Genomic DNA, 53306 nt, shown 5'->3' with positions numbered 1-53306 from the left:
TAACTTGCCCAAAAACTTAGCAACACATACTTTCCTTTCAAATTTCCCAACTTAAAGGCAGGTTGCTCTTCCGATGTAGATTCGATTTTAAAATCCGGGGCTACATCACCCTCACTCAAACCTCCGGTAGGTTTGTCTTTCTCAACGAAAGCGGTCAAGGAACAAATTAGTAATACAACAAAAATCCACTTTACATACTTCATGTAACTCGGTTTTAGTTAATACTATCCGGGACTGTCCTTAAACAGTGGTTTCTTCCCGAAACGTTGTCTTTTCAGGCATCAGGCGAAGAGGAATCCGCTGATTATCAGAGCCTTTATTTTTGAAACCGGGTGCAAAGGTAAGTAATTATCAAATTAACTTCCAAAAGAATAAGCAAAAATCTCACTTTTCAGGTATAACTTTTTATGTTATTTAGCATAAAAACGAACTTTTTTCTCTACTTTTGCAGGATAAAAGTCTATTTCTTATGCAACCATCAAGTACTGAATTGATTCTGATTCGAGTTACCGGCGAAGATCGTCCGGGGCTTACCTCATCCGTGACCGAAATATTAGCTAAATATGATGCTACTATCCTCGATATCGGGCAGGCGGATATTCATAATACGCTATCGCTAGGTATTCTTTTCAAGAGTGAAGAAAGACATTCCGGATTTATCATGAAGGAATTATTATTCAAAGCATCCTCTTTGGGAGTAACCATCCGGTTCGAACCAATTACAACCGAGCAATACGACAATTGGGTAGGTATGCAAGGCAAGAACCGCTATATCTTGACGGTACTTGGCCGCAAACTGTCTGCGCGTCAAATATCGGCAGCCACCAGCGTATTGGCAGAGCAAGGAATGAATATCGATGCAATCAAGCGCCTGACGGGTAGAATCCCTTTGGATGAATGCGATACGGATGCACGCACACGCGCTTGCATAGAATTCTCAGTGAGAGGTACTCCCAAAGACCGCATCGCCATGCAAGAAAGCCTGATGAAGTTAGCCAGCGAACTGGAGATGGACTTTTCTTTTCAGTTGGATAATATGTATCGACGTATGCGCCGTCTGATCTGCTTTGATATGGATTCCACACTTATCGAAACCGAAGTTATTGATGAGCTCGCCATCCGCGCCGGCGTAGGCGATGAGGTAAAGGCCATTACGGAAAGCGCCATGCGTGGCGAAATAGACTTTACCGAAAGCTTTACCCGCCGCGTAGCCCTATTGAAAGGACTCGATGAATCCGTCATGCAGGAGATTGCAGAAAACTTGCCTATCACAGAAGGAGTAGACAGACTAATGTATGTATTGAAGAAGTATGGCTACAAAATAGCAATTCTGTCGGGAGGTTTCACCTATTTCGGCCAACACCTGCAAAAGAAGTATGGTATAGACTATGTATATGCGAATGAGCTGGAAATTATTGATGGAAAGCTCACCGGACGTTATTTGGGAGATGTGGTAGACGGAAAGCGCAAAGCCGAACTACTCCGTTTAATTGCCCAAGTAGAAAAAGTGGATATCGCGCAGACCATTGCCGTAGGTGACGGAGCCAATGACCTCCCCATGCTGGGAATTGCCGGATTGGGGATAGCATTCCATGCCAAACCCAAAGTAGTAGCAAATGCCAAACAGTCTATCAATACCATCGGACTTGATGGGGTGCTCTATTTTCTTGGATTCAAAGATTCTTATTTGAATATGTAATTAGACCGAAAAATAAATTATCTTTGCGGACAAATAAAATAACAGAATGAAGTTTTCCGAACTACAATTAAACGCGAATGTACTTGAGGCGCTTGACGCCATGCGATTTGACGAATGCACACCTATTCAGGAACAAGCAATTCCAATTATACTTGAAGGTAAAGATCTGATAGCAGTAGCGCAGACAGGTACGGGTAAAACCGCCGCTTTTCTGCTCCCTGTATTAAATAAACTATCCGAAGGAAACCATCCGGAAGATGCGATCAACTGCATTATCATGTCCCCTACCCGGGAACTGGCTCAGCAGATCGACCAACAGATGGAAGGATTCTCCTATTTTATGCCGGTATCAAGCGTCGCTGTATATGGCGGTAATGACGGCATTCTGTTCGAACAGCAGAAAAAAGGACTTACATTAGGAGCCGATGTCGTTATTGCGACTCCGGGACGTCTGATCGCCCATCTGAGTCTCGGATATGTAGACCTCTCCAAAGTTTCTTATTTCATTTTGGACGAAGCAGACCGAATGCTCGACATGGGATTCTATGACGACATCATGCAAATAGTGAAATACCTGCCTAAAGAACGGCAGACTATCATGTTCTCTGCAACTATGCCTGCCAAAATACAGCAATTGGCAAATACAATCCTGAATAATCCGTCAGAAATAAAACTGGCTGTCTCAAAACCTGCCGAAAAGATTATCCAGGCTGCTTACGTTTGCTACGAAAACCAAAAATTGGGAATTATACGTAGCCTTTTCGCCGACGAGGTTCCCGAACGTGTCATCATCTTCGCATCTTCAAAAATCAAAGTTAAAGAAGTCGCTAAGGCTTTGATGGCGATGAAATTGAATGTAGGAGAGATGCACTCGGATCTTGAGCAGGCCCAACGGGAAACAGTAATGCACGAATTTAAAGCCGGGCGAGTTAATATACTGGTAGCGACAGATATTGTGGCACGCGGCATTGACATTGATGATATTCGTCTGGTTATCAACTTCGACGTCCCTCACGACAGTGAAGATTATGTGCACCGCATCGGGCGTACGGCACGTGCCAATAACGATGGAGTAGCGCTTACATTTGTCAGCGAAAAAGAGCAGAGTAATTTCAAGAGCATTGAGAATTTCCTGGAAAAAGACATTTATAAGATTCCCATCCCGGCAGAATTAGGGGAAGCTCCGGAATACAAGCCACGCTCTTTCAGTAAAAGCAGGTACGGCAGCAACCCTAAAAGAAGAAATTTTCGGGGGAAAAACGGCAATAACAACAAAAGTAAGAACCGCCCCTCTCCCAGACAACAAAATTAGAACAGCATTCTTTATTTAGTGGAAGTGATAGTCAGTTTACCATCGAAACCCACTTCTATCTCCGCAATGCTATATACAGAACTTTCCGGAATGGCTAAAACTGCTTGATAATGAAAACCATTCCGGTCTACTTTTACAAACTTCGTATCGGATAGAATAGCCTGCGGCAGGAAATCAGCGGGAACAACCTGAGCAAACATCTGCTTGGTCACATCACTGGCAAACAAACTTTTCTTGCCTTCGTACACACAAATGTGCATCACATTGTCGTAATACACATTGTCCATACTAATCCCGTCTTCGGAATAAGTCGTCTTGACAACTCTAATTTTGGTAGGATTAATATATACATAAGCGCGATAGCGAGTGCCATTGTATGTCACCACACTATCCCGTTTTGTCACTTCCGTATAAGTCGGTATAACCACTTCACGACGAACAAATGACAACGAATCATTCGGATCCTCAGATTTATGCAGTTTGATTATGTTGTCCGTAATGGAATGAAACCAGAATATATGTTCCGCCTGCTTATCTATCTTGTAGTAAGCCGTATCATTTCCATACGTGTAAAGCGTATCCCGCATAACCTTAAATGTAATCGGAGCACTTTGGCTATCTGCATAATAGATCGTATCCCCCTCTACCCGCATCAACGGACTCTCCGTTTCATCGTCCAGCCAAATTCCCTGCAACAGTTCCTTAGCAGCTATATCCTCTTCCTCCAGTTCAAGAAAATTTGGATTTTTATTGCCGCCACATGACACAGAAAAAATCACCATCAACGATAGCACTACATATTTCATCATTTGTTCCTGTTTTGCATAAAGATACTCTTATTTTTTCATTTACCAATGCAATAGTAAACGAATCCGAGTTCTTCCATCTCTTTCTTATCGTAAATGTTACGTCCGTCCAATACAACCTGCCGTGCCATCGTTTTCTTTATGACAGCCCATGAGGGCAGACGGAATTCCTTCCATTCGGTAACCAACATCAGCGCATCCGCATCAAGCACCGCATCATACATATCGCAAGCATAATAGATTGTATCTCCGATCCTGCGCTTGCACTCCTGCATGGCAGCAGAATCGTACGCACGTACCTGACAACCAGCCTTCAACAGCTTATCAATCAGGATCAAAGCCGGAGCTTCACGCATATCATCAGTCTCCGGTTTGAAAGCCAGTCCCCACAAAGCAACCGTTTTTCCTTTCAGGTCACCATTAAAGTGCTTCACCAGCTTTTCAAACAGAACACTTTTCTGTTGCTCGTTTACCTCTTCCACAGCACTGAGCACCCGCATTTTATATCCATTCTGTTCTGCCGTTTTGATAAGGGCTTTCACATCTTTCGGGAAACAAGAACCGCCATAGCCGATTCCCGGATACAAGAATTTACGTCCGATGCGCGTATCCGAACCGATTCCGCTACGTACCATATTCACGTCGGCACCCACAATCTCGCACAAGTTTGCTATGTCATTCATAAAACTGATGCGGGTTGCCAACATAGAATTTGCCGCATATTTAGTCATCTCCGCTGACGGGATATCCATAAAGATAACGCGGAAGTTATTTAGCAAGAACGGTTTATACAGCTTCGACATCAGTTTCTGCGCACGTTCCGACTCCACTCCCACTACTACACGGTCCGGGCTCATAAAGTCGCTGATCGCATTTCCTTCCTTTAGAAATTCCGGATTTGAAGCCACATCAAAATGGATATTCACCCCTCTCTTATCCAACTCCTCTTGAATAACCGCACGAACCTTGCCGGCAGTACCCACCGGAACCGTACTCTTGGTAACAACCAATTTATATTGTTTCATATTGCGACCGATAGTCCGGGCTACCTCCAGCACATATTTCAGATCGGCGCTGCCGTCCTCATCAGGAGGCGTACCGACAGCACTGAATACTACTTCCACATCATCGAGGCAACTCTCCAGTGAGGTAGTAAACTTCAATCGTTTCGCTTTCATATTGCGAAGCACCATCTCTTCCAATCCATTTTCATAAATAGGAATGACACCCTTTTTCAAAGATTCGATTTTCTCACTGTTAGTATCTACGCAAGTCACATCCACGCCAATTTCAGCAAAGCATGTACCTGTCACCAGACCTACATATCCGGTTCCTACAATTGCTATTTTCATATCTTTATTTATTGTCTATCCAGAAGTTATTCAAAATACACCGCATCTTTGAAAGCCGTTCCCTCCTTGTCTTTAGGAGATAGCAACATCTGCGACTCGGCAAGCGGCCAATCTATACCCAATGTCGCATCATTATATATAATGGAAGCCTCACTTTGCGGAGCATACTTATTATCTACCTTGTATGTGAAAATGGCTTCGTCGCTCAATACGGCAAATCCATGCGCAAAACCACGTGGAATGAAAAACTGTCTCTTATTCTCTTCGCTCAACAAAACACATACATGCTTTCCGAACGTAGGCGATGATTTGCGCAAATCCACAGCAACATCCAACACTTCTCCTTTGATAACACGAACCAGTTTAGCCTGGCTATGTTCACCTTTCTGATAATGCAATCCGCGTAATACCCCAAAGGAAGACTTGGATTCATTATCCTGTACAAAATCAACAGGACCGATATTAGCCTCAAACTCCTCTTTCTTAAAAGCTTCCATAAAGTAGCCACGTTCGTCGGAGAAAACTTTAGGCTCTATCAGCCATACTCCGTCTATTTCTGTCTGTATATAGTTCATTGTCGATGGTTATAAATAAAACGATGCAAAAGTAGTGATTTTTTCGTAGTTTTCTGGGATATATTCAATTTATCTCTTAATTTTGCACACATGATTGAATTAGCACAACATATAGAGGTTTTATTGCTGGAAAACGACTGCGTCATCGTTCCGGGGTTTGGTGGATTCGTTGCACATTACGCACCTGCAACTCATGTAAAAGAAGAAAATCTTTTCTTACCTCCTACCCGTACGATAGGATTCAATCCGCAACTGAAACTGAACGACGGAGTGTTGGTGCAATCATATATGGCCGTTTACGACACTAGTTTCGCTGACGCCAGCCGCATAGTAGAAAAAGAGGTGAACGAATTCATCTCCCTTCTTCATGAAGAAGGCAAAGCCCATCTGGAGAATATCGGTGAAATCCATTATAATATTTATGGCAATTACGAGTTCATTCCGTACGATTATAAGCTAACCACTCCTTCTTTATACGGATTGGATTCTTTTGAGATGCACGAGCTTGCCGCCTTGCCACAAAAGGAAAAAGTGTTAATACCACTCAATCCGGAGAAAGAAAAGAAAACTTATGAAATCAGTATCAACCGTACATTCCTCCGCAATGCAGCAGCCATGATTGCCGCCATTGTGTTGTTCTTCGCTTTTTCCACTCCGGTAGAGAATACCTACGTTCAGAAGAACAATTACGCACAGTTGTTACCTAACGAGCTTTTTGAACAAATAGAAGAACAGTCGGTTGCAATGACTCCTGTTCCGGTAAAGAGCGATGCGAGACCACAGAGAGCCAAGAAAGCTAAAACATCAAAGCCCATTGCTGTGAAAGAAGTTAAAGTGGCGAAACCGCAAACAGTTCCTGTGCCATCGGTAAAGCCACAAGCTAATACGAATCACCCTTACCATATTATAGTAGCGGGAGGTATCAGCCTTAAAGATGCGGAAGCTATGGCAAACCGGTTAAATGCCAAAGGATTTGCGGAAGCAAAAGCGCTGAATACCGATGGTAAAGTACGTGTCAGTATCCGCTCATTCAGCAACCGTGAAGAAGCGACGAAACAGTTGTTGGAGCTTAGAAAAAACGAAACTTACAAAAATGCCTGGTTACTGGCAAAATAAAATCCTTTTTAAAAAGCATGAAACGAGTTCTTTGTCCCAAATGTGAGAATTACCTTTATTTTGATGAAACCAAGTATAGTGAAGGTCAGTCACTTGTATTTGTATGCGAGCATTGCGGCAAGCAATTCAGTATCCGGCTTGGAAAAAGTAAAGTCAAAGCTCTCCGGAAAGAAGAGAATTTGGAAGAAGAGGCAGAATCCCATAAAGAAGAATTCGGATATATCACAGTAATTGAGAATATATTCGGATTCAAACAAGTACTTCCACTACAAGAGGGTGACAATGTGATAGGACGGCGTTGTGTGGGGACAGTCATCAATACTCCCATCGAAAGCGGAGACATGAGCATGGACCGCCGCCACTGCATTATCAATGTCAAGCGCAATAAGCAAGGAAAACTAATCTATACTTTGCGGGACGCTCCCAGCCTGACAGGTACATTTCTCATGAATGAGATCTTGGGTGATAAAGACCGTATCCGCATCGAAGATGGAGCTATTGTGACTATCGGAGCCACCACATTTATACTGCATACGGCGGAATAGTTACTAGAAGTCTTTATTATAAGGCTCTCTAATAAAAAACGATTAATACATTTGCAACTTTGCTCATTAATTTGTTTCTTTGTTATAAAGTTGATAAAAACTTATGGGACAGGTCAATGACAATAAAATAAAATATACAAACTACTGCATTGCAACTTTTGCAAAGCAGTACAAAATGTCTTTGCTAGAAGCTTTCAACTATCTAGATCGATATGGCGGCTTGACTTTTTTAGACGAATGCTACGAAGCCGAACATTTATTATCAATAGAAGATGCTATTCATGATTTGGTTGTTATCTGCAAAAACAATGGAGGAGAGCTGAAATGATTTTATATCATGGGACTAACATAGACTTCAGTCTATAGATTTAGAACAATGTATGCCATATAAAGACTTTGGAAGAGGGTTTTATTTAACCGATTTAGAGCAACAGGCAAAAGATATGGCTCTTCGTAAAGCTAAATTTAGCCCAAATACTTCTCCATACGTTCTTAAATACGAATTTGATGAAAAAGCATTAAATTACTCAGAAAAATATGAATACTAAAGAATATTTAGTGCAAAGTATCGTCAGTCAATGACCATTTATTTGATGAATGATTATAATTGGGATATGCAAACAGCCTTAAGAACCATTTATCATTCAGAATTTTTCCAGAAATTAGATGATCCTGAAATAGAGCTATATACTCAAAGTCCCAAGTATGTTTACTTATTTCTCAAGAAAGAATTAACCACTGGAAAATATATCTGATACACCCGAACAAGGAATTAGTTTGATATCCCTACCGATGTAACGACGCAATTGTACTGATTTGTTTTAATTCACAGTCAATCATGTAATAACTTTGCCGATATATCGCCATGCCTATGACAAGGTATTGCCTATATAGTGGCAAGGCGTTGCCAATAGAGCAACAAAACCTTGCCAAGCTATTGGCAATAAAGACAAAAGTAATATCCAATTATAGCCGTAATTTAGGCTCACTTTATTTTTTATTAATTCTGTATTTTAATTTCCCTTTATATGTAGGAGAAGCTCTTTTACCATCCCATGAAATCATCGCAAGCCCCCTCTGAAAAGTATGATGCATAAACGCCCCAAGAATCGAATCAAATAGGCATAATTCCATATATTCATCTGTTCTTGTTGCACTTATAATTTTTCTTTCTATATCACCGGTTTGTATATTCAATTCAGAATAGTCTTCTGATATTCCATGAATAAAATTTCCCTTATAAATATATTTTTTACCATGAAAAATATATTCTCCATGCATATAACCTTCATCATCCAGATAAGCCTCAGTATATCTTCCATCTTTATATTTCCATGAAAATTTACTTAAAATGTTATTTTCATATTCAGCGTTGATCTCCCCTCCACAATTTTCTTTCCAAAGACCATCTATATTTCCATCTCGATATGGAACTTTTAACCAGTGTCCACTACCACCATGATGAAGCTCTACAACCCAAATACCATCCCTATAGCCATCTTTAAAATGCCCTTTGATTGTGAATAAGGGAATTGTCTTCCCTTCTTTTGTACGAACTGACTCATTAGATTGGACTTCAAATATTCCATGATATATCCGTACATCTCCAACCTCGTAATATTGATAGCGACAGTGACAATTACTCAAATTAATATCATAAGACGCCCGTAAAGTAGGTAAAGTGTATTCTCCCACATATGTTTTGATTTTACTTCTATAAGTACTATCTAATTGAGCGTACGGCATTCCCGCAACTTGTCTAAATAGCTCTTTTGCTTCTTCTGAACCTTGTCGAGAAGCTAGTAATATATATTTCATCTTCAAGCTCGCATCTCCATCCCTCTCTTGATAGTGCTTCATCCAATATATTTGGGCAGCGAGAGAACCATTATTTGCAGCTCTAGACATCCATGTACCGCTTTTAATATTATTTTTCTCTACCCCTATTCCATTTCCATAACAATAACTTACAGCATATTCAGCGGCAGCATATCCTTGTTCTGCAGCTTTAGAATACCATTCAAATGCTTTAGATGCATTCTTTTCTACACCTGTTCCAGAATAATAACAATTACCTACTTTGTATTCAGCATTAGCAGATCCTTGTGCAGCTGCTTTGGAATACCATTCAAAAGCTTTAGCTGTATTCTTTTCTATACCCATTTCATTTTCATAACAATAGCCTATAGCATATTCAGCTGGAGCAAATCCTTGCGCAGCAGCTTTAGAATACCATTCAAAAGCTTCAACTGTATTCTTTTCTACACCTGTTCCATTCTCATAACAAACACCAACATTGTATTCAGCTAGAGCAAATCTTTGCACAGCAGCTTTGGAATACCATTCAAAAGCTTTAGCTGTATTCTTTTCTACACCCATTCCATTCTCATAACAAACACCAACATTGTATTCAGCCTGAGCAAATCCTTGTGCAGCTGCTTTAGACCACCATTCAAATGCTTTAGTTATATTCTTTTCTACACCTGTTCCAGAATAATAACAAGTACCAACATTGTATTCAGCCTTAGCAAATCCTTGTGCGGCTGCTTTAGAATACCATTCAAAAGCTTGCGTGTATTCTTTTTTATCATCTAAACACTTTCCCATTTTATATTGTGCTTCAGAATTTCCCAAGTTCGCTTCTTTGAGCAAATCTTGTTCGTTGCTATTTTGAGCAAATCCACATATAGACATAATGCATGAGAGCATTATGATCACAATAAATTTTATTTCTTGCATGACTAGTAATTATAGATTTTCTATTATAAATGTATTTCTTGCAACATTTCCAACTGTATTAGTAGCAACAACATCAAAAGTCGCGCCTACAATACCACCTACAAAAGGAATTGTTTTACCAAGATTAACAAAACCTTTTTGTCCAAACTTAGTAAGCAATCTAAATCCAACGGCTTGATTAATCTTTTTCAAAGTCTCCCCTGATATTTTTTTGATTCCTTGCATAGCTAACTTATTACCAAGCTTAATTCCAAAATTTTTTGCGACTTCAGCAGCTGAACTTGCCGCTATACATGAATATACAATTGACCGTACACGATCGTCTTTTACATCATACCCTCCCATAATTGCTATGGCAGCAACCATACGAATCTGAACATAAAGAACACTAGTTATATTAGCAGGAAGAGTTAATGGTAAAGTTAAAAGCCCTCCTAATCCTGTTATGAATCCGCTTGTGCCGGCTTTAGTATTTTGCCATCTGATAAGAGAATTCACTTTATCTATCAGTGCCCCCTCTCCTTTCAGATAGTCATCCGCCATGTCTTGAGCCGAGTCTAAGCCACGAACCCCATTAACGGCTTTGTCATAAGCCCAATCAAGTGCATTCAAAATGACTTCCTGACTTAAGGAAGTTAATTCATTTTTCATAAACTATATCATTGCCGTCCTCTAAAATGCGGACGATTAAAAATTAAAAAAAACTTGATTCACTAAAACCGCATCATTCTTTGTCATTATTGAAACTAGTTTTATTAAAGAGTTCTCTAAATATGGTTTTATCTGTTAGCAATATACTCAAGATTGGAAAATTCTCATAAGTGTCTATTTTGAGAAAATTCTTAAAACTGTTGTAACTACGGCCAAAAATATAACTGTGAGAAAACATATTTGTCTTGATGCATCTGCTATCATATTTAATATGATGCAAAGCTACAAATTCAACTCTATTTTCTCGGGAAGTCTCTGTAATTAACTATACTTCAAAGAGCTATTGCAATTTTTTAGTGAATACTAATGAAGCTATGTATGCCTTTATTAAAGAATTTCATTTATAAGGATACAATTGGCAGACTTTCAGCATTTTCTTTGACTCCTTACATCCCTGATTAGCAGCCTTTTCGTACCAATAAATTGCCTTATTTACATCCTTTTTAACTCCATGACCATAAAAATAAAACCACCCTAAATAATACTGTGCTGGCCGATAATTATTCTCTGCTGATTTTTCTAACCATTCAATCGCTTTTAATTCATCACGTACAAAACCTTTTGCGCCATTACCATAATACCATCCGATTCGATACTGCGCTTTAGCATTTCCCTCTCTTGCTTTTGCTAAAATCTTTTCAGTACTTTTGTTCTGAGAGTAGCCACATAATAAGAAAAATGAAAATAAAAAAAATAAGACTGACCTTTTCATAATTTTGTCCTCCTATACGCTTATAAGTCTCCAAATTCAGCCGTTTATTTTTTTATTAAACGATACTATGCAAGAAAGGCGTGAGACTTGTCTGCCAGTTCATCGAAACTGAGGCATCGCCAAACGCCTATTCTAGTATGAACGAGAAGAAACAATACTCTCACGCCATTTTGATATATGGATACAGCAATGGCTATAAGAACATATACAAAACAGAATGAGCGTCATATTGCCTCTGCCCACTAGAATAAAATTTGGCGAATTTCAGTTTCGGGACAAAGCAAAAACGCTTTCTTATGTCTGCTAAAACACAAATTATGTCTTAACAATTGCAAAGATACGTTTTTTCTTCAATATGACGCTCTAATGAGAGTATTATTTCTTCTTAAAAGGTTCTTTAAGATAAGCGAAAAGTATATATTAATAAGAATGGATTTATCATAATAAGCAAAATTAATTTTACAGCTATAACTCCAACAGCAGCAACATAAACTATAAAAAGAAAGTGTGGAGTTATTAGTCTATCTATACAGGAGGCTCTGGTAAGCCTTGATTTAAATAAACAATACCCCACACTCATAAAGTATATGTAATGAAAATTACACATAACGATACAAGTGATGAGTGTTATTGCCATCCTTAAATCAATTCGAAATTTACCAGATTTCCTGTATAAGGATAAAAGCTAAACACTTTCATCAATAAAAACGACGTTGAGCGACTTGCGTTGCTACAACGTCACAAAGATAAAAATTATTTCTCACAAATGATAATTTGCGCATTATTCTTACTAAAATTCCACGACCAATAGGAAATTTCACCGTTGGGCAACGGTGATTTTGTCGTTGGGCAACCATAAATTCAGCATTGGGCAACGGTGAATTTGCACTATTCAGCCTAAAATGCAGAAAAAAATGGGGGAAACTCTTACGAACTTCCCCCATTAATAAGTGATTTAGCAAAGATTAATCAGCCGGATCCGGAGCTTCTCCCGAATTTCCACCCTCGTCCGGATTTTCGCTATCACTACCACTAGTAGTCGACGTGCCATCTCCAAACAGTTCCACACTTGCCGAACCCAGCATAGCTTTGAATCTACTACCCGGAGTAAATACAATCTTTTTCCGGATAATGGTGTGGGCACTCACGTCTTCTTCCTTGTCTTTCCCTTCGGCATTGATTGCCGGACGGAACGCGCCAAACTCGTCCAGCTTCACCGAAAAACCTTCCTCCAAATAGGCTATCATCACATCCTGAACTCCCTTCAGCACCACATCCACCATAGAACGATGAACACCTGTTCGCTGATTTACTTCATCACACAACTTCTTGTAGTTGATGCTTCCTACTAGTACGTTAGCTGCAACGTACTTTTCCACCTTGTTTTGTTTATCGAAGTACAAGGTAATCTTCTTTTTTTTATATTTAAATGCCATGATTTTAACATTTTAAATATTCAACAATTATATAAGTCACTCTATTGACTTCGATGCAAAGATATGAGTCTATATTGAGATTTCCAAATAGAAAAATGGTAGTATTTTAATAGCAAAATCTTGATATTTTACAAGAGAAATGAGCTTACAACAAAGCTGCAAGAAAATAATAAAACACAACATTATAACAATCAATAATCACGTAATTACAATAATTCACACCAATACAATAAATAAAAATATCAAACAGGCGACAAAATAATGACAGCTATTAAGGATTTGAAGATTTTAAGAACGTCTTTCTTTGGAAAAAAATGAGATACAACCCGTATATTTAGACACTAGAAAGTAATAATAGCCAACAATAAGCAAAACAACATTAATATACATTAACTTTAAGAGGGTATCCCAATAGCCATAAGACTATCAAGACACCCTCTTGAATGAAAAACCAAACTCAGTTAAATTCAACTATTCGGCCTATCTCCGATATCTAAATCAAAGAATACCCTTCACAGTTTCAAGCATTCCCTTTTCTTGAATAGAATCCAAATCAGCTTTTACAGCTTCCGTCAATCCCGGAATTTTATTCAAATCTTCACCCCAGATAAATTCTGCGCCCAGAACACCTTCGGTTACTTTCTTTGTGCAACTGGTAGCCCATAGTTCTTTCAGCAGATTCATGATTTCAGGAGCGTCGTTCGGCACAATCTCAGCGCCATCCGCACGTACACCACCCTTATAATAAGTAATGATAGCTGCCAAACCAAGTACAAGTCCTTTCGGAAGCTCACCTTTACGTTCCAGATAAGTTTTCAATCCCGGCAGATCACGAGTCTCATATTTCGGGAAAGAATTCAGCATAATGCTTGTTACCGCATGGTCTACAAACGGATTATTGAAACGCTCCAATACATCATTCGCAAATTTCTCCAATTCATCTTTCGGCAGGTTCAGAGTTTCCATCAACTCGTCAAACATCACCTTATGGATATATTTTCCTATTACTTCATGCTGGCAAGCGTCACGAACAATATTCACACCGGACAAATAAGCAACCGGAGAAAGAACGGTATGCGGCCCATTCAGCAAAGTAACCTTACGTTCATGGTATGGAGCTTCCGACGGTACAAACAATACGTTCAAGCCTGCCTTGTCAGCCGGGAATTCTTTGGCAATCTCCTGCGGAGCCTCAATAACCCACAAATGGAAGATTTCAGCCTGGACCACCAAGTTATCGTCATATTGCAGTTTTTCTTTGATAGCTGCAATATCCTTGCGGGGGAATCCCGGAACTATACGGTCTACCAACGTAGCATATACACCACAGGCTTCTTCAAACCAAGTCTTAAATTCTTCGCCCAAATTCCACAACTCAATGTATTGATAGATCGTTTCTTTCAGTTTGTGACCATTCAAGAAAATAAGTTCGCAAGGGAAGATGATCAGGCCTTTTGTCTTGTCGCCATTGAATGTCTTAAAACGATGATATAACAACTGAGTCAGTTTACCCGGATAAGAAGAAGCGGGAGCATCCTCTAGTTTGCAAGTCGGATCAAAGGCAATACCGGCTTCTGTAGTATTTGAAATAACGAAACGCATTTCCGGTTGTTCCGCCAGTTTCATAAATTCGTCATTTTGTGTATAAGGATTCAATGCACGGCTGATTACATCAATCATTGTCAAGCTGTTAACCACTTCTCCTTTATCCAATCCTTGAAGATTGACATGATAAAGATCGTCCTGTGTATTCAGCATATCGACCATACCTTTGTCAATGGGCTGAACTACTACAACACTACTGTTGAAATCTGTTTTCTGGTTCATGTTATAGATAATCCAATCTACAAAAGCACGTAAAAAGTTACCTTCACCAAATTGAATAATACGCTCCGGACGTTGTGCCTTAGGAGCAGTTTCTTTGTTTAATACTTTCATGTTAGTTGTAATTTATAAAGTTGATATTATACTAATTCAAAATAAAAATCGATGTTTTCTTTAATCAGGATATCAATAGGCATATATTTCACAGGATCGATATTTTTCTTGAACACGACATGATCACACAAAGCTTTCACACCGCAATAACCTTGCAATCCCGGCCGCTGTCCGATCAAATAATGTACATCCCCCGATTTCAGCAACTCTACATTTGCTTTCAGGAGGTCATATCCTATCAATCCTTTCATGCTACGCCCTGCATGACGGAGATATTCTCCCAACTGATATACTCTGGAATTGAACACAACTCCGAGTACAGCTTTCGGGTGCGTCTCAAAGAACCGGTCCAGTGTCCGACAGTTATTTTCCTGATTGGACTTATTCAATACTACTTCATGAATCACCAGATTATCGTATTCCTCAGTGATATACTGCATAAAACCTTCCAGACGGCGCTGCATCTGTATTTCAGCAGGGTTATTCTTGTTATTACTTAAAAACAGTACCAGTTCCTGCCCTTCTCCCACCGAATAATTACGCATCAATATCTTAGCCGCAATGTATCCGCTCTTATACGAATCTTGTCCGATATAGGTTAATGCATTCATTTCTTCCATATTGAAATCGACGAAAGCATACGCTATCCCATTCTCTCGCAGATAGGCCGTCAATGATAAGGTTTCTTCCCGGAAATTGGGAGCAATCAACACCGCATCCACATTGCTTTCCTTGATAGAACGACAGGCTTCCTGATAGCTGGCTTCATCTCCGTGATGGTAACACAGATAATCCACGCTCACATTGAAAGGACGCAACTCTTGCCGGGCACGCTCAATGCCGCCCACTACGGAATGCCAATAATCGTGCTCTATATAATAAGGAATTAGGCAAACGAAAGAATATTTCTTTTTAGCAGCCAGTCCGATAGCAAAAACATTGGGCTGGTAATGAATTTCATCCAGCACCTTCTGAACCTTAGCTTTGCTCTTAGGAGATACGTCACCGCGATTGTGCAATACCCTGTCCACCGTTCCGGCAGAAACGCCTGCCATACGGGCTATGTCTTTAATCGTATAGTTCTGGTCCTCCATAGTGCTAAAACTTAAATATTATAAATAATCGCTGCAAATATACGAATTATTTTGTTACTCCAAGTAAAATTTCTATTTTTGTGTTCGATAACGGTTAATAAAACTAAAACGAGATTTACACCTAGTAGCTTTAAAATCAATACTATATAGGTATAAATACAGAAAGTAATAATTTTATATACTTAAAACACAGTAATAATGAAGAATTTCATGGACGAGAACTTCTTACTGCAAACAGAAACTGCACAGAAGTTGTATCACGAGCATGCGGCTAAAATGCCGATTATCGACTATCACTGTCATTTAATTCCACAAATGGTAGCCGATGACTACAAGTTTAAATCACTGACTGAAATCTGGTTGGGAGGCGATCACTACAAATGGCGCGCTATGCGTACAAACGGTGTAGACGAACGTTTCTGCACAGGGAAGGACACCACAGACTGGGAAAAATTTGAGAAATGGGCAGAAACCGTACCCTATACTTTCCGCAATCCGTTATACCATTGGACTCATCTGGAACTGAAAACAGCTTTCGGCATCGATAAGATATTGAATCCGAAAACCGCACGTGAGATCTACGATGAATGTAACGAGAAATTAGCTCAACCTGGATATTCCGCTCGCGGAATGATGCGTCGCTACCACGTAGAAACCGTATGTACTACCGATGATCCGATAGACTCGTTGGAATATCACATCAAGACACGAGAAAGCGGATTTGAAATCAAGATGTTGCCGACTTGGCGTCCGGACAAAGCTATGGCAGTAGAAGTTCCGGCAGATTTCCGCGCTTATGTAGAAAAATTGGCAGAGGTAAGCGACACCAACATTTCCAGCTTTGACGATATGATTGCCGCTTTGCGCAAACGTCACGATTTCTTCGCAGCACAAGGATGTCGCCTGTCCGATCACGGTATCGAAGAATTCTACGCAGAAGATTATACCGATGCGGAAATCAAAGCTATATTTAATAAGGTATACGGCGGTACTGAACTGACGAAGGAAGAAATTCTGAAGTTCAAATCGGCAATGCTCGTAATCTTCGGAGAAATGGATTGGGAGAAGGGATGGACTCAACAGTTCCATTACGGCGCAATCCGCAACAACAATACCAAGATGTTTAAATTGTTAGGTCCCGATACAGGTTTCGACTCTATCGGTGAATTTACAACAGCGAAAGCAATGGCTAAATTCCTCGACCGCTTGAACACAAACGGTAAATTGACGAAGACAATCCTCTACAACCTGAATCCATGCGCAAACGAGGTGATTGCAACTATGCTGGGCAACTTCCAGGATGGATCTGTTGCAGGAAAAATCCAGTTTGGTTCCGGATGGTGGTTCTTGGATCAGAAAGATGGTATGGAAAAACAAATGAACGCCTTGTCGGTACTCGGTCTTTTGAGCCGCTTTGTAGGTATGTTGACTGACTCCCGTTCATTCCTATCCTACCCGCGTCACGAATATTTCCGCCGTACATTGTGTAATTTGGTAGGACGTGACGTAGAGAACGGAGAAATCCCAGCATCCGAAATGGAACGTGTAAATCAAATGATTGAAGACATCAGCTATAACAATGCTAAGAACTTCTTCAAGTTCTAAGTAGTACACCAAAGCTATAAATGCCGTTGCCTGAATCCAACAATCAGACAACGGCATTTTTTATATCCACCCCACCTTTTACCAAATTTAGAAATAAAAAAAGAAGCAACACGAAGTCACTTCTTCCTTTTGTACACCCTCAGGGGGTAAAATTGATGTTGATAGCCAGACAATTACACATTTGGTATCATTTTAGTATCACATCCCAATATTTCAATTCATCTACATTACCAACCATAGGTTAATAAATGTAGGATAGACTCACTTGTTTATAATACAAAGATAATTCATTATGAGAATAAATCTATATCTTTATTGGATTTTATTTCTTTTTATTCATAGCTCTCCTTTCAGCTCGATTTTTATATGGACTATGAATTTCAGAATATGTATTGCGCGAAATCTCTAGCATATTACGGCACCATTTTTTCAGTTTTTGAAATATCCTCATTAGAGTTAGATATTTGAGTTATTTGAACGATTTGCTGTAATTGATCGTTAGTCAATTTATCAATTTGAATGTTCTTAACTTGTTGTATTAAATGTTTTCGCATAACTTCCTGCCTATGTTTATACAATAACTCTGGAGTAAGCACTTCAATATAGCAATAGTGGTATCTTTCAGAAGGTGTTTTTCTACCATCATTTTTACGGAACTTAATATTATTACATATAATTAAAGTTGGAGTTACTCGCTCCACAACATAAATTGTGGAGAAATAATTACTCCTAAAATACACCTTATCTCCAGGTTGTATGTCATAAAGAGATTGTTTTATATCATTGCCCTTTTCCATTGTTGATTTTTATAAATGATTTATAATACTTACAGTAACGAGGTGTTTTTCTTGCTGTTATTCGCCTTTTTAGAGCTTTGCAATACATCTGATAGTTAGTACATACCTCATAGTGAACACACTCGCTACAATGCCTATCATCATCTTTTTTCATGTCTCTTATTTCAGATATTCTTTATTAAAATGATTATTCTTAATCAGCCATCCTATCATAGATACGCAACACTCTATTGGACTATCTTCAATATGTGTTCCAACCAAACAATCTGCTGTATATCTCCGAATTGACAGATTATAACCCGAAGCATGTTTTATCAGTTCTGGATGATGTGCCTCAAATCCAGGTTTAGGATCTGGAACTTCATTAGGCAGCATTTCCAACAATCTCGATAAGCTCCATGCTGGAATATCTCTACCCCATATTTCATCAAACACTTCTTCTCCAGTCATAGGTGTTCCATCCGGATGCTTATGAAAAGGCAATGCTAACTTTGCAATTCTATTAGGTGTCCAAAATTTGCCTCTCAATGTTGGTGGAGCTGGTTTTAATTCCCATTTCAATGCAGGCACTTTACTTTTGGTATAATGATATACCATATCAGCAGTTTCGGGTTTTACCCCTAAAGCTATCAATCGTTCAGATTGCTTTTTATCTGTAGAAATTGATGATATAAATTTTTTCATTACTAATCTTTTAACCGTTTTAATTTCTGAACGAGATGTAACGCTAATGTCATATAATCTTTAACCTGTTCTTCATTGGGTAGTTCATCCGAATACCCACTAATAGCCATTAGCGTGTCACATCCTGAGCATGAACCATAAAATGTATCAGTAATAAGATAATCTTCCATTGAAGGTTGACAAATATTTTTATGGATCAAGAAAAGTTGAGTTCCTTGATAATTTCCATCATCAATAATGTGAATTTCAGATGTATTATACCCCTCTATGACATAAGTAAATAATGCTTCCACTATGTCAATGTAATTTGCATATTCCGACTGTTTGGTATTTTTAAACCAATTCTCTAATTTGAACTTATTAGCTTCCCATTGCTTTATTATTTCCTTTTCCATCTGGTTTATATTTTGACATTAAATAATCAGCAACTTATTGTTGAAGATATATTCATCTTGTTTAAAGACGTACTGCGAATTACCATAATAACTGTTTGTTCTATGTACTATGGTTTTTACGATATATATTTCTGTTTTATGAATATACATAAAAGGATAAGATTACTGAACGATTTCCCAGTCTTCAGCAAACATATCGCTGATTGACGGAACCCAACTGTCAGCATGTCCGGTATTCTCGTTGTAAATAAGGCACTGGCTTGTATAGTCAATGAACCCCTTGCCTTTTAGAATAAGGTCTTTTGCCGATTGAGGAAGTGACTGCATCTTTGGAACAATATCGCTTTCAATGTGTGCCGGGACTTGCTTGATAACCCACAATCCCTTTCCATTCCAACCTTTTCTACGAATAGCAAGACCAAATTTCAACGCTTCGATTGCAACTCCGAAAGACATCTGATTAAACGGAGCATTAGGAGCACCGTCAAGACATCCAATACGACATTCAAGTGTTTTCACGTAATTACCCATCACTACTTGCTGTAAGCGTAACAAGAATTTTTGGTAGTTGTCTGTTACCACTTCATCCATCTTTCCAGAATCAATAAAAGCAACAAGTTTATCCAACTTATCATACAAGTCTTTCATCTCAATGTGCAAACGGTCAAGAAAGGTATCTGTACACTTGTAATATTTCTCAAACGGTTCGGCAGGCAACCAACTTTCGTAACCATCTTCACATTTAACATAATAACCTTGCTCTGTTTCTTCATGGTTCTCAATGTCCTTACCATAGGGGTTTCTGCCTGTTTTTTGAACGAAGCCACCCAATGTCATAGGTTCGGCTTCAAGCTGTCTTGTTCCAATATACTTTTTCATAATTATTTTTTATTTCTATTAATAATATTTGCGGAAAAACACTATTTGTGATGTTATGAACGAAAATATAAATGTTAAGGCTATGCAGTAATTAGGAAGACCAAGCCAACTAACAAATTCTGTAAGTGTACAAGCTATTGCCCATATACATAGGGCAATAACAGTTCCTTTTAATTCAATATAAAGTTTATCCATAATATCTTATTTTTAATAACAATTCAACTATTCGTTAATTGGGTGGTCGTTAATGTCTCCAATAATCCATTCAATAGCAGCTTTTATTCCTTGTTCATAACTCATTCCTGGATATTTTGAACTTCCAGTTTCTTCGGCATTAGCACATTGGTTGAGCAAATCCCAAATTTCTTGCTCGTTTCTTACTATCTCCATATTTATATTTTTACTTAAATACATTTAGAAATGCCTTAATCGTTTGGCGCATATCATACACGCACTGTGGAACAACGTCCTTTTCTGGAAGGTTATCAGCAAGTATCATATCACGCACCATAGTTGCTGACACACCATCTTCACAAGTGTTTCTGGCAAGTAAAGATAGAGACACGTTATTCCTTAAAAGAAATCCTGGGAACCAAGATGTGATGGTTTCAAATCCATCAGAATAATAGATGGTGAAATCTGATTGGTTGATTTTGCTGACAATAAATGAGTATAGGTAAAAACCCCAGTCATGGCTATTATCTGACTCATCAGAAAGGTCAGCAAGCTCAACAATCTTCGTTTTTTCGTGAAGAGAATGGTCTTTAATCGCCTTTTCAACAAGTTGTTTTCGGATAGTCCAAGGTATCGGGTTCCGTTTTGAGAGTTTGTCTATTGAGCCAATAATAACTAAAACTTGCTCATTCTCGTCACAAGCCTTCTTTATCAGCTGTAGGTGTCCATTATGTATAGGCTGGAACCGAGCCAATATTACTCCAATTTTCATAATTACTATTTTTATGTAAATAATCAGTTGCTACTTCCATTTCCGGACACTTTAAGTTGATTGTTTACAACTTTATTAGGAGAATTTGTTGAGGAAGCAGGGAGGACCGAAGCTCTAGCCACTTTATGCAATACATTAATAGTGTGTTACTTTCATTCACCCATACTTCCTTTACAAATGACAACTTTTTGAGCAAAATGCTTACCTTTGCAAGCAATATGACTAAACTTACGGGTAAGTCGAATCATTTTAGCCAAGAGCGAAGAGACAATATAGCTGCAATCTGTGTTGTCCTTCAGACAGTTATAGCTGTCATATCTCTTTTGATTCAACTTTGCGAATAGCCGCTGTCATTTTGATTTCACAACCATATTAGCCCTATGGTTGTCATCTTTGGGGAGTAATTGCAACTCCCCATTTTTTATGAGGTCCATGCAGGAATCGAACCTGCGATCATGGTTTTGCAGACCATTGCCTTACCACTTGGCTAATGAACCAGATAGCTGGAAGTTTCACAACTTCACAGCTTCGCGGAAAGAAAAATAAGCTAATCCAATAACAATCTTTTTACCTTTAAATATGCGTTCTTAGGTGGATTTGAACCACCGACCTGATGATTAACAGTCATCTGCTCTACCATTGAGCTATAAGAACAAATGATGTCTTTATCTCCCTAACCGACCCATCCCCTTTCGGCGATGGTGGAGAAATCGAACACTCCCATAAAGACATCTATAACACACCGATTCTACCAACAGCTCGGTATCACACTCCTGGACCAACGATTCCAGACAGGACTTAGTTTACTTGCATATTGACTTGTCTCAGCATAACCTGCATGTTCGCTCCCTTGTACTTCGGGCCTGTTGTACTCGGTAATGGAGTCGAACCATTCTTTTCTGCTCGAAAGGCAGATGTCCTTTCCGATAGACGAACCGAGCAAGTTTGCCGGATTTTCACCGGCTTTTGGCTAAAAAGTCTTAACTTTGCAGCCGCAATGGAAATTAATTTGCTGTTGCTTATCCTCCTTGTACGAAGCTTAACGGCTCTCATAAAGGAAATCAAAAGACGATAAGCCGCCCCATAGGACGTAAAAACAACAATTGAGCTTATTAGCCATTTGGGATGTGAAATACGATCGGTTCACAGGCTTCTAAGCATTTTACAAAGTTTCTGTTGAGAGGATTAAAGGGACGCAAGACATTTTCCTATAACGTCTCCAAACAACCCATTCAGCCATCCCAGCAACACCAAAGTTGGAAACTGTATGGATCGCGCCCCTCCTCTTTTTTGAATGTCAAAGACCTTTTGAAGATTCATGTGTTCTGGGAACTACCTACATCGACAGTATCTGTGTCGTATTCTAATCTTCTAAATTACTATAAAAGTACTCCAACGCATTTCACAACGAATTGGAGCAAAATAACATCTATTTAAAAGAAACACTATAAAAATGTGGACCGGAAGAGAATTGAACTCTTGACCTTCAAATTATGAGTTTGCTGCTCTAACCAACTGAGCTACCGGTCCTTTGGGGGTTACTTCCTTAAACTTTATTATTTAAGGAAGTAACTATTATCTAATGTTTCCCTAATTGGTGATTTTGAGAAACTCTGGAGTAACCCCGTACAACGGCGTTTTCCCATCCCATTTATCAATAAACTGCTTGTACAATATTTCTTTTGTTAAGCCTTTTGATGTGATAAGAGCCTGTTTCGTTTTTAATTCCTCCAGTTCGTTCTGTTTCTTTTGCTCTTCGATTTTCTGGTCAATAACAGATATGTTGGTGTTAACCTCGTTTCTGTTATCAATCTTTTCTCGGACTCGATCACTAAATTCTAATTGGGCCGAAAATGACTTCAAGTCCAACCCTCTATCCTTAAATTCCGTCCTAACAATATCCTCCAGTTTCTTCTCAAAAGCTAAAGAGCCACCGTCAGCCATAAGCGTATCTGTTTTATATTTCCGGCTTTCTTCTTTAATAAGGTCGTAAATACGTGGTTCCAAAATATTGTCTTCCAAAGACCTCATAAACCAATCTCCGTTTCCGATATGCTTATTATCAAAAACAACGTCAATTGCCTTGTCTTTGATAACCCTGTATGAGTACAGCGGAGTAGCATTAAACTCTGTATTGTCAGCAGCTTTTAAGGTAACTGATTTCTGAAATCCCCCACGCTGTTCAAACAGCGGCACCTGGAATAATTCTGTTCCCCATCCCCATGTGGAAACTTTTCCGGACACAATCTTAAAATCTTCTTTACCTTCCTTACCATAGTTCTCCATAAGGACACCGGCATAATTAGGAGCGACACGCTCACAAGATGAAAGAATCACTGTTGCCATAAGAGCAACCAACATAAACTTAATCTTCGTTTTCATGTTTTTTGATAATTAATTTAATGATGTTAATAACTGGATAGCAAGCCCCAAAACATATAGCAATTCCCAACCAAGCGTCAACATGATTGAATACTCTATTGCCAATAAATAAGACTGCCATCATAAAAAAGAATTGTTCTATATACTTTTTCATCTCATATTAAGTTTGGTATATTTCAAAGAACTCTTATTGACTTATGTCATTGTGCCGCAAACAGGAGTCGAACCTGCATTTGTCCATTCGGACAAATGGATTTTAAGTCCATCGTGTCTACCAATTCCACCATTGCGGCATCGTCTAATCAAGACTTAAAAAATAAAGAAAAAATCCTGATAAAGAATGAGTTTCTGGTTTTCATCTTCTCCAACTCTTTATTGTCTTTTTTCAATTTCTTAATGTCTGCCTTATTGGAAGATACGTGTGTTTTAGCCTTCGTATTCAATTCCACTAAGGACTGAACCAATTGTCTCAAATTAGCAAGAATACTTGCCCTTTCAGATATGATTTGCTCTTTCATACTATAATTTATTTAATTAGTTAGTGGCGGAGAGCCGGACTCGAACCGGCGACCTCTTGGTTATGAGCCAAGCGAGCTACCAACTGCTCCATCCCGCTATGTAACGGCTATTTATGACTAAACATCTCAATAGCCGTTAGTTGACAGAATCTTGAAAAACTGTCCTACTTTGAAAGATTCTTCTTACCTTTGCGAATAATATGCCAATCGCATTGATGCTGATTGCCCTTACAATGAGAAAATGCCTACGAATAAGAGTGGATTTCGATGTAGCCGCATCGTTAAAATCTATCGCTGACATTATCTGGGCTTTCAGAGGAAGAAAGAATTCCAACAAATGATGATTTGTATATCTCAATCCTCCAGTTCTCTTGCTGGAGGATTTTTATTTGTTTCCAAAATCAGCAGGGGTCTCACCCCATTCTTTGTTGTTCCAGTGTCGGACTTCAATTGTATCAACATCCCATGCAAGAGTTTTAAGAAAGATCTCGGCTTTCTGAAGTTCTTTGCATTTCTTCTTGGATGCTGTTTTTTTATTTTGAAACCAAGCTATAGCTGTTATACTATCTGTATAGATAATTCTGGGAGAATAATCATTTTCTATGATATATTTTGCCGCTTCAACAACTCCTAAGAACTCACCAATATTTACCGTTTTATTACCCAGGTTTTGATAAAAGATCCGCTTACCGGTCCGTAAATCTATCCCCTGAAACTCTGTTATTTTGTTTTTCGTGGAATGAGCTGCATCTGTCGCTATCCCTTCTACTGGAATTTTCATAATATTCTACCAATATTGAGCTGGTGTGGGAATAAGAGCCACAGTACCATTTATCATTACCGGTTTCATCTCTATTGTCGAATTAACCCAAAATTTACAAGGCCACTCTCCATCTACTTTAGCAAGATTAACAGTACTATAATACGAAGCGCGTCCTTGTGCTTTTATGCAAGCCTTTTTTCTTTTTCTCGGCAGCTTAGGTTTTCTACTTTTTGAGAACTTTTTTTGCTGCGACATAATGACCATCGTTCTGGAATGCGGTTAATACAATGTTTGCTGACTTACAGAAATCATCAATTACCAACAATAGATTTTTGATGTCTTTACGTTTTGACAGTTCATCTACAACCCCATCAATAGTACGGACAGAATCTTTGACACCATCCAGCGGGTCGTATTTGATTGTCTTATTTCCGAATTTTACCTCCACTAAATACACAGCGTTCTTAACAACTGTAGAAGTAATTCTTGCATCAAAAGCATGTGGTTCCGCTGCTACAACGATGTATCCAGCCTTTTCGTTTTTCATAGGAACCATTTGTACATCATAAAGCACATTCGGCTCAATAATTGGCTCTAGCTCATGTGTTACAATACATACTTTTTTAGGACCCTTTGCGTCTTCTCTAACGCCCTTAATGTAACCGGTTTTAGTGTTGATAGAAACAAATCCTACCCATGACTCTGTACGGTCTGATTTAATAAATTTCAATTTTGTTTTTATCTTGTCCATATTACTATGATTTTTGTTTACATATAAAACCTCACCAACTATTTTGTTAAGATGGTGAGGCAAAGGTACGACTTTGTTTTAAATTACAATGTCAATTTATGAAGTATTTTTTATTTAATAGGCTGATATACAACCATTTGACTATATACATAACTAAATAAAGAACTTAATGTAATTGACTATATTACAGATATTTACAAAAATCACTATTAGTATATCGAAAATGTCAATAATCAGCTTCAATATCGTCCAAAATTTGTTTCACTTTTGGTATTGAAAACATTCCATTTTCATCTCGATATTCTATAGTCTTAACCGAGATACCAATCTGTACAAGGGATAACAAGGTGTTTCCAAGTTCATAATCTGGAAAACCACAGAATTTCACGCCTTCTTTTAAATGTACTGGGAGGTTCAGCGCAGTTCCCAGTTGAATAGCATCATCTTCATAAGCCTCAAAGTGAGATTGGATATGAAATAATACTAAACCATGTGCGTATTCACTCTTATAGAACTTATACGCTTCAATGTACAGATTGTCCATAATTTATAATTTTATTTGTTTAGAAATACACTTATCGCATATACCATCGTTCCGGATGTATTTGACTTTCGATAACTGGAGTCCACATTGCCTACAATAATATACACGCTTGGGTTTAACTTTTATCGCATATAAAATTTTACGTTTATTGACATCATATATACCAGAAAGTTTTTCAAGTATCTGATTATGTGTGAATTTGTTTGTTTTCATCAATTTCCAATAATCATGTCTGATCAACTTATCTCTTGCTTCTTTCTGATTCAACAAGCCATTGTCTCTCAATGCAATAATATAAGGATATGGAATATTGGTAATATCCGAAATTTTTTGAGCATACAAATCATAAATCTGTGCATCACTCATTTCTTTATCACTATTTTAGTTTGAAGGATTATGGATTTGGAGTCTTCAATATCGCGTATAAGATTAAATGAATCTTCCAATAGGGCCAACATAACACGATTACTTTCTTCGTGTGTCATACTTTCCCAGTCAATTTCTAATTGTTTAGCTATTTCTTTCGCTAACTCATAAAACTTATTTGTTTTCGGAATGTCTGTGACATCATATATTTCGTTTTGTTTTTGACCGAACAATAAACGGCTTAACTCATAATAACGAAAAAACGCCTCCAAAGTCTTCTTCTTATCTGGAGGCGCAATAGATAATTTGTTTTTTGTCATATTTATAAATGATTATATACGATTATCAACGATTTATATAATTTTGCAACCAACATGGTAAGATTAGTCATGTTGGTTGCCCTTTTAGTAGCAAACCTTGTCGATGCACCTGGAATATCATGGATCAATTACGTTATTCTGGTTTATGATATTATTTCAGCTGTCATCGCAAGGCTTGCAGGACTAACCAAAAGGAGTCAAAAAGACTCTGCAAATTGATGAATTTTATCTGTATGACCGGGGAACATATCTCCGGTCTTTTTTAAGTAATAGTTGGAACTGGATGAGATTAGTTTATAAAACCAGGTATGTTTTTGAAAAAATAATTAGCTATAGTTGTACCCTACGACTAATATTTACTATACAAATAACAATTTAATATATAATGAGAAAAGAATTGGAAAGTATAAAAATAAAAAGAGACCGAACCTTTAGGTACAGTCTCTTAACAAATACCAACAGAAAAAAATATGTTACTGTATTTATTCTAATAGAAATAGTTACAAAAACTCATTATATGTATCAATAACAATTTTCAGTAATTCCATTGATTTCCCTAACGATCCATACGCATCATTAATTACGTTATAACTTGCCTTTAACGTGTTTAGTTCGCTTTCAGAATAAGGATATGTTATAACTTTAATGGTGAACAACGTTTTCTTGGCTTCAATGAGTTCAGAAATTGATTGTTTCTTACGTTGACATGTTTCATAATATTGTTGATACGCATCACCTAATTGGGAATTGAAATTTCTATTATAGAGGTCTAATTGAATTGCGATAGATTTGGTGTACACTTCGTTTGCAAACATTGTTATGTCGGAATTAAGTGTATTTAATTCATAAGTCAATCTAAGGTACGACAATTCATGTTCAAGAGAATCAACTCTCTGAACAAGTGTTCGTATTTCCTCCTGTGAATCATTAGATTGTGCATGGACTGAAAAAAAAGAAAGCACAAATACAAGAGAGCATAAAAATTTATTCATATAAATATTGTGTTAAAAGTGTTTATGAGCAAAACCGTATGGTATTATATCGTGGTCAATAACTCGAAATCTTCAATAGATATTTTGTCTATTGAGACAAGCCATTCAAGATAAGAAATATCATCTTTAATGTCACGAAACTTTTGTCCCTTATATTTCCCAAAATCAATAACTTTGTCTGCAATAGATATATCTTCCTGCTTTTCGACATCTGGATATAATTGTTTAAGTTCCTCAAAATCAACTTTGAAAAGCCGGTCTGTTTTTTCTAGCCAATGAAGATATTGATAATCTACCTTATAAATGTCACCATAAGTTTTACCCTTATATTTACCGAACATAAGTATCTCATCCGCTTTATGAATTGGGAATATTTCATCAAGCGATACGCCGGGAACATCAATCAAGACCCATTCTCCACACCCAGCGCAAGGAATCTCTTCATCTTTGATATTTGGATAGCATTCTTGTCTATATGTATCGTCAGGCTTACCATTTACAAAACACTTGCCATAAGCCTTACCATATTTTCCACGCGGCTTTACTGTTTCAACTAAGAAAGTTCTATCTTGATTTGGGTCAATACGTCTTTCCTCACTGGATGAACGTGCTAATCCTAACTCACATCGCTTAACCAAGAATGGAGTTCGTTTTCCTATATTGTAATAAATACTAAAAATGTTATCGTGTGGGTACATATCTTATTCTATTTTTATTATGAATAAATACACAGACTGACATAATTAACAGGATTGTTCAATGTACAAAATCATTTCCAATTTGTTTGGTAAAGGTAATAATTTATTTTTTAGTTACAAATTTGTTGCTGCATTTATCTTAAACATTCCAATAAAATTAGTTTATAATAGTATGAAATAGATACATTTTAATTATTATCTACTATACTCATTTCTCATTTTCAATAATAATACATATTTTTGTATCAAATAATCATTATTATGAAAAATCCAAAATCAAAAAATAAGAAAGAACAAAATAGAAAACAGAAACACTCTTCAAATTATACTATTATACAACGCAAAATGTTGGAATTAGCTGATTGTTTTGAAAGAGCCCGCATTGCAAGGGAAAGGTCTGCTCTTAAACAATCCAAAGATATGAAAATAATTTTACGTCATAAAAATGTAAAAGAAGTCCGTTTATTAATCCATGCAAAAAGAGGATTTCGCACAAATGACCAATTTATATGCTCTATATGTGACAAGGTACATAAAAATGGATGGATATATAACTTAGATGAACGTTATATATACCTCTGCAACTCCTGCAAAGAACAAGCAAAACCTCGCAAAATTATTAATAAATTAGTTCTTTACAGTGCGTTTGAAAGTGGGAAAAAACGGTAATATCAAAAACATGTCAAGAAAGAAACTATTTTGTTCTACGTTTTGCGAAAGCTATACCAAAAGCATAAATAACGACACCAATTACCCCAATAGCTAAGAAAAACTTATATAGTGATTCATAATGTTCTTCATACATATACAAAAGGAAAAAAGTAAACATAGACACTAATAACATACATATACTATATCTTTTCCAAGAAATATATTGACCTTTTTCTTTTTTTAAAGGCAATCCACATATAACAGCAATGCAAGGCGTTACTATAATCCAAATAATAACACAAATAAACGCAACCATAACAATTATTGTTTTTCAATTTTAATTGTATATCCCAAGACAGCTACTGTTTTAAGTAATGTGTCTATACTTATAGTAGTTGTTTTTCTTTCAATATTCGCAATTGTAAGGTGAGAGCATCCCGTTTTTTCAGCCAAAGCTCTCTGTGACATCGCTTTTTCTTTACGAATTAATGCTAGTATACTTCCTAATTCTTGTGCATCAAGTGTACGATATGATTGTTGTCCGTTCTCAATTACAAGAATATGCTGTAGTGCTTTAATATATGACATCATATTCCCCATCTCAAAATTTCCACTTCCTTTTTCTAAACGATATATAGCAGTAGGCATAACTCCCATTTGAAAACAAATGTCTTTCATTTTTATGGTAGATTGCTTTCGTATATCTACAATTATTTGGCAAAATTCTTGTCTATTCATGTTCTTATAATTAATACTACAACAAAAATAAGCAATGTATTTGATATACACAAATAATACTTATTTTTTCCTTATAATTTTCTCCTCCACAAACTCAACCACTTCATCTATTTTACTTATGCAGTCCTCCATCAAGCCGATGTACTCCTGCATCTTTTCTCCTCTGGAAGACATTTGCAAACCATCTGGAAGGGAATCGTAAGAGTCTTGTTCTTCGTTTAAGATGTCCTCCAGTTCTCCCTTCGCTTCTTCCAGAGAACTTATAACATCATTAAATCTACCTTTCCTTTCTTTGTTCATAGTAAATACTCTTTATTAAAATATTCTTTTGCAATAAGCCATTTGATCATAGACACGCAGCTTGCAAAAGGACTACTCTCAATACAAGTACCAACCAAACAATCTGCTGTATATCTACATACTGAAAAATTGTATCCAGATTCATATTTAATCAGTTCCGGATGATGAAGTTTAGACTTTGGCGTATCACTGGGGAACTCATACGGGAGTAATTCAAGCAACCGGGGCAAACTCCATGCAGGGATCTCATTATCGGCTGTTGCTAATGTTGGTGGACATAATTGTAATTTCCATTCCGGAGAACCATCGTCTGACATTATACTACGATATACCAAATCTGCTGTTTCAGGTTTTACACCTAACTCTATTAATTGTTGCGACTGCTCTATGCTTGTTGCAACTTGTGTTGTAAACTGTGCCATATCGTTATTATTTTTTCATTAATTCCTCTTCAAATTCGGCAATGATACAATCTGCATCACCACCATGTACCCAATTCTCTAAAACAGAAGCCAGAATTTCTATAGCTCTTTTCTTGGCATCTTCTTCACCTCGCTTGTAGGCATCCATGCCTATTCGATCTATGTCTCCTAAAAAATCATAACTCATTTTTCTAAACAGATTTAAAATGTTCTATAAGCTCTTCCACTGTTGCCTTATGACTACAATGGAACCATGCCGCCTGTACACTATCTTTAATATTTTCTCGTGCATAATTGATGTCATCGTCATCGCATATAAACCAAGTATTTTCAGGAGGATATACAAACCATTGTGAATCGTCAGTATCGTCTCTCAATGCGGCTATGGCTAAGAAAAGATTCTCGTTGGTTCCGCAATTAATAGCATTGTTTATTTCCTCTTTATAACCAAGTGGAAATCCCGCAAAGAACCCACGATTGCAAATTAAAAATTGTGAAGATGTATCTACATTCATCATCGTAGGGTGCTCAACATACCCTAATATTTTTAATTTACCTTGAATCTCCAAGGTGTTCTTGTATATAAAGCACGGTGTTGTAAATCCCATAATTAATCCTCCGTTTCTATCTTTACCTTGGCACGCATTACAAATATTCCACTACATGAATTAAAAATATCGCATGGACCTAAATACAACCTATCGCCTAAATAAGTACCACACTCATTCTTTAAAGAACACTCTAAACAAGGGGATTCGCTCGGTATGACAAACTCATGCAAAACTCCATTAATTATTATTCCATTATTTATTTCCATAATCATTTCTTTTTTCTATGCGTTTTCTTGTTTTTGTTTTTCTTTCTGCGCTTAATGATACATGAATACTATCACCCTCATGGTAAGAACGAACTTTTCTGCAATTACTGACTGGACTGTCCAACATTGTTATATCCGGCAAAGGCGGTGGTGGCTGCATAATAGTGTAAACTTTCTCTTTGGGAAGTTCAACTTTGAGTTTTTCTTCCTCAACTAATTCATACCCCAATTCGGTACATTTATCCTTTAAAGTGGAAAGTGTAGAAGGTTCTAATGTTCCACAGTTAGCAAGTACTATCTTATTCATAGCTTTGTTTTTTTTATAAGCCTACACATTATAGATGTTTGTTTATTATTTCTGTAATATTTATCCCAGTCCTCGTCAGTGTGTTCTTCCCACAATCCAAAAGGGTTATCAGATCCACAAAGCACGCATTTACCTGTCTGAATGTCAAATTGCATTTCTCTATTACAAGTAACACAAAATTCAATCGTATATTCATATACCCTTCTTGTATAGGCCGAGTCAGTTATATAAGGACTTGTCTTCATATTTGAATTGAAACATATATAAAAAATTTCAAATTAATTTTCCTTCTTTACTAATTCAACTTCTGTCGGCTCTTCATCTTCCCAACTTACTTCGGGAAATAAAGGAGAGTCTAATTTAAAATAATCACGTGAATAGACACTAACAGATTGCCATCTTTCAAATATATAGCCCTTTACAGGTTTGTTAAAAAACACATATAATGTCCCATCTTTATCTCTTGCTACATACATATTCAGTAGATTTTAGTTGTTCTTTCAGTTCCTCAATCATCCGTTCAAGCCGATTGTATTCATCTCTCCCTGCTTGATAAGACTGGTCGATGCAATCACGACAAAATTCCAGACGTTTAATTTGTTGTTCCAATGTTTCATTCATATTTCTTGTTTTTACATATTATTCCAGAGGACAATCGCTGGGAATATCAACTTTAATTAAACTAATGCTTTCAATATTTCAATAGCTTTATCAATACCGGCCTCATTGAATCCATCCCACGGCTCACTGAAGCAATACACACATCCGTTTTCAACATTGTAGATGTCTTCTGGATCACAATCTGTATAACAGGTTAATTCAAAGCAGTATCCATGATGAGTATAGATCTTTCTATGAAGTTCACCATTTCCAGTATCTTCGGATTCGTGTATAGATATTCCGTCACTTTCTTCTCCACAACTATCTAAAATACGGCTTACTAAATCCCAAATTTGTTTTTCCTTACTCATAGCATCTTTTTTACAAATTCACTGTATGACAACGTAAGTTTATTTCTTTTCCCGATACCACAAAGTCTCAGGTTTGCCAAATATTGATTATACTTTGCCTTCTTTATCAAATCTGACTGATTCTTTTTGTTCTTATTCATATCCAGTTGGTTGTTAATATCAAGTTTACCATCATATCTACTGTATGGGCTTTCTACATAAAACTCCCAGTCGCCAATAAAACGTAATCGAAAAACTTCTTTTGCCAACGCAATAATCTCTTCTATTGTGTTAAAGCAACTAGTCAAATCGCCTTCATTATAATAGTCTCCCCATCGTTCCGGATCTTCGCTTATTTCTTCTTTGGAAAGCGGACGTTTAAGTTCAAGTTCATAGGTATAATGCGCTAATGGGATGTTATCATCAAAAACCATCCTACTATGTCCAGGTTCTCCATCCACTTCCATATTAACCCCTTGAATCTTTATTTTCCCATAATAATGAATGGCATTAAAAGATATTCCCCTAAATGTAGAAACTTCAAGCGTAGCACGTCTTCTAGGATTATTTTTTCTATATCCCCATGATCTTACAGCATGAAGTTTATCATTGGGTAATACAATATCAAGTCCACAGTTATCTGGGAATATATCAGGGTAAACATATCTTTCACCCTGACTTTGCTTTATCACTTGTTCTAAATCCATATTGACTCCTTTTTTTAAATTCAAATCCTTCTATTAAATCTGCAATACAAACCATTCTCTGAAACATTGTCATAATGGTAATCTGGTAAACATTAAAAATCAAATATTCCAATCGCTTTTGCTATACTCAAAACTTCCTTCTTTGTTTTTACAGAAGCCGGAATAATTGTCCCATTTGCGGACCTAGAATAGATCTTGCCACGACATAATTCATAATCGTAACCCATTACTTGCTTCATACGAGAGAAACCTATACATCCATATTGCAATGTCCATTCAGAACCACCACCAAACGACATATAGTTACCTTTATCATCATACCACGAATTTTGATGGCGTCTTGCATGAAAATAACGAGTACCAGGTTGATTATACAATAGCACCTCGTATGCACTGTTGATTGAACGATTACGTAAATTCAATCGTTCGCAATTCAATCGTTGTTGGATTTCAATCGGTAAATCACTGAATTTCATAATTGTGTGTATTACTCATAGCTTTCTCTTTTTACTCATTTCCGATATGTATTGAGGGGTATTCTTCTTTCAGTATGCTATCAATCAAGCCGTCTATTTCCTGATCGGATAGAAATTGCTTACCTGCATCCTTTTGCTTCTGAAGTTCAACTTTAAGCCTATTCTCTATCCTTTTCAACGCTGTACAAGTGTTCTTATCAGGATAATGCCAATCAATAGAACTACAAATAATTACTTTAATGTGATCTAATTCTAGGCTATCCGGACAATGCTCATTGAGAAAGTCTAAATCTTCTTTGATTAGTTTCTCATACGCCTCCTTACTTATCTTTATGCTCATATCTATCTTGTTTTACTTCAAAATATCAATAGCTTGCTTCAATATAACATCAGCTATTTTTTTCATCACCGATCTCTGTCTTGCAAATTATTCTAAGTTGCGTTGCTAAATATCTTGTAGCTTGTGCCAACTGTTGAACATCTTTGGGGACTTCCATATCATTTTCAATCGCAGACCGTCCCAATATTTCTGCTATCCTAAATTCTATTTCACTCATATTAAGATAAGAACATATAACCCTTTTTGATAGCAAGAGCTTCTTCTTTGCTATCAAACATTAAAGTTGTTTCACACTCACTTCCATAACACAAAGCTTTCACTTTCAGCCACCAATAATAATTTCCACTACCATAATCATCATAATATGGCTCGCCAATAATCTCTGTTACATAATGTTCAAGTACATTCACCTCTGTTTTATTTAGTTTTAAACATATACAAATCTTTACCATCATTATCAAGAAGATAATAATCCGGTTTGATTAGCGCAATCCAATCATCTACAGGCAGCAAACGTTCATCTCCAAAAGAAGGAGATGCGTATTGGCAAGTTGGAACATAATGAGCCTGAAACAAAACCTTATCATTGTTATATGTTGACATAATTCTTGTTATATCTTCGTCTGAAAAGTGTTCCAGAACTCCATGTGTTACCACTACTGTAAATGACTCAAAAAACTTAGGCTCACAAATATTTTCTTTAGCATAAAACAATGGGGCTTTTCCGAAGTAATTATCCGTAGATATTGAGAGTGTATTCTTACAACATAGCTCTAACATAGGAATATTGATGTCCGAGAAGACAACTTTTGAAATTTTCTTTGTATCAGAACTATCGGTTAATCCAAAAGAATTAAACAACCTCTCTCCTATTTGCGAAATAGCAAGGCTTACAGTACCTATGCCACATCCTTCCTCTTTCAAGATAAGGGGTGTTTTCAAGTTATAGGATATTTGTTGTATATTGACAATTATTTCTTCTATAAAACGATTGTACTTTTTACAAAACGCATTAACATAAATATTGTTACAAACACGACTTTGATAAAAGTTGTCCCAAGTATTCATGGGTTCTGTAATATCATCTTTCCTCATTGTTTTGGGGTTTGAATTACTCCTCATCAACATACACCTCCTTCTTGTTATCTGGCCAAGATTTACGGATCAGAGAAGTGATCTTCTTTCTTTGAAGTTTCTCAATAGCTTTTCTTTTGGCTTCGGCTTTATTGTTAGCCGACACCACTATTTCAAAAGTATCCAGGTCAATCGTCACTCGATATTTTTTCATATCGTTTCGTCTATACTTTTTCCAGATCACTACTTGCTGCAATTCCTTTTAAAACAGCTCCTCCAACTTCAACGCGATAAAAGTAAGAAGGCTGAACGTTGTTATCTGAATCTTCAGAAAATGATGGATATACCTTCTTTACTCGACCAATTTTTCCAACCATTGCCGGTTGCAAATCGTTAGAGACAATTTTCACATTATCTCCAACATTAAATTTAAAATTTTCCATATTATTGTTGTTTAATTATGCAACTTTACGTTGTGTTGTTACTAATATTCTACACAATGCCTCACAAAGAACTCGTGCCATATTTACTTCTACGGCATTGCCTATATATTTTTTCTGTTCAGCCTGGGTTCCAACAAGAACATAATCTTCAGGAAATCCCATAATCTTTTTTAATTCTGGGATCTTCAGCATACGCATCTTAATATCCATGATACCGTACATGGCCATAAATTCTTTTATCTTCTTCATAGGTTCGGTGTCGTCATCATATATTTGATAAACCAAGCATCCATCTGCCGGAACTATAAAAGATGGCAATTCACAATTCCCAGATGCTTCAATAAGATATGGCGGCATTTTATCCATTCTTGCTATTAATGTAAAACAAGGTTTGTCTACAGAACCTCCAGGAGACGAATATTGAGGATTCATTAAATAGTGCCATTTGCGATTGGCGGTAATTGTTTGAGATGGCTCACTTATAGAACTTCCTGTATTTTTAAAGTTAGTGTTCATTATCCATCTATTACAGCTAACAAGATTGTATTTAGGATTTGCTGTAATACATCCTAAAGGCTTTTCCATTGATGCAGGTTTACTATTACCATATTGCTGGTCAATAAAATTAGAACAGATTAATGCACAACGATCTTTCGTTGTCAATGTTGGAGCAGGAGAATTCACATCTTTAACAAACCCATTACCGTACTGTACAGAGATGAATGTATGATGGTCTTTTGTTGTAATAGCACCAGCCGGTTGTTCTACACTGATATTTTTACTCATTGGCTCGCCACTATATGCTTTAGATAAGAAATTCACATGAGCTAACCCTAACCTATTCTGAGTAGCTACAGTAGGACATGGATATTCTATATCAGGAGCTACATATTTCCCGGCTTGATTCATAGAGTTGTATTTTACAAGAAAAGCATCTTTTCCTCCCGCCACAAATTTGATTAAACCAGCATAGATACGGTTTAAAGACGCATCCACCAACGGTTTCTTCCTTCCAAAAATACTTTTTCCTTCATCCTCAAAATCTAACACATCTTTTACCGGTTTCCACAATTTCTTGTTTATTTCAGAAATTTTAGAATGCGTTGGGTTTGGAAAGACAATTGGCAAATCCATTTTAGCAAATATTCCAAAGAAACGTTTCCGAGATGTGTACGCTCCATAATCAGCCGCATTAAGGATTCTATGGTCAAAATGATAACCATAAGATTGTACTTTAGAAATCCATTTTAAATAAGAGTTTCCCTTATCTTTACTAACAGGCTTACCATACTCATCAAGCTCTCCCCATGACATAAATTCTTCTACATTCTCAATTTGAATATAGTCCGGATTAATAGCTTCAATATACCGAAACAAATGTTCTGCAAGCGTTCGGCTATCAGCATCTCGCGGTTGTCCACCTTTTGCTTTGCTAAAATTGGTACACTCCAACGAAGCCCATAAAACTATCAGTGCTTCAGGAAATTCAGCTCTGCATTTTTGTAGATGGGAAACTAAAGAAGATAAATTTAATGTACGAATATCTTCTGTAAAATGAAGAGCATCCGGATGATTAGCAGCATGACTTGCAATCGCATTTTTATCATGGTTTACACATGCTATTACCTTAGCGCATTGTTCATTCTCTAAACGGGCTTTTTCTACTCCTGTGCTGGTCCCACCGGCACCACAAAATAAATCTATATAAAGTAATTTCATTGTTTCTCTAAGTATTCTACAATATCTATGTCAGGCATATTAAAAGTCTCTTCATCCAAATAGAAATAAATCCGACCATCTACAAACTCTGCTTCTCGTGTACTCCAATTACCCATATCATCCAATAATTGTCTCCCCAACCGTTCTACAGATACAGTCACCTCTTCTTCATCAGGAGTATTTTCAAATATTACCACCGTTTTTATTGGATAATCAGCACCATTCCAATCAATATAATCTGGATTTTGACAAAACATTCCACGAATAATTTCCCACAGTTTTTCTGACTGAAAATCAGAATTTTGTACATGCCAGTAACATTCCCAATATGTAAACCCAGCACTATGTAGCATCTCCTGAATTGTTGTATCAGAGACACCACTGCTTATTGCATCTTGAATTGCACACCAGTATCCTTGATTAAAATCAGTTAACTTTGGAGCTAATTGGCTGGCCTTTACTTGAATATTTCCTCTTTTATCAGTAAAAATTAAAGAAACTGGTGTATCATTTTCAACCGGATGAGGAACAGATGTGCACACTTGCATAACTTTCTGATCGTCACTATTTGCAGGATGCCATATTACCTCAGCGCCTATATTTACAAAATAGTATTTATTCATATTCAATTTTATATATCAAGACATGCTTAGCGAATCAAACAATTGTTTTAAAGGCTGTTTGTCGTCTTCACTCTTAGCTGTTAATAGTTTCACTTCTCCGTCAGCTAATTGATAAAATTCATCTTTTTCAGCATAATTCATAGCTTTTATATACAATTCAAAAGCATCTTCAATAGACATACCATCTGCCGAAATATTAGCTAACAATTCTCCCATACACACTTCGCTTTGTGTGTATTGTTCTATAATCTTTTCAAATGTTTCCATGCTGTTAAAGAATATTCTGCCACCCGTACCATATCAAATATGGGTGGCAATAATATTAAATAGTCAAAGTTTTAGTCAATTCACCTTTATAACCACGTTCACGTAACATGTTTATAAGGACCTCATCACTATGTAAACAGTCGTTACTTTTTGCCTCGCCTGTCAACAGGCTCGGCGAGGGCTGAAATGCTGCAACCGCTCTCACCATGTTACTGCCATTCTTGCCGCTGCCGTTGAAGTTGCCATTACTAAAGTTCACGCTCCAGCTGTTGAGCTGACTGTACTCACTGCTACTCCAAACCCAAGTTTCATCAGAATCTTCTGTAGGAAGTAAACATTCATCAGGACATCCAATTTCTTCCATTGCTTTGTTTATTTCATCACGATATGCGCGAAGAACTCCTAGCTCCATCAAACAAGGCAAATACCACTGGAGATCACCTTTTTGATAATTCCAACAACGTTTAGCAGCAGTCATTCCGTCAATATTGACCTGTGCTTCTACAATACGTTTGGTTAGATCAAATCCGGAGAAAGTTTGCATAGCAACGGACTCATTCTGCTCTTCAGTCAAGACCCTATCGGTGTTTCCCCATCGTTCTTGCCAGGTGTCAAACGCCAAAATACGGCTCATAAATTCTGTTGTTACGATAATGCCAATAGCATTAGTATAATCCATACCTCTTGCTCTGAAATCTGCGATTTCATACTGTTTCTTATCGGCTCCTAAAACCGAAATAGAATGCTTTTCCATACTTGTAAATTATTAAATGTTGATTTTAGAACCACACTAACATTCTTGGGGTCTTCCAATAAAAATTGAACACTGGAAACATCTCTTTAAGTGTGGTAGTTATTTTTCCTGTAATATTTTTCAGATGTCTTATTCGCAAATAATTAACAGTCACGATATAATCAACTCCCAAACGTAGTCCTATTTGCGAAAGAAGCGATTTCAAGAATATTTTTATATGTTGCTTTGCATCAGTAATTGAACGATAGCCAAAATCAATGTTAGCTACATACTTGATACGCTTGCGTCTCATTTATTTTTCAGCTTGTTATTAAATTTGATCTTTCCATTTTTATATAAATCAATTTTCTTTTTACGACATTTCCGCTTTAACTCTGTCCAATATTCTGTTGGGTATTGCTTAGAGTGTTTACGAACAGGAGGAGATAGTATAGATTGTATAAGCCGCTTGCTAACATTGAACATAGCGGCCAATTTTCTTTGACTATATCCCTCACGGGCCAAAATTTGAATAGCTTGGCGTTGTTCTGGAGACAACTTAGCGCGACCATCAAACTTGGTTCCTGCCAACTTGATATTCTCAATTTTCAATGGCATATTTATTACTGTTTTAATGTGAATAGATTTTATAGTTTTATATGGTGTGAATAGTTGTCCACTTTAACCATTGTTTAACACAAAAGGCTGCTCTATTTTATTAGAACAGCCTTTGCTTTACAGACATCATTTTAACTATGGTCGATTGTACCTTAGTCCATCTGTATGAATAAACCATTTCTTCAAACTTCCATCCGGCTTCTTAACTTTCTCAATATCCACTGTTAACCAATGAATAGCTCCCTCACCGAACTTAATTTCTCTTTTAGTTGGGTGCCTCCAATAATCAATTGTTTTATTGTTTTCCATAATCAATTATCGTTTATAGCTACTGATTTAACACTATCTGTTACTGGCATATACCCTATAAGATATGAAAGATGACCAGGAGCAATTTCAGTAAGTTCAAAATCTACTTTACCACCCCATTCATTATCATAAGCTAATAATTTTATATTGTCATAATCATCTAACCATGCTTTATGAACAACAACATCTGTAGGACCACCATAATTCAAATTTGCCATAATTATAGGAGGGTCATATAATTGTGTATCATCAGTAACCCAAGTAAACTCACCACCGTGAGCCTTCAATGCCAACTGTAACTCTTCTGCTTCTTGTTTCCTAATTTTTTTGCACATAGCATAAAAATCAGAATGTCTCATGTATTCCATCATTTTACTTTTTATGATCTACAAACACAAATATATTCTCCGGAAACTTTATATTCCTCGTATCTTCCATCCCAATGGTTTAATACAGAGCACCAACCATCCTCACTTATGATTGAATCCAGCCAATCACTCAAAGAATCAGTAGTACTTTTAGCAGCCACAGCTTCGCGCCATAAATACTCATATTCACCATCATTATGTACTCTATCACTAGCTATATTGTTCAGTTCGTCTTCTGTACCAATATAATAATCAATACCATTTGCACAATACAGTTGTTCATCATAGGGGCATTCTTCAAATGTATCATTTAAATCACCGAATGTACATCCCAAATGTATTCCCAAAGCGACAAAGCGTTTTGCTTCATCTTCGTCACATTCACGTAAATCCATTACTTGTTGAATGATTTCTCCTGTGGCAACAAACCCTTCCTCACCCATGTCAAAAACTGCTTCCAGTTCTTCTGTTAACGCATCCTCTTCTTCTTCAACAAGGTCACAAATACTATTTATAACTTCTTCAATGTTACCTGGAAGTGGATCGTACAGCCAACCATGACCATATCTGTATCCTTTATCCACATACAGCTCTTTTATAGCAAGAAAGAAACATTGCACATTGTAGTCTGATAGGTTATGTTTTAAGCTCTTGTTTGACAATCCAAGAATATATTTAATGGGATTGTTGCCCATTTTCTCGTAAATAACATTTCTCACTTGCACTAGAGCAACATTACTAATATTAAAGTTTTTGACAATAATTTGGAAAGAAATGCTATCAAACTGTTCACGGTAATGCTCGTTATATGTTTTAAACAACTCCACAAAGTAATTGTAGTCGTTAACATATTGCTCACTGTTTAAATATTCGTCTTGACGAACTGTACCGCCAGACATACCTCCTAGATGGCATTTCTTCCAAAATTCCAGAAGTTTTGTTTGTCCTTCTGTACGTGGAATTATGTGATCATCGCATTGCCCAGCACACATACCTCCAGAACCACATACCGATACACTAAAACCTTGATTAAACTCTTGCAATGTTTCACGGTTTCTACGAGTAGAATTTTCTTTATACACTTCAAATTCTACAGTCCAACTATTTTTATTTTCGTCCCGGAACTGCACAGAACGTTTGAATATTATATCTCTCATTACCAGTAATAATAACTATATTTTAATAAGCCAGAGAAAATACTTGTTTCACCCTGGCTTATTCTATCTGTTTTGAACAAACTATTTACGCCATTCACTAATCTTTGCTGCCACATCAATATTATTGTCATCCAGCATTTTCTTTAGTAGCCCAATCAAACGCCAACCTTCTCTATTCTCATACAACTTTGCCTTCTTGTTCAAAAAAGCAAGGGATGTATTTTTACTCAATGTTTTTCCATTGTCGTCAATGATAACACAATTATGAAAACGAATCATGTTCTGCATTGTAAAGAACGCCCCAGACCCCTTGTAAGCATCTAGCCATGCTGCACTTTGAGGAGCCTCCCAGTGCATTTTGATACGCCTTTTATTGAACTCCTGTACCGCCCGCCAAAGTTCATAGGTATTCTCGGCATGTTGTATTTTATGCACTGCAAACAACAATGGCCTAATTACTTTTTTATCAAAATCATCTACAAAAATGTTTTGACCATTGATACGTTTATATGGTATCCCTTTACATTTTCTCAATTTCAACTCCTCAAATCTCTTTTTGAGTTTCTCGATATAGTCTTTTGCCATATCTAATACCACTTTCTTATTGAACCAGCGATTCCGATCTCTGAAATTATCAACATCACCATTTTGCATCATTTTGTGCTGGGCATACAACTCATTATTTAGCATTTTCCACTGATATTCATATCCCATACTACGAATCACCTCTGTAACTCCAATCGGCTTATAAGCACCGTATGTATGGGTGGTTATATAAATTATACGGAACATCTGTGCCATTACCCAACGTCTGAATAATTGGCGATTAGGAATTGTGCCTTGAATGATAATAGCCTGGAAGATTGGATCGTCTTCTTTCAAGATACTAATGACACCGTCTCTTTTTGAAGCTATAAACTCCAAGCCATCGGCGCTTTGCATTGCAAAAAGCTCACTAACATCAACACCGGCTTTCTTTAGGGCTTCGATGCGTTCTTTGGCTTTTGGTTGGTTAGCTGTAAGCGTAAACTCTGTACCACACTCAGGACATTCAAATTTTAACTGTTTCATAACTTATTAATAATTTAATTTTAATCTGATTATTTATTTCTCTATCGTAATCCAGTGTTTGAGAATTACTAAATCTCTGTCTTTGTTGCTTTGCCAAAACCATTTACCCATCTTATCGGTGTTCCAACTTATACCCAATATTATTTGACAGAGAATGTATAATTCCAATTCAACTTGTGCTATATCTCGGCCAACTCCAAACAACATGTCTTCATCCTCCAAATCTTTATCAGACAAAGCCTTAAAGTATTTTCGGCTTTTACATTCACTCATTGTTGATGGAATAGAATGTTTATATCGAATGTATAAATGTTCTACATGAGACAGGAACTCATCAAGAGAAGTACACAATTCCACCCCTAAGTTTCCTTCATACTGCGAATTCCGTATAACATATTGACCGTTGAGTTTGAAACTTTGTGTTTTAAAATCTACTTTAAACTTTGCTCCACTCTTTACAGCCTGTATTGATTCTTGATAAATATTTTTCATGATTTTTACTTTTGATTTTACACTCAAACCTTTGACACATTTCTTTAAAAGTCTGATATTAACATCCAGAATACGCCGGAATATAGGTTTATAAAACCGTAGATGCCGGCGTAATTGTCGGATAGTTGTTAAACGCAAGGCTCTTGTATAAATGAAAGTTGTGTTACTTATTAAACAGCCCTCATTTAGCGTGACGCATGTCTATATGCTTATGATATATACTGTATCAAGTAAGATACCCGCGTAATCCTAGGTCATACATAGGATGACCGTCATCACGCGGACATCATATCTTGTCCAGTATGTTAAATTACTAAATCTAAGACTGTAAACTTTGCGTTAAGTAATAAGTTGTAATTCTCAAAATATTGGCACATTTCTATACTTATTCGATTTAGAGCTGGTGTGATCAGGAACGGACCAGTACAATTAGTACACGGTCCTTCCTGATATATAACCAGCTATATAAATGATATTTCTTGAATTACATTTCTGTGCTAAATAGTTATCCTCATAATACCGATACATTACTTTACCAAATAGATGTATTCCGGTTGGATATTCCTGGAGCAGATGAGTTATCTACTCATAGATCCAGGAAACTGCTCACCGGAACAGTAAACAAATGTATTCCTTGGATAGCTTCAGATGCATTTCGTTTATTTTACAAGTTCTCAAACAATTGGCACATCTCTTTACTCTCATGATAATTATAAATATGACCTGATCGAGAACCTGAGGTGAAGAGGCTATGCAGCCTTGTAACCTCTGGTGAACGATCAATAGTTCATACTTAGAATATGAAAACATTTTCTTGAACTTGCCTGCTGTGCTGCTTTATAAACCCTCATAACAATCGACACATTTCTTTATCTTCATTGATATAATCCAGATGATTATATGGTGCCCGGAGTAGATACTGAAGGATGTAATCCTTCAAGGATAGAATCGGGGCACCTAATATATAATCTGGATATAAAACATTTATTCCTTGGATTTATTTGCTGTGTGTTCAGATTGTAATTACAATATTGCAACTAATGTATTGTAGACCGCTCGTCTCGTTAAAATAGCATTCTGCATACACCCAATTGTCAAATAGCCTTCAATTTCCTTACTTTTAGATTTATTTCGATTAGCCTTAACATTCCGACCAATGCCTCTAACAACACAACCATCAGGCTTATCTTTAACATAGCCAAGGCCACCGACTTTATGTTTCCCTGTTTCAACAGCTCTTAGGCAATCCATAACAAATTTATTCAACTCATTAATGTCAGCCCTCACATTGCACACTGGAAGAATTTGTGTGGCCCAACTATATTCGCCATTCCCTTTATACAAATATCGGTTAACCGAATCCACAGCCTTCTTCAACGTAATACCACGTTTTCTGATGGTTCTTGATTCTATTTCTTTCTGGAAGGTTTTAAGGCGATTGGGAGAGAAAGAAATCATATTCCCCTTAATACTAAATCCCAGAAATTTAAACCACTTGTCCATAGTCAGGTACTCTACCTTCTTAGGATTTAATTTCATTGATTTTTCAGCCAATTTCTTTTGTAAAATGCTCATTGCCTTTTCATAATCCGGGCCAACAAATAGCATATCGTCAGAATATCTCACATAAGAACCATTCATTTTTGATAGCTCTTCATCTAACTCGTACAACAGGACATTGGCTAGCCAACTTGCCACAGCACACCCTTGTTTAAGTGATTGGTATTTGTCACATAGCTTGTTGTTCTCATCAAAATACAACCCGCAATGATAATATTTTCTCAATACATCAATCAAGGCAGAATGACCATGTTTAGCTTCCACCTGGTCAAAAGCAGCATCAATGAACTGGATTGGAACACTATCAAAGTACTTGCTCAAATCAGATTTCCAACCTACACAACCATCACTCTGCATATCAACAATGGTGTGACTTACTTCCAGAACCACTTTACCGCAACCAATACCGGTCTGATATGACTTACAAGCAGGGTGAATCATCTCAGGCATTAAATCAAACAATAAATCATTTGCAATGCTTAAAATTATCCGATCAATCGGTTCGTTTACATATACTGTGCGAAATTCTCCATTATCCTTTGGTATCTGCGCAGTGTGTGGTGGCGTTATCTGATATTTACCGCTTAACATGGCTTCTGCCATACGAATTCTTGTAGGTTCTTCAGTTAACTTGATAAGATCACTCTTCCGAATATCCTTCAGAACACCTTTCTCAATTGCTTTTGTCCATCTATCAATGTCGAAAAACATTGTAAGAATCTTGTCTTTCATTTTATATTTCCCTTCTTTTTAAGTTGTTCTTTATACCTCCTGTGTTCACGAATCGTTGCTGCCCATTCTTCTTTGGTAGGTTTGTATCGCCCATCCGCTTTGCGTTGTTTTAAATTCTCTTTACTTTTTAAGTATTTATCTGGGCAACAAATAAATTGGATAAGTCTCTTGCTTACTCCAAACATTTTGGCAAGTTTAGAGTAACTAAGTAACTCATTTTCCCTCAACCATTTTATATATTCTTTTTGGTCTGGAGCGAGTTTTATTCGTCTATCATATTGAGTTCCGGCGATACGAATCTTTTCAGATTTGTACGGCATCGTTTTGAGAAAACATTAAATCATCGTGCAGGTTATTTGGACATCGTTCATCGAACCAATGCCAGACATCGAGTTTTGAGGTTCCGGCTGGGAAGTTTAGGAACTCCTTTTCAATCTCGTCATCATTGTTGACTGGAATATCCCCAAACATTTCCCATAATTCTGAAAGAGTGCATAATTCTACATGCTTTTCACAAATGTTACACCAGCAATCTTCTTCCTCTACTGAATCATTATAGCTGATTTCATCTGTGTTTGGATTTACCCATGCTCTTTCTTCAACATTATTACTTCCACATTGAGGGCAATACAATGAATCTAATGGCTTTTTCATTTTTACCCCCTTCTTCTTGAAAGATATATCAAATTGTCGGAGATTTGAAAGTTCGGCAAGAACCATTTCCGTTACAAAAGCTCTCATCTTATATATCTGTTCATCTGACGATATTCCCCATATATTAGCCGCAGCTTGTACTGCATTTTGCATAGAGAAACATATTTGCGTCCAATCATCGTACTCTTTTGTATCTTCGAGGATTTCACGAATTAATGTTCTTGCTTTCTCAATATATTCTTGATTTAATGATCTTAATGTTTTCATATAACTTCGCAATTAGTTTAATTTGTTATACAATTCTCTTTCAGTCGCATTTGCTTCACGATACAGCATATATACACCACCCATAGTTGAGTTGTAAATAAGGGTATATCCATCTTTGTGATGTACGGAATCAGTTCCGTTATTTACCCACCTAGGCTCTTCGCAGCGAATATCATCATCAGTCCATTCATCACCATCCCATTGCTTCAGATAATCAATAACAGCTTCTCCGTTCGCATCGGTAAAGACAGCTCCATACCCTTCGCCATCATACAGTTTATTGCATTCGTCCAGCATGTCTCCAAATTGGACATCAACGATGATCCTATACAGTTTTGGGAGTTTCATTGATTTTTGTGACATAATTATCTTTTCTTATTTCGTTTCCGGTCTTTTCTTATTTGCTTCTTGTTACGTCCATTTTTTGTTGAGGAGCCTTTATATGTAGGAGGAACCCGTCTCCACGGAGTCGATTTTTCTTCATAATCTTCTACTTTCTCAAAGTAGACAGTAGGTGGGTTTTCAAATAATATCATATCTTTCCACTTTGAATATTAGTCTATTTCATTTAATACCCAATCTAATCTATTGTATATTAAATATGACAATCATAAATTGAAATGATAGTATCCTCTGAAAGTCCTTCTAATAGTTTTTTTACTTCTTCTTCCCAGATATGGTCATCTTTCTCATTCAGCACAACAGCCCACCAGCCCATTTGTCCTTTTTCATACCAATGACCATCTTTAACAATAGCAAATGGTATAATTTTATCCAAATTAGCAATATCTTTTTTTACGGCTACATCTGCTCTGTTTTCATCAATAACTTTCTGCTTTTCTTCTTCACTCCATCCCCATGAGAAACTGACAGGTACCAATGGTTTAGCTCCCTCTTTCAGCCGGAGGTATCCAGCCCATCTACCACCTCTTTCATACCAATCCCATTTAGCGTCCGGGTTATATGTTGAAATAACGTTCCCTTTTTCGTCTATTTCACTGTATTTTATAGCATCTTGATATACTTGTTCATCACTCCAATGTAACTTTTGAGGAAACTCGTTTTCCAGATATTCTATATGTCTTTCATTTTCACAACCCTGTTTATAAAGTTCTTTGTTTTCCAGATACTTTGCATATACAGTGTTTCGATAATCTTCAATCTCTTTTCTTTTCAAAGCTACTAGCTCATCCTTTGTGTGTTTTATATACGGAGGAAGTTCCAAATTCTCATCGTATTTTTCTAATTGTTTTTCTGCGTCATCACCAATGACCATTACTACAAAATGACTCATAATTTTACTCCTTTCTTATTTTGTTTTACACTATTAATATTATCCTTCTTTCTATACGAAGTAAGTTGTGATTTATGTCAGGAGCAAACCATGCAAGACACCATTCTCCTTTTGTAAATTCTTTCCACATTTTACCTTCGTATCTTCCTGTGGGTATTGAGGTAGAATATTCTTTTAATCCCTTGAACGTTTGTTCGCTCATAAGGGCATAGGTGTCGTCCAACTCAATAAATCTTCTGTGAGGTTGCTGCCAATGTTTCCCTAATGAATCAGTAATTGGCGGTATTATTTGTTCTCCGTTCATTTGTAAACTATTTATAGTTACCAAACCCTAATATCATAGTCTCTAAAATAAGATTCCAGTTCTTTTAGCCCTTCCAAACTGTGCAACCCACCCTCGCCAACAACTTCAATATCAACAGATATTTTATAGTCTGTTTTAATGCTTACCTTTGAGTTGATGAAAGTTGCTCTCACGCATTCTAAAATGCTTGAAGGATCTGTACCATTTTTTACTATATTGAGTATCATTGTTTTATGAATTTTAATTATGCAACATCATCTAACGGCCCACTATACACACACCCATCTGCATAATACAGTCTGTCTTCATACTGATTATTATGCAGTTCTTCCCGGATTGCATTCTCATCATCGGCCCAATATCTATATTCTTCATGCCAACATTTGAAGAAACTCTCATAGCATTGTTCTATTAAGTTTGTGAGTGAGAAGTTGTCCGGATAACTGCACCAAGTTTTATAATATTTGATGATAGGTTCAAGCAAGTAATAATCGTAACACATACCGGTTAGTGGACAATCACCATCTACAGATTTGATAATACGGCTTCGTCTGTATTTGTAAGTGTATTTTTCATTTACATATTTGCCTGGAGATGAGTAATATCTACCTTGTGTAATGTATGGCATAATATTATTATTGATATATCTAAACAGTAACTTACCACACAGATCCTCTGCGTAAATATCATTTTCACAATCAACCGGACATTCAAAAATTGGATTATCGTTATATTTGAAGTTAAAGTTGTATCCGCTATAATTAACACCCCAGTTACATGAGTTGGTATTTGTCAATTTTTCAAAAGCTCTTAGAGATGTTACATAATCTGAACCGTAAGCATCCATGCACTGCTCCATTATATTCCAGCGTTCACGCTCAATAATTTCTTTTTGTACCTCTTCTGACAATTCATCAAAAGTGTACAGTTGCAATGTTATTGTTTTCATTGATTTAAGATTGTGGGGTTTCATACTCTATATAAAGGTACTCTGATATATCTGACTGGAAATTATAAGATATTCCGTGTGTACCAAAAGTTTCAAAGAACCAGTCAACAAGAAAGTCACGGTCCTCGTTAGCTTGTTTACTATCTTCACCGGCATCTAGTCTGGCGATCATAGCATTTACAAGAGAGGCATCGTATGTAACCTCCCCATAAATATGGTAGGGATAATCATAATCAATGTTATTAAAATTGCCACAGATTCTATGATCCGGATTATGAAGATATTTTTTCATATCGCAGTTAAACCGCCAAGCCATTTCATTGCTCTTATCTTCCAGATACTCGTCCGAAAAGTTCTCCATGATAAAATCTTTATTTTTATCATCAACCATGCTTTCACGTGCATCTTTAAAAATTTGACAAAGGCGTGTTGCCATATTATCAATATTTATATACTCCTTTTCTTCCATTTGGTCTTTATGTTTTAAAATAGCCATATCTTTTCGCAATTAACATATCCATAATTAGTGTAACTTATTTTGTTAACCAGTATTACGTCATTATCATGGAAATCATGCCAACCATGTTTGTTATCATGGAAAGCAACTATAACCAGGTCATACGTGAGGTTATATCCAATTATGGTACAATCCCAATTATTGATAACCCCTTCTCTACCTACATATTTAAGTGCATATTCTTTGGCTATTGACATTACTATTTTATCTGAAGTTGAAGATTTTCATTACCATAAGAATACATCATTACAGAAGCTCCACAAGGAGCGTTTTTGCCAGCATGGAAACATCTTACACCTATTTCGCGAAGTTTCTGAAAAGCATCCAATGATTGATCTTCGTTTGGAAAATGCAAATCAATAGAACTACCAATATCTACATGCTGTACCTGTAAGGACACTTTGTTTTTGTGATTTAAGACTAGTACATCCATATTATTCATCATTTTCTTGTTCATGTCTATATTGCCTGTATCTATCGTATGCTTTAAATGTCTCTGCTATAGTTTCAGAGAGATCGTTAAATTTCAGAGGAGTAATCCTCGCAAAATATGCAATCCCTTTAGTTGGATAGCAACAATTTGTTACAAGTCTATCTGGAGTGCCAAATAAACCTTTAACTTTAAAACGGTCATCTGCTCTTACTTGGAAGTGCTCTGACAACACCTTTAGCGTTTCATTACCAACCTTGACTGCTTCTTCCAAAGTATCAAATATATCTATAGTAATTGTCTCACTACGAGTAGTGGCTGGACAACTACCTATCGGTCTGTCATGGTAACGAAATTCTATTTCTAACAACTCCTTTTGCATATTTCCTTTTGTTTTTATTATCGAATAGTTTTTTGATGGTGTCCATAGTTGTCCACTTTTTGAATATTAACTCGCTTTAACTTTAAAGGAAAAGGCGCAACCAGAACAACAACATTCTGATCGCGCCACCCTTCAAACAACAGCATGTAGAACAACATGCACATGGAAACAACTAATATATCTAGTGTTCCAAGAATAGGACCCGGAACTATGACACTTTAATTGTGCTTACGATACTCTCTCACTTGTTCAATATCATCCATATTGTTCCACCAATTTGAAAAGTCATAGTAAACAAGATCTTCATCAAATTCTTCTTCCCTATCTTCATCTGTAGAAATATAGTCTTTTCTATCAAGATTGGCTATATCAATCATATCTTTGGTGTCTGTGATACCGTCAAACCAATCTTGTGCTTCTTCCACATCATCTTCGCTAACGCCTGCATCAAAATGTTTTTCATCCTTATATCCAAGCCAATTTGCGATTGTATCAAAGTCAAACCAAAAGAAATTATTTATATCATCATCAGTCCAACCACTTTCAGGAGCATCACTCTCCATTATGGATTCAATTTTATCCAGTTGTTCATCGGTACAGTTCTTTGCCCGATCCTCACCCCCACTCCAAAATTTGAAATCTCGAAGTGAAATTTCTGATATAACTTTCATAGTTTATTTTTTTTTAAAAGTTTCTTTGCAACTCTTCCTACCCGCAGTAAGTATTCATTCCAAACTCTCCCATCAGGGATCTTATTTTGAACAACAGCACTATAACCGCATTTAATATTCAATTCTCTCACATCATAAGGGGAAACAAGCATACCTCCATGTTGCGCCAAATTATAATCCGGTTCTTTAGGAAATGATTTTATATACCTCTTAATAATTTGAAGACTCTCTTGTTTATCCTTTCCTTTGGATAATAATTGTATTTCAATACTATTCATAACAGCATTGAGATTAGGATTTACTGAATACTTCATATTACCATAGTTTTATGTATGAATGCTCCAACGTCTTTCAGTCGCATTTGGGGACATAATTATCCCGCCGCAAATTTTACGCTCGCCATTTACCACCTCAGAAAATCCAAAGCTATTTTTCGCAAAATCACCGTATATTTCAATATGTTGGTTAACGGCACATCTCACCCATTTTTGTAGCCTTTTCAAACAATCTTCAAAGCTTGAATCTTGCAATTCTGAAGCAATATTCTTGACTTCTTCTACACATTTAGATATTTCCGGGGACATTTTTAACTCCAATGGTATGTTTATGGCTGCATATTCTTCGGGGTATTGAATGGAAAGTTGGTGTATCCGGTTTCCCCAGATATTATTGAATATTGAAACAATCTTATCCTTAGATACTTTTTGAAGCTGTGCTCCATCCCAATAAAAATACTTATTATAGTCCAAATCGTCCCAATAAACAATACTTGCGATAATAGCAAGAGAATCTTTCATAATTGCAAACCGGTTACTTTCTGACGAAAAAAGGCTTTCTACACTGGGGCCAATAAAACACAGATGCGTTCCGTGTGTGCGCACTAACCAAAAGAATGGCTCATTGGTATTTTCAAGAGCTTTCAAATCATACTTCTCGAAATCAGAGATACACAAATTGGTATCATATAACTCTTTGCGCATTTGTTCGATAATTTCTGGTATCATATCCTTCCACTTTAATATATTAAATTTGTTGTTCCTTTCTTATCTCTTACAATCCGTGGTCCGGTAGGGTAAAAATATCTAAGTTCACCAGTATAGCCGCGATATTCAAGTATGGCAATTATAAGGTTTTCCGGCACATCTTTTATTCTACGGAAAGTTTTAATGATTTCCGATATAAGTTCTGTATCATCGCCACCACTTAAAAGGGAGGTTAATTTAACCATAGCATAATATCCACTTACGTAGCCATTACCACTCATACATTTATAACTTTTGAATATCGAAGTTCTCCAGTATATCCACGTCTACGCAACTCAGCAAATAACATGTTGTCATCAAAATCAGACATTTTCAGGGTTGCTTTTACTCCTTGTTGAGTGATTCTACCGCTAGATTTGCGTCTTCTTTCTTTATCACACTTCTTACAATAGTTTGCCAATCCATCTTTGGTTGCCTTATTTTTAGAAAAATTTGATCTGGGCAAACTCTGGCCACACTCTTTACACACTTTTGTTTCCATTGTTATCTTGATATTAATTGTTCTCTTCAGGGTGATGTTTCAAATATTCGATAAGTTCACAGTCATATATTTGTTCTTGAACAATTTCAGAAACAAGAGAATCTCCTTTAGTTTCCCATAATTTCACCAACAAATCAATATCGGCACATTCTGGATGCTCTGTAATTATGCGCTCCCGGATTTCTTTCGGAATACTATCAACTACATCACACACATAATTCAAGTGGCAGGCTTTTAATGTTAGTACAACAATAACGCATCCCACGATTATTTTGAATAGCTTTTTCATTTGATACGTTTTTTACCGCTGTACATTTCCAGTGCACGCTCTACAAGTAAGTTCTGATTCCTGTCATCCAAATTGGCAAAAAATTCTTCTACCGCTCCATAATGACCATTTTGACTATTATATTCACGATACTTATTCCATAAATGTCTCCATCCACATTCGGCTTTTTCAAAAGCAACAGCACATTCGTGCTCATCCCAGCAATTCCACATATAGTAGAAGAAACTGGCTATATCATTCTTTTTTGCCATTATCCTTCACATCAATTGTTATAAACTTGAAATATTTCCAATTCTCCAACACAATACTATATTGTTTCCCATCCTCCAGTTGGTACATGGTGCCATCTTTCAATGTTAAGAAGTAAGTGTTTCCATCAACCCTCACAGTCTTCTCCACGCGCTGTATGTTTCCTGTAAATACCCGTATAGTTTTGGCATTTATCGCAATACAGGAAAACAACAGGCATATAACTA

General features: G+C 36.7%; 81 protein-coding genes and 6 tRNA genes (2 of these 87 cut by a window edge). 8 read left to right on the top strand and 79 right to left on the bottom strand.

All coding sequences use genetic code 11. From position 1 onward, the window contains the following. Positions 1 to 203: the 5' end (the start) of a thioredoxin-like domain-containing protein gene (locus tag ACNOGP_RS15425; protein ID WP_195477392.1), read on the bottom strand. Its footprint begins 301 nt before the window's first position; the window shows 203 of its 504 coding nt (coding positions 1-203); its start codon is at positions 201 to 203; its stop codon lies beyond the left edge, outside the window. Between the two features lie 266 nt (positions 204 to 469). Between ACNOGP_RS15425 and serB the strand changes: the two genes are divergently transcribed. After that, positions 470 to 1699: a phosphoserine phosphatase SerB gene (gene serB / locus ACNOGP_RS15420; RefSeq protein WP_007760509.1), complete on the top strand. Its 1230-nt coding sequence runs from the start codon at positions 470 to 472 to the stop codon at positions 1697 to 1699. Between the two features lie 46 nt (positions 1700 to 1745). Further along, positions 1746 to 3011 carry a DEAD/DEAH box helicase gene (locus tag ACNOGP_RS15415; protein WP_143866093.1) on the top strand — a complete coding sequence of 422 codons (1266 nt, stop codon included), beginning with the start codon at positions 1746 to 1748 and terminating at the stop codon, positions 3009 to 3011. A gap of 11 nt (positions 3012 to 3022) precedes the next feature. On the opposite strand, the gene ACNOGP_RS15410 is transcribed toward ACNOGP_RS15415, so the two are convergent. The 3 genes from ACNOGP_RS15410 to rfbC are packed head-to-tail and all read right to left on the bottom strand — an operon-like array spanning position 3023 to position 5744. Next, positions 3023 to 3820, bottom strand: coding sequence for a DUF4738 domain-containing protein (locus ACNOGP_RS15410; protein ID WP_143866095.1), 798 nt, complete (start codon positions 3818 to 3820; stop codon positions 3023 to 3025). A gap of 35 nt (positions 3821 to 3855) precedes the next feature. Then, on the bottom strand, positions 3856 to 5169 hold the full coding sequence (locus tag ACNOGP_RS15405) for a UDP-glucose dehydrogenase family protein (protein ID WP_418213135.1): 1314 nt from the start codon (positions 5167 to 5169) through the stop codon (positions 3856 to 3858). 26 nt (positions 5170 to 5195) lie between these two features. Beyond that, positions 5196 to 5744 carry a dTDP-4-dehydrorhamnose 3,5-epimerase gene (gene rfbC / locus ACNOGP_RS15400; protein ID WP_007760533.1) on the bottom strand — a complete coding sequence of 183 codons (549 nt, stop codon included), beginning with the start codon at positions 5742 to 5744 and terminating at the stop codon, positions 5196 to 5198. Positions 5745 to 5834: 90 nt separating this feature from the next. Here rfbC and ACNOGP_RS15395 point away from each other — a divergent pair, with 90 nt between their 5' ends. From ACNOGP_RS15395 to ACNOGP_RS15380, 4 genes are all read left to right on the top strand, one after another. After that, positions 5835 to 6860: an SPOR domain-containing protein gene (locus tag ACNOGP_RS15395; RefSeq protein WP_418213134.1), complete on the top strand. Its 1026-nt coding sequence runs from the start codon at positions 5835 to 5837 to the stop codon at positions 6858 to 6860. A 17-nt stretch (positions 6861 to 6877) separates the two neighbouring features. Then, positions 6878 to 7405 carry an FHA domain-containing protein gene (locus tag ACNOGP_RS15390; protein ID WP_186967664.1) on the top strand — a complete coding sequence of 176 codons (528 nt, stop codon included), beginning with the start codon at positions 6878 to 6880 and terminating at the stop codon, positions 7403 to 7405. Between the two features lie 103 nt (positions 7406 to 7508). After that, positions 7509 to 7733, top strand: coding sequence for a DUF3791 domain-containing protein (locus ACNOGP_RS15385; RefSeq protein WP_007760545.1), 225 nt, complete (start codon positions 7509 to 7511; stop codon positions 7731 to 7733). A gap of 52 nt (positions 7734 to 7785) precedes the next feature. Further along, positions 7786 to 7953: a DUF3990 domain-containing protein gene (locus tag ACNOGP_RS15380; RefSeq protein WP_418213133.1), complete on the top strand. Its 168-nt coding sequence runs from the start codon at positions 7786 to 7788 to the stop codon at positions 7951 to 7953. Between the two features lie 442 nt (positions 7954 to 8395). Here the strand turns inward: ACNOGP_RS15380 and ACNOGP_RS15375 are convergent, their stop codons facing one another. The 6 genes from ACNOGP_RS15375 to ACNOGP_RS15350 form a co-directional block, all read right to left on the bottom strand. Beyond that, a complete protein-coding gene (locus ACNOGP_RS15375; RefSeq protein ID WP_418213132.1) occupies positions 8396 to 10144 on the bottom strand; it encodes an SEL1-like repeat protein in 1749 nt (582 codons plus the stop codon). 9 nt (positions 10145 to 10153) lie between these two features. Further along, positions 10154 to 10795: an EcsC family protein gene (locus ACNOGP_RS15370; RefSeq protein ID WP_418213131.1), complete on the bottom strand. Its 642-nt coding sequence runs from the start codon at positions 10793 to 10795 to the stop codon at positions 10154 to 10156. Positions 10796 to 11192: 397 nt separating this feature from the next. Next, positions 11193 to 11567, bottom strand: a complete 375-nt coding sequence (locus ACNOGP_RS15365) for a tetratricopeptide repeat protein (protein WP_007760561.1) — start codon at positions 11565 to 11567, stop codon at positions 11193 to 11195. A gap of 965 nt (positions 11568 to 12532) precedes the next feature. Next, positions 12533 to 13003, bottom strand: a complete 471-nt coding sequence (locus ACNOGP_RS15360) for an HU family DNA-binding protein (protein WP_186967666.1) — start codon at positions 13001 to 13003, stop codon at positions 12533 to 12535. A gap of 498 nt (positions 13004 to 13501) precedes the next feature. Next, positions 13502 to 14941, bottom strand: a complete 1440-nt coding sequence (locus ACNOGP_RS15355; RefSeq protein WP_418213130.1) for a tagaturonate reductase — start codon at positions 14939 to 14941, stop codon at positions 13502 to 13504. A 26-nt stretch (positions 14942 to 14967) separates the two neighbouring features. Further along, the gene (locus tag ACNOGP_RS15350) at positions 14968 to 16035 is read right to left on the bottom strand and encodes a substrate-binding domain-containing protein (protein ID WP_007760572.1); all 1068 of its coding nucleotides are present in this window, start codon (positions 16033 to 16035) and stop codon (positions 14968 to 14970) included. A gap of 198 nt (positions 16036 to 16233) precedes the next feature. Between ACNOGP_RS15350 and uxaC the strand changes: the two genes are divergently transcribed. Further along, positions 16234 to 17640: a glucuronate isomerase gene (gene uxaC, locus ACNOGP_RS15345; RefSeq protein WP_287669525.1), complete on the top strand. Its 1407-nt coding sequence runs from the start codon at positions 16234 to 16236 to the stop codon at positions 17638 to 17640. A 413-nt stretch (positions 17641 to 18053) separates the two neighbouring features. Here uxaC and ACNOGP_RS15340 read toward each other — a convergent pair whose 3' ends face one another. The 21 genes from ACNOGP_RS15340 to ACNOGP_RS15240 form a co-directional block, all read right to left on the bottom strand. Then, positions 18054 to 18437: a hypothetical protein gene (locus tag ACNOGP_RS15340; protein ID WP_121765106.1), complete on the bottom strand. Its 384-nt coding sequence runs from the start codon at positions 18435 to 18437 to the stop codon at positions 18054 to 18056. A 159-nt stretch (positions 18438 to 18596) separates the two neighbouring features. Continuing rightward, a complete protein-coding gene (locus ACNOGP_RS15335) occupies positions 18597 to 19121 on the bottom strand; it encodes a hypothetical protein (protein ID WP_121765105.1) in 525 nt (174 codons plus the stop codon). A 2-nt stretch (positions 19122 to 19123) separates the two neighbouring features. Next, positions 19124 to 19516 (bottom strand): hypothetical protein, encoded by a 393-nt coding sequence (locus tag ACNOGP_RS15330; protein WP_121765104.1) that lies wholly within the window; start codon positions 19514 to 19516, stop codon positions 19124 to 19126. Positions 19517 to 19678: 162 nt separating this feature from the next. Continuing rightward, the gene (locus ACNOGP_RS15325; RefSeq protein ID WP_121765103.1) at positions 19679 to 20395 is read right to left on the bottom strand and encodes a DUF2829 domain-containing protein; all 717 of its coding nucleotides are present in this window, start codon (positions 20393 to 20395) and stop codon (positions 19679 to 19681) included. A gap of 222 nt (positions 20396 to 20617) precedes the next feature. Beyond that, positions 20618 to 20785 (bottom strand): hypothetical protein, encoded by a 168-nt coding sequence (locus ACNOGP_RS15320; protein WP_183128229.1) that lies wholly within the window; start codon positions 20783 to 20785, stop codon positions 20618 to 20620. Between the two features lie 10 nt (positions 20786 to 20795). Then, a complete protein-coding gene (locus ACNOGP_RS15315) occupies positions 20796 to 21341 on the bottom strand; it encodes an adenylyltransferase/cytidyltransferase family protein (protein WP_121765102.1) in 546 nt (181 codons plus the stop codon). A 426-nt stretch (positions 21342 to 21767) separates the two neighbouring features. Next, a tRNA-Cys gene (locus tag ACNOGP_RS15310) sits at positions 21768 to 21838 on the bottom strand. An 85-nt stretch (positions 21839 to 21923) separates the two neighbouring features. After that, positions 21924 to 21995 (bottom strand) — tRNA-Asn (locus ACNOGP_RS15305). A 215-nt stretch (positions 21996 to 22210) separates the two neighbouring features. Then, a tRNA-Glu gene (locus ACNOGP_RS15300) sits at positions 22211 to 22282 on the bottom strand. Positions 22283 to 22797: 515 nt separating this feature from the next. Continuing rightward, a tRNA-Ile gene (locus ACNOGP_RS15295) sits at positions 22798 to 22871 on the bottom strand. 60 nt (positions 22872 to 22931) lie between these two features. Then, the gene (locus tag ACNOGP_RS15290) at positions 22932 to 23723 is read right to left on the bottom strand and encodes a hypothetical protein (protein WP_121765101.1); all 792 of its coding nucleotides are present in this window, start codon (positions 23721 to 23723) and stop codon (positions 22932 to 22934) included. Next, positions 23707 to 23877 carry a hypothetical protein gene (locus tag ACNOGP_RS15285; RefSeq protein ID WP_183128228.1) on the bottom strand — a complete coding sequence of 57 codons (171 nt, stop codon included), beginning with the start codon at positions 23875 to 23877 and terminating at the stop codon, positions 23707 to 23709. The genes ACNOGP_RS15290 and ACNOGP_RS15285 overlap by 17 nt, the downstream gene beginning before the upstream one ends. A 52-nt stretch (positions 23878 to 23929) precedes the next feature. Beyond that, positions 23930 to 24016 (bottom strand) — tRNA-Leu (locus ACNOGP_RS15280). Positions 24017 to 24265: 249 nt separating this feature from the next. Further along, a tRNA-Met gene (locus tag ACNOGP_RS15275) sits at positions 24266 to 24339 on the bottom strand. A 287-nt stretch (positions 24340 to 24626) separates the two neighbouring features. Further along, positions 24627 to 25025 carry a ribonuclease H gene (locus ACNOGP_RS15270; RefSeq protein WP_121765099.1) on the bottom strand — a complete coding sequence of 133 codons (399 nt, stop codon included), beginning with the start codon at positions 25023 to 25025 and terminating at the stop codon, positions 24627 to 24629. Between the two features lie 202 nt (positions 25026 to 25227). After that, positions 25228 to 25755: a hypothetical protein gene (locus ACNOGP_RS15265; protein WP_121765097.1), complete on the bottom strand. Its 528-nt coding sequence runs from the start codon at positions 25753 to 25755 to the stop codon at positions 25228 to 25230. A 226-nt stretch (positions 25756 to 25981) separates the two neighbouring features. After that, positions 25982 to 26299 (bottom strand): DNA mismatch repair protein MutS, encoded by a 318-nt coding sequence (locus ACNOGP_RS15260; protein WP_121765096.1) that lies wholly within the window; start codon positions 26297 to 26299, stop codon positions 25982 to 25984. Positions 26300 to 26302: 3 nt separating this feature from the next. Next, positions 26303 to 26665: a hypothetical protein gene (locus ACNOGP_RS15255; RefSeq protein WP_121765095.1), complete on the bottom strand. Its 363-nt coding sequence runs from the start codon at positions 26663 to 26665 to the stop codon at positions 26303 to 26305. Beyond that, the gene (locus ACNOGP_RS15250) at positions 26662 to 26985 is read right to left on the bottom strand and encodes a hypothetical protein (RefSeq protein WP_109115738.1); all 324 of its coding nucleotides are present in this window, start codon (positions 26983 to 26985) and stop codon (positions 26662 to 26664) included. Before ACNOGP_RS15250 ends, ACNOGP_RS15255 begins: the two co-directional genes overlap by 4 nt. A gap of 500 nt (positions 26986 to 27485) precedes the next feature. Then, positions 27486 to 27977 carry a hypothetical protein gene (locus ACNOGP_RS15245; RefSeq protein WP_121765094.1) on the bottom strand — a complete coding sequence of 164 codons (492 nt, stop codon included), beginning with the start codon at positions 27975 to 27977 and terminating at the stop codon, positions 27486 to 27488. Between the two features lie 44 nt (positions 27978 to 28021). Beyond that, complete coding sequence (locus ACNOGP_RS15240; RefSeq protein ID WP_121765093.1) at positions 28022 to 28675, bottom strand: hypothetical protein; 654 nt, start codon at positions 28673 to 28675, stop codon at positions 28022 to 28024. A 261-nt stretch (positions 28676 to 28936) separates the two neighbouring features. Here ACNOGP_RS15240 and ACNOGP_RS15235 point away from each other — a divergent pair, with 261 nt between their 5' ends. Continuing rightward, on the top strand, positions 28937 to 29344 hold the full coding sequence (locus tag ACNOGP_RS15235; protein WP_121765092.1) for a hypothetical protein: 408 nt from the start codon (positions 28937 to 28939) through the stop codon (positions 29342 to 29344). A gap of 25 nt (positions 29345 to 29369) precedes the next feature. Here the strand turns inward: ACNOGP_RS15235 and ACNOGP_RS15230 are convergent, their stop codons facing one another. The 48 genes from ACNOGP_RS15230 to ACNOGP_RS14995 form a co-directional block, all read right to left on the bottom strand. Then, positions 29370 to 29642 (bottom strand): hypothetical protein, encoded by a 273-nt coding sequence (locus tag ACNOGP_RS15230; protein ID WP_121765091.1) that lies wholly within the window; start codon positions 29640 to 29642, stop codon positions 29370 to 29372. A gap of 5 nt (positions 29643 to 29647) precedes the next feature. Next, positions 29648 to 30064 carry a helix-turn-helix domain-containing protein gene (locus tag ACNOGP_RS15225; protein ID WP_121765090.1) on the bottom strand — a complete coding sequence of 139 codons (417 nt, stop codon included), beginning with the start codon at positions 30062 to 30064 and terminating at the stop codon, positions 29648 to 29650. A gap of 60 nt (positions 30065 to 30124) precedes the next feature. Beyond that, entirely contained in the window at positions 30125 to 30364 is a 240-nt protein-coding gene (locus ACNOGP_RS15220; protein WP_121765089.1) for a hypothetical protein, read from the bottom strand. Beyond that, complete coding sequence (locus ACNOGP_RS15215; RefSeq protein ID WP_121765088.1) at positions 30361 to 30786, bottom strand: hypothetical protein; 426 nt, start codon at positions 30784 to 30786, stop codon at positions 30361 to 30363. The genes ACNOGP_RS15220 and ACNOGP_RS15215 overlap by 4 nt, the downstream gene beginning before the upstream one ends. A 7-nt stretch (positions 30787 to 30793) precedes the next feature. Next, the gene (locus tag ACNOGP_RS15210) at positions 30794 to 30973 is read right to left on the bottom strand and encodes a hypothetical protein (protein ID WP_121765087.1); all 180 of its coding nucleotides are present in this window, start codon (positions 30971 to 30973) and stop codon (positions 30794 to 30796) included. A 4-nt stretch (positions 30974 to 30977) separates the two neighbouring features. Continuing rightward, complete coding sequence (locus tag ACNOGP_RS15205) at positions 30978 to 31394, bottom strand: hypothetical protein (protein WP_121765086.1); 417 nt, start codon at positions 31392 to 31394, stop codon at positions 30978 to 30980. 2 nt (positions 31395 to 31396) lie between these two features. After that, positions 31397 to 31603, bottom strand: coding sequence for a hypothetical protein (locus ACNOGP_RS15200; protein ID WP_121765085.1), 207 nt, complete (start codon positions 31601 to 31603; stop codon positions 31397 to 31399). Then, positions 31590 to 31910, bottom strand: a complete 321-nt coding sequence (locus ACNOGP_RS15195; protein WP_121765084.1) for a hypothetical protein — start codon at positions 31908 to 31910, stop codon at positions 31590 to 31592. Before ACNOGP_RS15195 ends, ACNOGP_RS15200 begins: the two co-directional genes overlap by 14 nt. A 278-nt stretch (positions 31911 to 32188) precedes the next feature. Continuing rightward, positions 32189 to 32386, bottom strand: a complete 198-nt coding sequence (locus ACNOGP_RS15190; RefSeq protein WP_121765082.1) for a hypothetical protein — start codon at positions 32384 to 32386, stop codon at positions 32189 to 32191. Further along, positions 32367 to 32531 carry a hypothetical protein gene (locus ACNOGP_RS15185; RefSeq protein ID WP_183128227.1) on the bottom strand — a complete coding sequence of 55 codons (165 nt, stop codon included), beginning with the start codon at positions 32529 to 32531 and terminating at the stop codon, positions 32367 to 32369. Before ACNOGP_RS15185 ends, ACNOGP_RS15190 begins: the two co-directional genes overlap by 20 nt. A 56-nt stretch (positions 32532 to 32587) precedes the next feature. Beyond that, positions 32588 to 32881, bottom strand: coding sequence for a hypothetical protein (locus ACNOGP_RS15180; RefSeq protein WP_121765081.1), 294 nt, complete (start codon positions 32879 to 32881; stop codon positions 32588 to 32590). Next, positions 32878 to 33567 carry a hypothetical protein gene (locus tag ACNOGP_RS15175; RefSeq protein ID WP_121765080.1) on the bottom strand — a complete coding sequence of 230 codons (690 nt, stop codon included), beginning with the start codon at positions 33565 to 33567 and terminating at the stop codon, positions 32878 to 32880. The genes ACNOGP_RS15180 and ACNOGP_RS15175 overlap by 4 nt, the downstream gene beginning before the upstream one ends. A 92-nt stretch (positions 33568 to 33659) precedes the next feature. Then, positions 33660 to 34043 carry a hypothetical protein gene (locus tag ACNOGP_RS15170; RefSeq protein WP_121765079.1) on the bottom strand — a complete coding sequence of 128 codons (384 nt, stop codon included), beginning with the start codon at positions 34041 to 34043 and terminating at the stop codon, positions 33660 to 33662. 31 nt (positions 34044 to 34074) lie between these two features. Beyond that, positions 34075 to 34383 (bottom strand): hypothetical protein, encoded by a 309-nt coding sequence (locus ACNOGP_RS15165; RefSeq protein ID WP_121765078.1) that lies wholly within the window; start codon positions 34381 to 34383, stop codon positions 34075 to 34077. 218 nt (positions 34384 to 34601) lie between these two features. Then, on the bottom strand, positions 34602 to 34793 hold the full coding sequence (locus tag ACNOGP_RS15160; protein ID WP_121765077.1) for a hypothetical protein: 192 nt from the start codon (positions 34791 to 34793) through the stop codon (positions 34602 to 34604). 7 nt (positions 34794 to 34800) lie between these two features. Beyond that, entirely contained in the window at positions 34801 to 35478 is a 678-nt protein-coding gene (locus tag ACNOGP_RS15155) for a class I SAM-dependent methyltransferase (RefSeq protein ID WP_121765076.1), read from the bottom strand. Between the two features lie 16 nt (positions 35479 to 35494). Further along, complete coding sequence (locus ACNOGP_RS15150; RefSeq protein ID WP_183128225.1) at positions 35495 to 35671, bottom strand: hypothetical protein; 177 nt, start codon at positions 35669 to 35671, stop codon at positions 35495 to 35497. A 10-nt stretch (positions 35672 to 35681) separates the two neighbouring features. After that, positions 35682 to 35900 (bottom strand): hypothetical protein, encoded by a 219-nt coding sequence (locus tag ACNOGP_RS15145; RefSeq protein WP_121765075.1) that lies wholly within the window; start codon positions 35898 to 35900, stop codon positions 35682 to 35684. Between the two features lie 15 nt (positions 35901 to 35915). Continuing rightward, on the bottom strand, positions 35916 to 37619 hold the full coding sequence (locus ACNOGP_RS15140) for a DNA cytosine methyltransferase (protein WP_121765074.1): 1704 nt from the start codon (positions 37617 to 37619) through the stop codon (positions 35916 to 35918). After that, a complete protein-coding gene (locus ACNOGP_RS15135) occupies positions 37616 to 38242 on the bottom strand; it encodes a hypothetical protein (protein WP_121765073.1) in 627 nt (208 codons plus the stop codon). The genes ACNOGP_RS15140 and ACNOGP_RS15135 overlap by 4 nt, the downstream gene beginning before the upstream one ends. A gap of 15 nt (positions 38243 to 38257) precedes the next feature. After that, a complete protein-coding gene (locus ACNOGP_RS15130) occupies positions 38258 to 38509 on the bottom strand; it encodes a hypothetical protein (RefSeq protein ID WP_121765072.1) in 252 nt (83 codons plus the stop codon). A gap of 55 nt (positions 38510 to 38564) precedes the next feature. After that, positions 38565 to 39263 carry a DUF1566 domain-containing protein gene (locus ACNOGP_RS15125; protein WP_418213129.1) on the bottom strand — a complete coding sequence of 233 codons (699 nt, stop codon included), beginning with the start codon at positions 39261 to 39263 and terminating at the stop codon, positions 38565 to 38567. A 288-nt stretch (positions 39264 to 39551) separates the two neighbouring features. Further along, entirely contained in the window at positions 39552 to 39860 is a 309-nt protein-coding gene (locus ACNOGP_RS15120; protein WP_121765069.1) for a helix-turn-helix domain-containing protein, read from the bottom strand. A 135-nt stretch (positions 39861 to 39995) separates the two neighbouring features. Continuing rightward, on the bottom strand, positions 39996 to 40169 hold the full coding sequence (locus tag ACNOGP_RS15115) for a hypothetical protein (protein WP_183128224.1): 174 nt from the start codon (positions 40167 to 40169) through the stop codon (positions 39996 to 39998). 2 nt (positions 40170 to 40171) lie between these two features. Next, entirely contained in the window at positions 40172 to 40528 is a 357-nt protein-coding gene (locus ACNOGP_RS15110; protein ID WP_259464040.1) for a hypothetical protein, read from the bottom strand. Between the two features lie 20 nt (positions 40529 to 40548). Next, the gene (locus ACNOGP_RS15105) at positions 40549 to 41694 is read right to left on the bottom strand and encodes a hypothetical protein (RefSeq protein WP_121765068.1); all 1146 of its coding nucleotides are present in this window, start codon (positions 41692 to 41694) and stop codon (positions 40549 to 40551) included. Positions 41695 to 41775: 81 nt separating this feature from the next. Continuing rightward, complete coding sequence (locus ACNOGP_RS15100) at positions 41776 to 42765, bottom strand: ubiquitin carboxyl-hydrolase (RefSeq protein WP_121765067.1); 990 nt, start codon at positions 42763 to 42765, stop codon at positions 41776 to 41778. 33 nt (positions 42766 to 42798) lie between these two features. After that, positions 42799 to 43257, bottom strand: coding sequence for a hypothetical protein (locus ACNOGP_RS15095; RefSeq protein ID WP_121765066.1), 459 nt, complete (start codon positions 43255 to 43257; stop codon positions 42799 to 42801). Between the two features lie 1023 nt (positions 43258 to 44280). Continuing rightward, positions 44281 to 45549, bottom strand: coding sequence for an RNA-directed DNA polymerase (locus tag ACNOGP_RS15090; RefSeq protein ID WP_121765065.1), 1269 nt, complete (start codon positions 45547 to 45549; stop codon positions 44281 to 44283). Continuing rightward, positions 45546 to 45869: a hypothetical protein gene (locus ACNOGP_RS15085; protein ID WP_121765064.1), complete on the bottom strand. Its 324-nt coding sequence runs from the start codon at positions 45867 to 45869 to the stop codon at positions 45546 to 45548. The genes ACNOGP_RS15090 and ACNOGP_RS15085 overlap by 4 nt, the downstream gene beginning before the upstream one ends. Then, a complete protein-coding gene (locus ACNOGP_RS15080; RefSeq protein ID WP_121765063.1) occupies positions 45853 to 46470 on the bottom strand; it encodes a hypothetical protein in 618 nt (205 codons plus the stop codon). The genes ACNOGP_RS15085 and ACNOGP_RS15080 overlap by 17 nt, the downstream gene beginning before the upstream one ends. A 12-nt stretch (positions 46471 to 46482) precedes the next feature. Further along, positions 46483 to 46818 (bottom strand): hypothetical protein, encoded by a 336-nt coding sequence (locus ACNOGP_RS15075; RefSeq protein ID WP_418213128.1) that lies wholly within the window; start codon positions 46816 to 46818, stop codon positions 46483 to 46485. A gap of 17 nt (positions 46819 to 46835) precedes the next feature. Beyond that, positions 46836 to 47006 (bottom strand): hypothetical protein, encoded by a 171-nt coding sequence (locus tag ACNOGP_RS15070; RefSeq protein ID WP_155272570.1) that lies wholly within the window; start codon positions 47004 to 47006, stop codon positions 46836 to 46838. Positions 47007 to 47065: 59 nt separating this feature from the next. After that, on the bottom strand, positions 47066 to 47764 hold the full coding sequence (locus ACNOGP_RS15065; protein ID WP_147441441.1) for a hypothetical protein: 699 nt from the start codon (positions 47762 to 47764) through the stop codon (positions 47066 to 47068). 25 nt (positions 47765 to 47789) lie between these two features. Next, positions 47790 to 48068, bottom strand: a complete 279-nt coding sequence (locus tag ACNOGP_RS15060; RefSeq protein ID WP_121765060.1) for a hypothetical protein — start codon at positions 48066 to 48068, stop codon at positions 47790 to 47792. A gap of 17 nt (positions 48069 to 48085) precedes the next feature. Next, positions 48086 to 48295 carry a hypothetical protein gene (locus ACNOGP_RS15055; RefSeq protein ID WP_121765059.1) on the bottom strand — a complete coding sequence of 70 codons (210 nt, stop codon included), beginning with the start codon at positions 48293 to 48295 and terminating at the stop codon, positions 48086 to 48088. A 17-nt stretch (positions 48296 to 48312) separates the two neighbouring features. Next, a complete protein-coding gene (locus ACNOGP_RS15050) occupies positions 48313 to 49017 on the bottom strand; it encodes a hypothetical protein (RefSeq protein ID WP_121765058.1) in 705 nt (234 codons plus the stop codon). Between the two features lie 4 nt (positions 49018 to 49021). After that, positions 49022 to 49513, bottom strand: a complete 492-nt coding sequence (locus tag ACNOGP_RS15045) for a hypothetical protein (RefSeq protein ID WP_259464039.1) — start codon at positions 49511 to 49513, stop codon at positions 49022 to 49024. A 220-nt stretch (positions 49514 to 49733) separates the two neighbouring features. After that, positions 49734 to 49967, bottom strand: a complete 234-nt coding sequence (locus ACNOGP_RS15040) for a hypothetical protein (RefSeq protein ID WP_147441440.1) — start codon at positions 49965 to 49967, stop codon at positions 49734 to 49736. A gap of 1 nt (position 49968) precedes the next feature. Beyond that, positions 49969 to 50346 (bottom strand): hypothetical protein, encoded by a 378-nt coding sequence (locus ACNOGP_RS15035; RefSeq protein ID WP_121765055.1) that lies wholly within the window; start codon positions 50344 to 50346, stop codon positions 49969 to 49971. A 218-nt stretch (positions 50347 to 50564) separates the two neighbouring features. Then, positions 50565 to 51017, bottom strand: coding sequence for a hypothetical protein (locus tag ACNOGP_RS15030; RefSeq protein WP_121765054.1), 453 nt, complete (start codon positions 51015 to 51017; stop codon positions 50565 to 50567). Next, positions 51014 to 51331, bottom strand: coding sequence for a hypothetical protein (locus ACNOGP_RS15025; RefSeq protein ID WP_121765053.1), 318 nt, complete (start codon positions 51329 to 51331; stop codon positions 51014 to 51016). The genes ACNOGP_RS15030 and ACNOGP_RS15025 overlap by 4 nt, the downstream gene beginning before the upstream one ends. Before the next feature lie 12 nt (positions 51332 to 51343). Further along, entirely contained in the window at positions 51344 to 52021 is a 678-nt protein-coding gene (locus ACNOGP_RS15020; protein WP_121765052.1) for a DUF4120 family protein, read from the bottom strand. A gap of 11 nt (positions 52022 to 52032) precedes the next feature. Beyond that, the gene (locus ACNOGP_RS15015) at positions 52033 to 52281 is read right to left on the bottom strand and encodes a hypothetical protein (protein WP_121765051.1); all 249 of its coding nucleotides are present in this window, start codon (positions 52279 to 52281) and stop codon (positions 52033 to 52035) included. Next, positions 52278 to 52541 (bottom strand): hypothetical protein, encoded by a 264-nt coding sequence (locus tag ACNOGP_RS15010; protein ID WP_121765050.1) that lies wholly within the window; start codon positions 52539 to 52541, stop codon positions 52278 to 52280. Before ACNOGP_RS15010 ends, ACNOGP_RS15015 begins: the two co-directional genes overlap by 4 nt. A gap of 13 nt (positions 52542 to 52554) precedes the next feature. After that, positions 52555 to 52830 (bottom strand): hypothetical protein, encoded by a 276-nt coding sequence (locus tag ACNOGP_RS15005; protein WP_121765049.1) that lies wholly within the window; start codon positions 52828 to 52830, stop codon positions 52555 to 52557. Then, entirely contained in the window at positions 52827 to 53081 is a 255-nt protein-coding gene (locus tag ACNOGP_RS15000) for a hypothetical protein (RefSeq protein WP_055268798.1), read from the bottom strand. Before ACNOGP_RS15000 ends, ACNOGP_RS15005 begins: the two co-directional genes overlap by 4 nt. Further along, on the bottom strand, positions 53065 to 53306 hold the 3' portion of the coding sequence (locus tag ACNOGP_RS14995; protein WP_259464038.1) for a hypothetical protein. The gene runs 85 nt beyond the window's last position; only the last 242 of its 327 coding nucleotides appear in the window; its start codon lies beyond the right edge, outside the window; its stop codon occupies positions 53065 to 53067. Before ACNOGP_RS14995 ends, ACNOGP_RS15000 begins: the two co-directional genes overlap by 17 nt.

It is taken from the genome of Bacteroides difficilis, from assembly GCF_048319815.1.
GTDB classification, from domain to species: Bacteria; Bacteroidota; Bacteroidia; order Bacteroidales; family Bacteroidaceae; genus Bacteroides; species Bacteroides zhangwenhongii.
This window is presented reverse-complemented; position numbering and strand designations above follow the sequence as displayed.

Coding starts and splice junctions, on each gene's coding strand:
- serB (WP_007760509.1), top strand. CDS start 470: ATGCAACCATCAAGTACTGAATTGATTCTGATTCGAGTTACCGGCGAA.
- ACNOGP_RS15415 (WP_143866093.1), top strand. CDS start 1,746: ATGAAGTTTTCCGAACTACAATTAAACGCGAATGTACTTGAGGCGCTT.
- ACNOGP_RS15410 (WP_143866095.1), bottom strand. CDS start 3,820: ATGATGAAATATGTAGTGCTATCGTTGATGGTGATTTTTTCTGTGTCA.
- ACNOGP_RS15405 (WP_418213135.1), bottom strand. CDS start 5,169: ATGAAAATAGCAATTGTAGGAACCGGATATGTAGGTCTGGTGACAGGT.
- rfbC (WP_007760533.1), bottom strand. CDS start 5,744: ATGAACTATATACAGACAGAAATAGACGGAGTATGGCTGATAGAGCCT.
- ACNOGP_RS15395 (WP_418213134.1), top strand. CDS start 5,835: ATGATTGAATTAGCACAACATATAGAGGTTTTATTGCTGGAAAACGAC.
- ACNOGP_RS15390 (WP_186967664.1), top strand. CDS start 6,878: ATGAAACGAGTTCTTTGTCCCAAATGTGAGAATTACCTTTATTTTGAT.
- ACNOGP_RS15385 (WP_007760545.1), top strand. CDS start 7,509: ATGGGACAGGTCAATGACAATAAAATAAAATATACAAACTACTGCATT.
- ACNOGP_RS15380 (WP_418213133.1), top strand. CDS start 7,786: ATGCCATATAAAGACTTTGGAAGAGGGTTTTATTTAACCGATTTAGAG.
- ACNOGP_RS15375 (WP_418213132.1), bottom strand. CDS start 10,144: ATGCAAGAAATAAAATTTATTGTGATCATAATGCTCTCATGCATTATG.
- ACNOGP_RS15370 (WP_418213131.1), bottom strand. CDS start 10,795: ATGAAAAATGAATTAACTTCCTTAAGTCAGGAAGTCATTTTGAATGCA.
- ACNOGP_RS15365 (WP_007760561.1), bottom strand. CDS start 11,567: ATGAAAAGGTCAGTCTTATTTTTTTTATTTTCATTTTTCTTATTATGT.
- ACNOGP_RS15360 (WP_186967666.1), bottom strand. CDS start 13,003: ATGGCATTTAAATATAAAAAAAAGAAGATTACCTTGTACTTCGATAAA.
- ACNOGP_RS15355 (WP_418213130.1), bottom strand. CDS start 14,941: ATGAAAGTATTAAACAAAGAAACTGCTCCTAAGGCACAACGTCCGGAG.
- ACNOGP_RS15350 (WP_007760572.1), bottom strand. CDS start 16,035: ATGGAGGACCAGAACTATACGATTAAAGACATAGCCCGTATGGCAGGC.
- uxaC (WP_287669525.1), top strand. CDS start 16,234: ATGAAGAATTTCATGGACGAGAACTTCTTACTGCAAACAGAAACTGCA.
- ACNOGP_RS15340 (WP_121765106.1), bottom strand. CDS start 18,437: ATGGAAAAGGGCAATGATATAAAACAATCTCTTTATGACATACAACCT.
- ACNOGP_RS15335 (WP_121765105.1), bottom strand. CDS start 19,121: ATGAAAAAATTTATATCATCAATTTCTACAGATAAAAAGCAATCTGAA.
- ACNOGP_RS15330 (WP_121765104.1), bottom strand. CDS start 19,516: ATGGAAAAGGAAATAATAAAGCAATGGGAAGCTAATAAGTTCAAATTA.
- ACNOGP_RS15325 (WP_121765103.1), bottom strand. CDS start 20,395: ATGAAAAAGTATATTGGAACAAGACAGCTTGAAGCCGAACCTATGACA.
- ACNOGP_RS15320 (WP_183128229.1), bottom strand. CDS start 20,785: ATGGAGATAGTAAGAAACGAGCAAGAAATTTGGGATTTGCTCAACCAA.
- ACNOGP_RS15315 (WP_121765102.1), bottom strand. CDS start 21,341: ATGAAAATTGGAGTAATATTGGCTCGGTTCCAGCCTATACATAATGGA.
- ACNOGP_RS15290 (WP_121765101.1), bottom strand. CDS start 23,723: ATGAAAACGAAGATTAAGTTTATGTTGGTTGCTCTTATGGCAACAGTG.
- ACNOGP_RS15285 (WP_183128228.1), bottom strand. CDS start 23,877: ATGAAAAAGTATATAGAACAATTCTTTTTTATGATGGCAGTCTTATTT.
- ACNOGP_RS15265 (WP_121765097.1), bottom strand. CDS start 25,755: ATGGACAAGATAAAAACAAAATTGAAATTTATTAAATCAGACCGTACA.
- ACNOGP_RS15260 (WP_121765096.1), bottom strand. CDS start 26,299: ATGGACAATCTGTACATTGAAGCGTATAAGTTCTATAAGAGTGAATAC.
- ACNOGP_RS15255 (WP_121765095.1), bottom strand. CDS start 26,665: ATGAGTGATGCACAGATTTATGATTTGTATGCTCAAAAAATTTCGGAT.
- ACNOGP_RS15250 (WP_109115738.1), bottom strand. CDS start 26,985: ATGACAAAAAACAAATTATCTATTGCGCCTCCAGATAAGAAGAAGACT.
- ACNOGP_RS15245 (WP_121765094.1), bottom strand. CDS start 27,977: ATGAATAAATTTTTATGCTCTCTTGTATTTGTGCTTTCTTTTTTTTCA.
- ACNOGP_RS15240 (WP_121765093.1), bottom strand. CDS start 28,675: ATGTACCCACACGATAACATTTTTAGTATTTATTACAATATAGGAAAA.
- ACNOGP_RS15235 (WP_121765092.1), top strand. CDS start 28,937: ATGAAAAATCCAAAATCAAAAAATAAGAAAGAACAAAATAGAAAACAG.
- ACNOGP_RS15230 (WP_121765091.1), bottom strand. CDS start 29,642: ATGGTTGCGTTTATTTGTGTTATTATTTGGATTATAGTAACGCCTTGC.
- ACNOGP_RS15225 (WP_121765090.1), bottom strand. CDS start 30,064: ATGAATAGACAAGAATTTTGCCAAATAATTGTAGATATACGAAAGCAA.
- ACNOGP_RS15220 (WP_121765089.1), bottom strand. CDS start 30,364: ATGAACAAAGAAAGGAAAGGTAGATTTAATGATGTTATAAGTTCTCTG.
- ACNOGP_RS15215 (WP_121765088.1), bottom strand. CDS start 30,786: ATGGCACAGTTTACAACACAAGTTGCAACAAGCATAGAGCAGTCGCAA.
- ACNOGP_RS15210 (WP_121765087.1), bottom strand. CDS start 30,973: ATGAGTTATGATTTTTTAGGAGACATAGATCGAATAGGCATGGATGCC.
- ACNOGP_RS15205 (WP_121765086.1), bottom strand. CDS start 31,394: ATGGGATTTACAACACCGTGCTTTATATACAAGAACACCTTGGAGATT.
- ACNOGP_RS15200 (WP_121765085.1), bottom strand. CDS start 31,603: ATGGAAATAAATAATGGAATAATAATTAATGGAGTTTTGCATGAGTTT.
- ACNOGP_RS15195 (WP_121765084.1), bottom strand. CDS start 31,910: ATGAATAAGATAGTACTTGCTAACTGTGGAACATTAGAACCTTCTACA.
- ACNOGP_RS15190 (WP_121765082.1), bottom strand. CDS start 32,386: ATGTATGTAGCAAGAGATAAAGATGGGACATTATATGTGTTTTTTAAC.
- ACNOGP_RS15185 (WP_183128227.1), bottom strand. CDS start 32,531: ATGAATGAAACATTGGAACAACAAATTAAACGTCTGGAATTTTGTCGT.
- ACNOGP_RS15180 (WP_121765081.1), bottom strand. CDS start 32,881: ATGAGTAAGGAAAAACAAATTTGGGATTTAGTAAGCCGTATTTTAGAT.
- ACNOGP_RS15175 (WP_121765080.1), bottom strand. CDS start 33,567: ATGGATTTAGAACAAGTGATAAAGCAAAGTCAGGGTGAAAGATATGTT.
- ACNOGP_RS15170 (WP_121765079.1), bottom strand. CDS start 34,043: ATGAAATTCAGTGATTTACCGATTGAAATCCAACAACGATTGAATTGC.
- ACNOGP_RS15165 (WP_121765078.1), bottom strand. CDS start 34,383: ATGAGCATAAAGATAAGTAAGGAGGCGTATGAGAAACTAATCAAAGAA.
- ACNOGP_RS15155 (WP_121765076.1), bottom strand. CDS start 35,478: ATGAGGAAAGATGATATTACAGAACCCATGAATACTTGGGACAACTTT.
- ACNOGP_RS15150 (WP_183128225.1), bottom strand. CDS start 35,671: ATGAAAAAATATCGAGTGACGATTGACCTGGATACTTTTGAAATAGTG.
- ACNOGP_RS15145 (WP_121765075.1), bottom strand. CDS start 35,900: ATGGAAAATTTTAAATTTAATGTTGGAGATAATGTGAAAATTGTCTCT.
- ACNOGP_RS15140 (WP_121765074.1), bottom strand. CDS start 37,619: ATGAAATTACTTTATATAGATTTATTTTGTGGTGCCGGTGGGACCAGC.
- ACNOGP_RS15135 (WP_121765073.1), bottom strand. CDS start 38,242: ATGAATAAATACTATTTTGTAAATATAGGCGCTGAGGTAATATGGCAT.
- ACNOGP_RS15130 (WP_121765072.1), bottom strand. CDS start 38,509: ATGGAAACATTTGAAAAGATTATAGAACAATACACACAAAGCGAAGTG.
- ACNOGP_RS15125 (WP_418213129.1), bottom strand. CDS start 39,263: ATGGAAAAGCATTCTATTTCGGTTTTAGGAGCCGATAAGAAACAGTAT.
- ACNOGP_RS15120 (WP_121765069.1), bottom strand. CDS start 39,860: ATGCCATTGAAAATTGAGAATATCAAGTTGGCAGGAACCAAGTTTGAT.
- ACNOGP_RS15115 (WP_183128224.1), bottom strand. CDS start 40,169: ATGGAAAACAATAAAACAATTGATTATTGGAGGCACCCAACTAAAAGA.
- ACNOGP_RS15110 (WP_259464040.1), bottom strand. CDS start 40,528: ATGAGACATTCTGATTTTTATGCTATGTGCAAAAAAATTAGGAAACAA.
- ACNOGP_RS15105 (WP_121765068.1), bottom strand. CDS start 41,694: ATGAGAGATATAATATTCAAACGTTCTGTGCAGTTCCGGGACGAAAAT.
- ACNOGP_RS15100 (WP_121765067.1), bottom strand. CDS start 42,765: ATGAAACAGTTAAAATTTGAATGTCCTGAGTGTGGTACAGAGTTTACG.
- ACNOGP_RS15095 (WP_121765066.1), bottom strand. CDS start 43,257: ATGAAAAATATTTATCAAGAATCAATACAGGCTGTAAAGAGTGGAGCA.
- ACNOGP_RS15090 (WP_121765065.1), bottom strand. CDS start 45,549: ATGAAAGACAAGATTCTTACAATGTTTTTCGACATTGATAGATGGACA.
- ACNOGP_RS15085 (WP_121765064.1), bottom strand. CDS start 45,869: ATGCCGTACAAATCTGAAAAGATTCGTATCGCCGGAACTCAATATGAT.
- ACNOGP_RS15080 (WP_121765063.1), bottom strand. CDS start 46,470: ATGAAAACATTAAGATCATTAAATCAAGAATATATTGAGAAAGCAAGA.
- ACNOGP_RS15075 (WP_418213128.1), bottom strand. CDS start 46,818: ATGAAACTCCCAAAACTGTATAGGATCATCGTTGATGTCCAATTTGGA.
- ACNOGP_RS15070 (WP_155272570.1), bottom strand. CDS start 47,006: ATGATATTATTTGAAAACCCACCTACTGTCTACTTTGAGAAAGTAGAA.
- ACNOGP_RS15065 (WP_147441441.1), bottom strand. CDS start 47,764: ATGAGTCATTTTGTAGTAATGGTCATTGGTGATGACGCAGAAAAACAA.
- ACNOGP_RS15060 (WP_121765060.1), bottom strand. CDS start 48,068: ATGAACGGAGAACAAATAATACCGCCAATTACTGATTCATTAGGGAAA.
- ACNOGP_RS15055 (WP_121765059.1), bottom strand. CDS start 48,295: ATGATACTCAATATAGTAAAAAATGGTACAGATCCTTCAAGCATTTTA.
- ACNOGP_RS15050 (WP_121765058.1), bottom strand. CDS start 49,017: ATGAAAACAATAACATTGCAACTGTACACTTTTGATGAATTGTCAGAA.
- ACNOGP_RS15045 (WP_259464039.1), bottom strand. CDS start 49,513: ATGGCTATTTTAAAACATAAAGACCAAATGGAAGAAAAGGAGTATATA.
- ACNOGP_RS15040 (WP_147441440.1), bottom strand. CDS start 49,967: ATGGATGTACTAGTCTTAAATCACAAAAACAAAGTGTCCTTACAGGTA.
- ACNOGP_RS15035 (WP_121765055.1), bottom strand. CDS start 50,346: ATGCAAAAGGAGTTGTTAGAAATAGAATTTCGTTACCATGACAGACCG.
- ACNOGP_RS15030 (WP_121765054.1), bottom strand. CDS start 51,017: ATGAAAGTTATATCAGAAATTTCACTTCGAGATTTCAAATTTTGGAGT.
- ACNOGP_RS15025 (WP_121765053.1), bottom strand. CDS start 51,331: ATGAAGTATTCAGTAAATCCTAATCTCAATGCTGTTATGAATAGTATT.
- ACNOGP_RS15020 (WP_121765052.1), bottom strand. CDS start 52,021: ATGATACCAGAAATTATCGAACAAATGCGCAAAGAGTTATATGATACC.
- ACNOGP_RS15015 (WP_121765051.1), bottom strand. CDS start 52,281: ATGAGTGGTAATGGCTACGTAAGTGGATATTATGCTATGGTTAAATTA.
- ACNOGP_RS15010 (WP_121765050.1), bottom strand. CDS start 52,541: ATGGAAACAAAAGTGTGTAAAGAGTGTGGCCAGAGTTTGCCCAGATCA.
- ACNOGP_RS15005 (WP_121765049.1), bottom strand. CDS start 52,830: ATGAAAAAGCTATTCAAAATAATCGTGGGATGCGTTATTGTTGTACTA.
- ACNOGP_RS15000 (WP_055268798.1), bottom strand. CDS start 53,081: ATGGCAAAAAAGAATGATATAGCCAGTTTCTTCTACTATATGTGGAAT.